General features: G+C 53.7%; 50 protein-coding genes (1 of these 50 running past the window's edge). 21 read left to right on the top strand and 29 right to left on the bottom strand.

Going from position 1 to position 57,671, the window contains the following annotated elements; all coding sequences use genetic code 11:
* The 3 genes from ACN0RL_RS10955 to ACN0RL_RS10945 form a co-directional block, all read right to left on the bottom strand.
* A protein-coding gene (locus ACN0RL_RS10955) for a patatin-like phospholipase family protein (RefSeq protein ID WP_417516635.1) crosses the window boundary here: on the bottom strand, positions 1-541 show its 5' portion. 704 nt of this gene lie to the left of the window's left edge; 541 of the gene's 1,245 nt are visible here — the first part of the coding sequence; the start codon lies at positions 539-541; its stop codon lies off the left edge, out of view.
* Between the two features lie 119 nt (positions 542-660).
* Positions 661-2,967, bottom strand: a complete 2,307-nt coding sequence (gene ptsP, locus ACN0RL_RS10950) for a phosphoenolpyruvate--protein phosphotransferase (protein WP_417516633.1) — start codon at positions 2,965-2,967, stop codon at positions 661-663.
* Between the two features lie 15 nt (positions 2,968-2,982).
* Entirely contained in the window at positions 2,983-3,513 is a 531-nt protein-coding gene (locus tag ACN0RL_RS10945) for an RNA pyrophosphohydrolase (protein ID WP_417516631.1), read from the bottom strand.
* 172 nt (positions 3,514-3,685) lie between these two features.
* On the opposite strand from ACN0RL_RS10945, the gene ACN0RL_RS10940 reads away from it, so the two are divergent.
* Positions 3,686-4,342: an HAD family hydrolase gene (locus tag ACN0RL_RS10940; protein WP_417516629.1), complete on the top strand. Its 657-nt coding sequence runs from the start codon at positions 3,686-3,688 to the stop codon at positions 4,340-4,342.
* Between the two features lie 46 nt (positions 4,343-4,388).
* Here the strand turns inward: ACN0RL_RS10940 and ACN0RL_RS10935 are convergent, their stop codons facing one another.
* The 3 genes from ACN0RL_RS10935 to ACN0RL_RS10925 all read right to left on the bottom strand — a co-directional run bounded on the left by ACN0RL_RS10935 (position 4,389) and on the right by ACN0RL_RS10925 (position 7,102).
* Positions 4,389-5,585, bottom strand: a complete 1,197-nt coding sequence (locus ACN0RL_RS10935; RefSeq protein WP_417516627.1) for a class I SAM-dependent rRNA methyltransferase — start codon at positions 5,583-5,585, stop codon at positions 4,389-4,391.
* A gap of 190 nt (positions 5,586-5,775) precedes the next feature.
* Positions 5,776-6,168, bottom strand: coding sequence for a glycine cleavage system protein GcvH (gene gcvH / locus ACN0RL_RS10930; protein ID WP_417516625.1), 393 nt, complete (start codon positions 6,166-6,168; stop codon positions 5,776-5,778).
* Between the two features lie 43 nt (positions 6,169-6,211).
* Positions 6,212-7,102: a LysR family transcriptional regulator gene (locus ACN0RL_RS10925; protein ID WP_417516623.1), complete on the bottom strand. Its 891-nt coding sequence runs from the start codon at positions 7,100-7,102 to the stop codon at positions 6,212-6,214.
* Between the two features lie 121 nt (positions 7,103-7,223).
* Here ACN0RL_RS10925 and metE point away from each other — a divergent pair, with 121 nt between their 5' ends.
* A complete protein-coding gene (metE, locus tag ACN0RL_RS10920) occupies positions 7,224-9,545 on the top strand; it encodes a 5-methyltetrahydropteroyltriglutamate--homocysteine S-methyltransferase (protein WP_417516621.1) in 2,322 nt (773 codons plus the stop codon).
* Here metE and cpdA read toward each other — a convergent pair.
* The 3 genes from cpdA to ACN0RL_RS10905 form a co-directional block, all read right to left on the bottom strand.
* The gene (gene cpdA, locus ACN0RL_RS10915) at positions 9,539-10,345 is read right to left on the bottom strand and encodes a 3',5'-cyclic-AMP phosphodiesterase (protein WP_417516619.1); all 807 of its coding nucleotides are present in this window, start codon (positions 10,343-10,345) and stop codon (positions 9,539-9,541) included. The two genes, metE and cpdA, sit on opposite strands and share 7 nt — an antisense overlap.
* A 233-nt stretch (positions 10,346-10,578) precedes the next feature.
* Complete coding sequence (locus tag ACN0RL_RS10910; protein WP_417516617.1) at positions 10,579-11,064, bottom strand: DUF1249 domain-containing protein; 486 nt, start codon at positions 11,062-11,064, stop codon at positions 10,579-10,581.
* Positions 11,064-11,681 carry an NUDIX domain-containing protein gene (locus ACN0RL_RS10905; protein ID WP_417516615.1) on the bottom strand — a complete coding sequence of 206 codons (618 nt, stop codon included), beginning with the start codon at positions 11,679-11,681 and terminating at the stop codon, positions 11,064-11,066. The genes ACN0RL_RS10910 and ACN0RL_RS10905 overlap by 1 nt, the downstream gene beginning before the upstream one ends.
* Positions 11,682-11,950: 269 nt before the next feature.
* Between ACN0RL_RS10905 and ACN0RL_RS10900 the strand changes: the two genes are divergently transcribed.
* Positions 11,951-13,333 carry a TolC family outer membrane protein gene (locus ACN0RL_RS10900; protein ID WP_417516613.1) on the top strand — a complete coding sequence of 461 codons (1,383 nt, stop codon included), beginning with the start codon at positions 11,951-11,953 and terminating at the stop codon, positions 13,331-13,333.
* Positions 13,334-13,433: 100 nt separating this feature from the next.
* On the opposite strand, the gene waaA is transcribed toward ACN0RL_RS10900, so the two are convergent.
* Positions 13,434-14,687 (bottom strand): lipid IV(A) 3-deoxy-D-manno-octulosonic acid transferase, encoded by a 1,254-nt coding sequence (gene waaA / locus ACN0RL_RS10895; protein WP_417516611.1) that lies wholly within the window; start codon positions 14,685-14,687, stop codon positions 13,434-13,436.
* 113 nt (positions 14,688-14,800) lie between these two features.
* Between waaA and lpxL the strand changes: the two genes are divergently transcribed.
* The 4 genes from lpxL (at position 14,801) to ACN0RL_RS10875 (ending at position 18,873) form a co-directional block, all read left to right on the top strand.
* On the top strand, positions 14,801-15,757 hold the full coding sequence (lpxL, locus tag ACN0RL_RS10890) for an LpxL/LpxP family Kdo(2)-lipid IV(A) lauroyl/palmitoleoyl acyltransferase (protein ID WP_417516734.1): 957 nt from the start codon (positions 14,801-14,803) through the stop codon (positions 15,755-15,757).
* Positions 15,744-16,724 (top strand): mitochondrial fission ELM1 family protein, encoded by a 981-nt coding sequence (locus tag ACN0RL_RS10885; RefSeq protein WP_417516609.1) that lies wholly within the window; start codon positions 15,744-15,746, stop codon positions 16,722-16,724. The genes lpxL and ACN0RL_RS10885 overlap by 14 nt, the downstream gene beginning before the upstream one ends.
* Positions 16,721-17,836 (top strand): glycosyltransferase family 4 protein, encoded by a 1,116-nt coding sequence (locus ACN0RL_RS10880; protein ID WP_417516607.1) that lies wholly within the window; start codon positions 16,721-16,723, stop codon positions 17,834-17,836. The genes ACN0RL_RS10885 and ACN0RL_RS10880 overlap by 4 nt, the downstream gene beginning before the upstream one ends.
* A gap of 62 nt (positions 17,837-17,898) precedes the next feature.
* Positions 17,899-18,873 carry a glycosyltransferase gene (locus ACN0RL_RS10875; RefSeq protein WP_417516604.1) on the top strand — a complete coding sequence of 325 codons (975 nt, stop codon included), beginning with the start codon at positions 17,899-17,901 and terminating at the stop codon, positions 18,871-18,873.
* On the opposite strand, the gene ACN0RL_RS10870 is transcribed toward ACN0RL_RS10875, so the two are convergent.
* Entirely contained in the window at positions 18,851-19,534 is a 684-nt protein-coding gene (locus ACN0RL_RS10870; RefSeq protein WP_417516602.1) for an SGNH/GDSL hydrolase family protein, read from the bottom strand. The genes ACN0RL_RS10875 and ACN0RL_RS10870 overlap by 23 nt on opposite strands.
* A gap of 94 nt (positions 19,535-19,628) precedes the next feature.
* Here ACN0RL_RS10870 and ACN0RL_RS10865 point away from each other — a divergent pair, with 94 nt between their 5' ends.
* The 4 genes from ACN0RL_RS10865 (at position 19,629) to ACN0RL_RS10850 (ending at position 24,758) form a co-directional block, all read left to right on the top strand.
* Complete coding sequence (locus tag ACN0RL_RS10865) at positions 19,629-20,297, top strand: YrbL family protein (protein WP_417516600.1); 669 nt, start codon at positions 19,629-19,631, stop codon at positions 20,295-20,297.
* A gap of 114 nt (positions 20,298-20,411) precedes the next feature.
* Positions 20,412-21,827 (top strand): mannose-1-phosphate guanylyltransferase/mannose-6-phosphate isomerase, encoded by a 1,416-nt coding sequence (locus ACN0RL_RS10860; protein WP_417516598.1) that lies wholly within the window; start codon positions 20,412-20,414, stop codon positions 21,825-21,827.
* Positions 21,824-22,729, top strand: coding sequence for a lysophospholipid acyltransferase family protein (locus ACN0RL_RS10855; protein WP_417516596.1), 906 nt, complete (start codon positions 21,824-21,826; stop codon positions 22,727-22,729). The genes ACN0RL_RS10860 and ACN0RL_RS10855 overlap by 4 nt, the downstream gene beginning before the upstream one ends.
* A gap of 1 nt (position 22,730) precedes the next feature.
* On the top strand, positions 22,731-24,758 hold the full coding sequence (locus ACN0RL_RS10850; RefSeq protein ID WP_417516594.1) for an O-antigen ligase family protein: 2,028 nt from the start codon (positions 22,731-22,733) through the stop codon (positions 24,756-24,758).
* Here the strand turns inward: ACN0RL_RS10850 and rffA are convergent.
* The 8 genes from rffA to ACN0RL_RS10810 all read right to left on the bottom strand — a co-directional run bounded on the left by rffA (position 24,735) and on the right by ACN0RL_RS10810 (position 32,535).
* Positions 24,735-25,868 carry a dTDP-4-amino-4,6-dideoxygalactose transaminase gene (gene rffA, locus ACN0RL_RS10845; RefSeq protein ID WP_417516592.1) on the bottom strand — a complete coding sequence of 378 codons (1,134 nt, stop codon included), beginning with the start codon at positions 25,866-25,868 and terminating at the stop codon, positions 24,735-24,737. The genes ACN0RL_RS10850 and rffA overlap by 24 nt on opposite strands.
* Positions 25,865-26,428 carry an acyltransferase gene (locus tag ACN0RL_RS10840; RefSeq protein ID WP_417516590.1) on the bottom strand — a complete coding sequence of 188 codons (564 nt, stop codon included), beginning with the start codon at positions 26,426-26,428 and terminating at the stop codon, positions 25,865-25,867. The genes rffA and ACN0RL_RS10840 overlap by 4 nt, the downstream gene beginning before the upstream one ends.
* Before the next feature lie 3 nt (positions 26,429-26,431).
* Positions 26,432-27,484 (bottom strand): TDP-N-acetylfucosamine:lipid II N-acetylfucosaminyltransferase, encoded by a 1,053-nt coding sequence (locus ACN0RL_RS10835; RefSeq protein ID WP_417516588.1) that lies wholly within the window; start codon positions 27,482-27,484, stop codon positions 26,432-26,434.
* Entirely contained in the window at positions 27,468-28,379 is a 912-nt protein-coding gene (gene rfbA, locus ACN0RL_RS10830) for a glucose-1-phosphate thymidylyltransferase RfbA (RefSeq protein WP_417516586.1), read from the bottom strand. The genes ACN0RL_RS10835 and rfbA overlap by 17 nt, the downstream gene beginning before the upstream one ends.
* Before the next feature lie 23 nt (positions 28,380-28,402).
* The gene (gene rfbB / locus ACN0RL_RS10825) at positions 28,403-29,449 is read right to left on the bottom strand and encodes a dTDP-glucose 4,6-dehydratase (RefSeq protein ID WP_417516584.1); all 1,047 of its coding nucleotides are present in this window, start codon (positions 29,447-29,449) and stop codon (positions 28,403-28,405) included.
* Between the two features lie 40 nt (positions 29,450-29,489).
* Positions 29,490-30,557, bottom strand: a complete 1,068-nt coding sequence (locus ACN0RL_RS10820; protein ID WP_417516582.1) for a CDP-glycerol glycerophosphotransferase family protein — start codon at positions 30,555-30,557, stop codon at positions 29,490-29,492.
* Positions 30,558-31,676, bottom strand: a complete 1,119-nt coding sequence (locus ACN0RL_RS10815; protein ID WP_417516580.1) for a glycosyltransferase family 4 protein — start codon at positions 31,674-31,676, stop codon at positions 30,558-30,560. It abuts the gene before it with no gap.
* Positions 31,677-31,812: 136 nt separating this feature from the next.
* Positions 31,813-32,535 carry a 3-deoxy-D-manno-octulosonic acid kinase gene (locus ACN0RL_RS10810; RefSeq protein WP_417516578.1) on the bottom strand — a complete coding sequence of 241 codons (723 nt, stop codon included), beginning with the start codon at positions 32,533-32,535 and terminating at the stop codon, positions 31,813-31,815.
* Between the two features lie 164 nt (positions 32,536-32,699).
* Between ACN0RL_RS10810 and ACN0RL_RS10805 the strand changes: the two genes are divergently transcribed.
* The 4 genes from ACN0RL_RS10805 to ACN0RL_RS10790 are packed head-to-tail and all read left to right on the top strand — an operon-like array spanning position 32,700 to position 37,026.
* On the top strand, positions 32,700-33,749 hold the full coding sequence (locus ACN0RL_RS10805; RefSeq protein ID WP_417516576.1) for a glycosyltransferase family 9 protein: 1,050 nt from the start codon (positions 32,700-32,702) through the stop codon (positions 33,747-33,749).
* Complete coding sequence (locus ACN0RL_RS10800) at positions 33,742-35,127, top strand: O-antigen ligase family protein (protein WP_417516574.1); 1,386 nt, start codon at positions 33,742-33,744, stop codon at positions 35,125-35,127. The genes ACN0RL_RS10805 and ACN0RL_RS10800 overlap by 8 nt, the downstream gene beginning before the upstream one ends.
* Complete coding sequence (locus ACN0RL_RS10795) at positions 35,124-36,065, top strand: glycosyltransferase family 8 protein (RefSeq protein ID WP_417516572.1); 942 nt, start codon at positions 35,124-35,126, stop codon at positions 36,063-36,065. Before ACN0RL_RS10800 ends, ACN0RL_RS10795 begins: the two co-directional genes overlap by 4 nt.
* Entirely contained in the window at positions 36,058-37,026 is a 969-nt protein-coding gene (locus ACN0RL_RS10790; RefSeq protein ID WP_417516570.1) for a glycosyltransferase family 8 protein, read from the top strand. Before ACN0RL_RS10795 ends, ACN0RL_RS10790 begins: the two co-directional genes overlap by 8 nt.
* 40 nt (positions 37,027-37,066) lie before the next feature.
* On the opposite strand, the gene ACN0RL_RS10785 is transcribed toward ACN0RL_RS10790, so the two are convergent.
* The 3 genes from ACN0RL_RS10785 to glnE all read right to left on the bottom strand — a co-directional run bounded on the left by ACN0RL_RS10785 (position 37,067) and on the right by glnE (position 41,469).
* Positions 37,067-37,471, bottom strand: a complete 405-nt coding sequence (locus ACN0RL_RS10785) for a DUF6165 family protein (RefSeq protein WP_417516568.1) — start codon at positions 37,469-37,471, stop codon at positions 37,067-37,069.
* A gap of 88 nt (positions 37,472-37,559) precedes the next feature.
* Positions 37,560-38,486 (bottom strand): branched-chain amino acid transaminase, encoded by a 927-nt coding sequence (locus ACN0RL_RS10780; RefSeq protein WP_417516566.1) that lies wholly within the window; start codon positions 38,484-38,486, stop codon positions 37,560-37,562.
* A gap of 79 nt (positions 38,487-38,565) precedes the next feature.
* On the bottom strand, positions 38,566-41,469 hold the full coding sequence (glnE, locus tag ACN0RL_RS10775) for a bifunctional [glutamate--ammonia ligase]-adenylyl-L-tyrosine phosphorylase/[glutamate--ammonia-ligase] adenylyltransferase (protein ID WP_417516564.1): 2,904 nt from the start codon (positions 41,467-41,469) through the stop codon (positions 38,566-38,568).
* Positions 41,470-41,547: 78 nt separating this feature from the next.
* On the opposite strand from glnE, the gene ACN0RL_RS10770 reads away from it, so the two are divergent.
* Positions 41,548-42,717 (top strand): potassium channel family protein, encoded by a 1,170-nt coding sequence (locus ACN0RL_RS10770; protein ID WP_417516562.1) that lies wholly within the window; start codon positions 41,548-41,550, stop codon positions 42,715-42,717.
* Between the two features lie 21 nt (positions 42,718-42,738).
* Positions 42,739-44,082 carry a magnesium transporter gene (gene mgtE / locus ACN0RL_RS10765; protein WP_417516560.1) on the top strand — a complete coding sequence of 448 codons (1,344 nt, stop codon included), beginning with the start codon at positions 42,739-42,741 and terminating at the stop codon, positions 44,080-44,082.
* On the opposite strand, the gene ACN0RL_RS10760 is transcribed toward mgtE, so the two are convergent.
* The 5 genes from ACN0RL_RS10760 to typA form a co-directional block, all read right to left on the bottom strand.
* A complete protein-coding gene (locus ACN0RL_RS10760; protein WP_417516558.1) occupies positions 44,079-44,969 on the bottom strand; it encodes a CYTH domain-containing protein in 891 nt (296 codons plus the stop codon). The genes mgtE and ACN0RL_RS10760 overlap by 4 nt on opposite strands.
* A gap of 96 nt (positions 44,970-45,065) precedes the next feature.
* Positions 45,066-46,049 carry a porin gene (locus tag ACN0RL_RS10755; protein ID WP_417516556.1) on the bottom strand — a complete coding sequence of 328 codons (984 nt, stop codon included), beginning with the start codon at positions 46,047-46,049 and terminating at the stop codon, positions 45,066-45,068.
* Between the two features lie 325 nt (positions 46,050-46,374).
* Entirely contained in the window at positions 46,375-46,827 is a 453-nt protein-coding gene (dtd, locus tag ACN0RL_RS10750) for a D-aminoacyl-tRNA deacylase (RefSeq protein WP_417516554.1), read from the bottom strand.
* Between the two features lie 96 nt (positions 46,828-46,923).
* Complete coding sequence (gene pip / locus ACN0RL_RS10745; protein WP_417516552.1) at positions 46,924-47,886, bottom strand: prolyl aminopeptidase; 963 nt, start codon at positions 47,884-47,886, stop codon at positions 46,924-46,926.
* A 137-nt stretch (positions 47,887-48,023) separates the two neighbouring features.
* Complete coding sequence (typA, locus tag ACN0RL_RS10740; protein WP_417516550.1) at positions 48,024-49,835, bottom strand: translational GTPase TypA; 1,812 nt, start codon at positions 49,833-49,835, stop codon at positions 48,024-48,026.
* 616 nt (positions 49,836-50,451) lie between these two features.
* On the opposite strand from typA, the gene glnA reads away from it, so the two are divergent.
* From glnA to glnG, 4 genes are all read left to right on the top strand, one after another.
* Positions 50,452-51,855 (top strand): glutamate--ammonia ligase, encoded by a 1,404-nt coding sequence (gene glnA, locus ACN0RL_RS10735; protein WP_417516548.1) that lies wholly within the window; start codon positions 50,452-50,454, stop codon positions 51,853-51,855.
* Between the two features lie 217 nt (positions 51,856-52,072).
* Complete coding sequence (locus ACN0RL_RS10730) at positions 52,073-52,597, top strand: DUF4124 domain-containing protein (RefSeq protein ID WP_417516546.1); 525 nt, start codon at positions 52,073-52,075, stop codon at positions 52,595-52,597.
* Between the two features lie 255 nt (positions 52,598-52,852).
* Positions 52,853-53,950, top strand: coding sequence for a nitrogen regulation protein NR(II) (gene glnL, locus ACN0RL_RS10725; RefSeq protein ID WP_417516544.1), 1,098 nt, complete (start codon positions 52,853-52,855; stop codon positions 53,948-53,950).
* The gene (gene glnG, locus ACN0RL_RS10720; RefSeq protein WP_417516542.1) at positions 53,947-55,371 is read left to right on the top strand and encodes a nitrogen regulation protein NR(I); all 1,425 of its coding nucleotides are present in this window, start codon (positions 53,947-53,949) and stop codon (positions 55,369-55,371) included. Before glnL ends, glnG begins: the two co-directional genes overlap by 4 nt.
* 72 nt (positions 55,372-55,443) lie before the next feature.
* Here the strand turns inward: glnG and ssb are convergent, their stop codons facing one another.
* Positions 55,444-55,977, bottom strand: coding sequence for a single-stranded DNA-binding protein (gene ssb, locus ACN0RL_RS10715; protein WP_417516540.1), 534 nt, complete (start codon positions 55,975-55,977; stop codon positions 55,444-55,446).
* Between the two features lie 57 nt (positions 55,978-56,034).
* Positions 56,035-57,405, bottom strand: coding sequence for an MFS transporter (locus tag ACN0RL_RS10710; protein ID WP_417516732.1), 1,371 nt, complete (start codon positions 57,403-57,405; stop codon positions 56,035-56,037).
* Positions 57,406-57,671: the final 266 nt, after the last annotated feature.

Genomic DNA, 57,671 nt, shown 5'->3' with positions numbered 1-57,671 from the left:
TGCTTTCAACATCGGCAGCAACAATGTAGAGACTGTGCTTCAACTGTCGAAAATCATTTGAGCGCCCCAGCATGGAAAATGCGCGCTTCAGATATTCATGCAGCCCTTCATTATCGAAAAGCCCGGCGGGAACCGCTTGTGCCATCAGAGTCAGGGCTTCGAGTAAGCTCTGATCGTATGGGTTGTTGATAAAACGACGCAAGGCAGTGGAAAACAGCCCGGGCATTGCCAGTAACCGGCTCCCCATTTCCTTCAGCGCCGGGCGGAAAAAGACGTCTGGGTGAAAAGGATGAACCTCGGCCTCATTCCGGACAAAGATCCGGCACAACTGCGCTGTGGTCATCTGGTTAGCGAGATTGGCTGCTACAAATGAGCCGGCGTTAACACCCACATAGACATCAAGATTATTGAAATCCAACCCATCCAGCGCCTCATCCAGCGCCCGGAGTGCGCCAATTTCGTAAATTCCACCCAAAGGACCACCGCCACCAAGCGCAAGCCCGATGCGTGGAGCGGGTTTCAGACCGGTTGGCGTTGTCATAATTTTTCCTTTTCCGGGTAAACAGCCTTAACGAAGCGACTCGACTGCACATAATAATAAAATAGCAACCGGGTTTAGAGTTCGCACCCTAGATTTGAAAGCTACCCGGTATGGCATTTTCAGGAAGCTGCCTGTTCGGCCAGAGCCGCGGATGTGGATTTACCAGGCCGGAGATAGCGCCCAAAGCCAGCATTGCGTAACGCAAGCTCTACGCAGCTTTTGATAACGTGGGGCGAATCCAGCAACAGCACATCTTTAAGAAGTTTCACCGCCCATTCCCGGCTGACGCTGCGAATAACCGATTTCACCTTTGGCAAACTGGCCGCGTTCATCGACAGTGAGTCGTAGCCCATGGCCATGAGCAGCACGGCGCCACCCGGGTCACCTGCCAGCTCACCACAGATACCCACCGGTTTGCCAACCGAATGAGCATCCTGCGCAATCCTCACCAGCGCCTGCAACACCGCCGGGTGATACGAATGATACAGCTGGGCAACACGAGGGTTATTACGATCTACCGCAAGCAGATACTGGGTCAGATCGTTGGAGCCAACCGAGAGAAAATCGACACGATCGGCCAGCTCGCGAATCTGGTAGACCGCGGCCGGTATTTCCACCATGACACCCACCTTGGGCATGTGGATGTCGAAACCTTCTTCCCGCACCTCATGGTAAACCCGGTAAATAAGATGCAAAGATTCCTCAACTTCAGAAATGTTACTGATCATCGGCAACATGATCTGGAGGTTGTTCAGGCCTTCGCTCGCCTTGAGCATGGCCCTCACCTGTACCAGAAAGATTTCAGGGTGATCCAGCGTGACCCGGATGCCCCGCCAGCCCAGGAACGGGTTTTCTTCCTCAATCGGAAAATACGTCAGCGCCTTGTCGCCACCGATATCCAGGGTACGCATGGTCACAGGGTTAGGCGCAAATGCTTCCAGCTGTTCGCGGTAATACTGCCGCTGCTCCTGCTCCGATGGAAAGCGGTCCTTGATCATAAATGGCACTTCGGTACGGTATAACCCTATACCCTCAGCCCCATGAGACAGGGAACGCACCACATCGGTCATGAGCCCGGTATTGACCAGCAGAGGAACCCGGTGGCCATCCGTTGTTATGCATGGCTTGTCACGGAGCGCCTCCAGTCCGCGATCAATTTCATCCTCTTCGTCACAGATTTGCTGGAAAAATGTCCGGAGGTCGACCGAGGGCGATGCGAAAATCTGCCCCTCGAAACCATCAACGATCAACTCCTTACCATCAAGCTGATTAACCGGAATATCCACCAGCCCCATAACGGTAGGCACACCCATTGCCCGGGCAAGAATCGCAACATGAGAGTTACTGGAACCCTTGACCGACACAAGGCCGACCAACTGCCCCCGGGGCACTTCCCCGAGCATGGCAGGGGTCAGCTCCTCGCTGACCAGAACCGTGCGTTCGGGATAGTTCAGATCCTTCTGCTCGCCTTCCTGAAGATAGGACAGCAGGCGACGACCGAGATCGCGGATATCCACCGCTCTTTCCTGCAGATAGTGGTCGTCCATCATTTCAAAATGGCGGACATAGTGCTGAACCACCTGTTTGAGCGCGCCCTGGGCCCAGATTCCCTCCCGGATTCTGTTATTGACCTCTCCGGGCAATGCTTCGTCACCCAGCATGCGGAGATACACATCAAAAAGGGCCAGTTCTTCCGGCCGAAGCCTTGATGTCAGCCGTTTTGCAACCTGTTCGATGTCTTCGCAGACTGCTTGCACCGCGGACCGGAACAACTCAAGTTCCTGCTCGATGTTTTCTGCCGGTCTATCGGGAACCACGTCCAGATCGGCGGCCGGATAGACCACAACACCATGACCGATAGCCACACCTGGCGCGCCCGGAACACCGTTGAAGCTGACGTCACGTGCTTCCTCTCCAGTCAGAGAAAGACCACTGATAGCGCCGGTCGCTTCACTGTGCGCAATAACACCGGCAAGCTGGGCGGAAACCGTGACCAGAAACGCCTCTTCCCCTTCGTCAAAGCACCGGGAACTCTCCCGCTGCTGAACCACGAGAACACCGAGCACACGGCGATGGTGAATAATGGGAACCCCGAGGAACGAGCGGAAGCGCTCTTCGCCGGTTTCAGGAAAGTAACGATAGCGGGGGTGGGACGGTGCGTCTTCGAGGTTTATAGGCTCTTCCCGGGACCCCACAAGGCCGACAAGCCCTTCTGAGTGCGCAAGGCTCACCTTACCGACTGCTTTGAGGTAAAGCCCCTCGGTTGCCATCAGAATATAGCGATTGGAGGCCGGATCCAGAAGATAAACCGAACAGACTTCGGTTCCCATGGCTTTCTGCACACGCGATACGATGATACCCAGTGCCTCTTGAAGATCCCGGGCACTGTTTACCTCTTGTACAAGACTTCGCAGAATGCTCAGCATGGGGGTGTCAGTCCGTCATTTCGCCTGTTCCTTTAAACGCCGGTTATGCTCGCTCCGGTGCCACTGCTCCATGTTGTAGAACAGCCTTGGCGCAAGCTCTCTCAGCGCACGTCGATACACTTCACGCTTGAAGGAAACCACCTGACCCAACGGATACCAGTAGCTTACCCACTGCCAACCATCGAACTCCGGTGAATCCGTGCCGTCAACGCGTACTTGTGCGTCCGGCGATAACATCCTCAGCAGGAACCATTTCTGTTTTTGGCCCACACAGACGGGGTGCGAGTTGTGCCGTACCATCCTTCGGGGAAGGCGGTATCTCAGCCAGCCCCGGGTACAACTGATGATTTCAACATCATGGGCGCCCAGGCCAACTTCCTCTCCAAGTTCCCGATACAGCGCATCTTCCGGCGATTCTTCAATATTGATACCGCCTTGGGGAAACTGCCAGGAGTCTTGCCCTATTCGCCTTGCCCAGAGAACTTCTCCCCGGTGGTTGGCCAGAATGATTCCGACGTTGGGTCTGAAACCGTCTGAATCGATCACGGCACAGTCCTCTTAATAAAGTCGGCAGACCGGTCAGTTATTTACCGGTCGGATTTATCCAAGTTGCTCTCATTCTTACAGAATCCCAAGACTTCAGCAAACGCAGCTGTGCGCAGACACTCATGGTAGGATACTGCCCTTCCCGAAGTCCTGTGCCCCTGGAGGTAAACGCTTGACGCTCGCAATTTTTGATCTCGACAATACCCTGCTCGCCGGTGACAGTGACCACGCCTGGGGCGAGTTTCTTGTGGAGGAAGGTATCGTTGATGCCGAAACCTACCGCAAAACCAACGATCGTTTCTACCAAGAATACCTGAATGGTGAGATGGATATACTGAACTATCTCAAGTTTGCACTTCAGCCCCTGTCGGTTCATAACATGGATGAGCTGCTGGAGTGGCGAGCCATATTCATGAACAAGAAAGTGCAACCCATGCTGCTACAGAAAGCCGATGAACTTCTTGAAAGTCACCGTAAGCGCAACCACACCCTGATGATCATTACAGCCACTAACCGTTTTGTGACCGAACCTATCGCTGAACTCCTGGGCATTGAGCACCTGATTGCCACTGAGCCCGAGATGATCAACAGTCGCTATACCGGTGAGATTGCCGGCATACCCAGCTTTCAGGAAGGCAAGGTCGCCCGACTGAACGACTGGCTGGCGGCTCATGGCGAAAGCCTGGAGGGTGCCTGGTTCTACAGCGACTCACACAATGATTTGCCACTGCTGGAAAAAGTGGCCAATCCGATTGCGGTTGATCCGGATCCGAAGCTGGAAAAGTACGCCAGAAGTCAGGGATGGAGCGTTATTACACTTCGCGGGTAATGCGCGCTGAAAACGAACGGATCCCGCTTCCGAGGTCCGCTCGTTTTTACATGAAGCCGGTCAGTGAGCGCACAAAGCAGGATTTGATGTAGTCTGTCTCGGGAATTCCCGGAATGATCGGGTGATCCGGCGCCTGATGCCCCTGCTCCAGCAGTTGCACGAAGCGGTCAATCTTACGGCCGCTGCCGCGGATAATATCAACCAGCTTCTCTTGAGAGAGGTGCATGGAACATGAGGCTGAAACCAACAACCCGTCCCGTTCCAGCAATCGCAACCCAAGCTGATTCAGGCGCGCATATGCCTGTTCGCCGGCTTTCTGATCCCGGCGGCGGGGAATAAGGGCAGGTGGATCCAGCACAACGATATCGTACTTTTCTTTCTCGTCCGCCAGCGCCTTCAACGCGTCGAATGCGTCACCCTCAATGGTTTCCACATTGTCCAGACCGTTGAGTTTGGCATTGTGATGCACGGAATCAATGGCTCCTGCGGAGCTGTCAACGCAGGTAACCTGAGTTGCACCGGCACACGCGGCCTGAATACCCCAACCCCCTACGTAACTGAACACATCCAGCACCCGTTTCCCCGGCGCATAGGCTTGCAGGCGCTGGCGGTTCATTCGGTGGTCATAGAACCATCCGGTTTTCTGGCCACCCTCCAGCGGCACCTCAAAGCGAACACCGTTTTCCTCAACCTCCAGCAGAGTCGCTTCCGGGCCATGGGCCTGTTCAATATAGGTGTTCAGCCCCTCAACACTGCGCATTTTGCCATCGTTCTTGAGAATAATGGCTTTCGGGTGTGCCAAGCGCTGCACTGCCCGGACGATGGATTCTTTCATCTGTTCCATGCCGGCGGTGGAAATCTGCACCACTACGGTATCGCCAAACCGATCCACCACCAGCCCGGAAAGCCCATCGCTGTCGCCGAACACCCAGCGATAGAAGGGCTTATCGAATAGCCTTTCCCGCAACATCAATGCCGTTTCCATACGCTGCGCCAGCCGATTCGGCGTCATGCCTTGTGCGGCATCACGGCTGATCAGGCGGCCGCAGATGAGGGCATGAGGATTCACGAAAACCACCCCCAGCGGTTTGTCATTGGATGCCCGCAACTCCGCCTGAGAACCCGCTTCAAACTGTGTCAGCGGTGACCTCTGGATATCGACTTCATTGCTGTAAACCCACAGGTGGCCAGCCCGCAGCCTGCGTTCCGCGCCTTTGCGTAAATATAAAACCGGGAAATTCATGAAAACCACCTAGGGGAATAAATTCAGGGTGGGAATTATACATAAAGCACAGGCCCGCGCACCCAAGCTCGGGGGAACCGTCGGGCAAGGCTTTCCAAAACTGTGCGGAGCCAGGGATGGCGGAGCCAAGCGTACACGGACGTATTCACAGCGTGTTTTGGAAAGCCTTGCCCGACGGTTTCTACTCGATTTATTCGGCGCCCGCTAAATGCTCCGCGTATGCATCAGCATCCATCAGCCCGTCCAACTCGCCTTTGTCGGCAAGCTTTACTTTGAACATCCAGCCATCGCCGTAGGGGTCTTCGTTGACCTTTTCAGGCTCATCTTCCAGAGATTCGTTTATTTCAATGACTTCACCGGTTACCGGGCTGAAGACATCGGATGCGGACTTTACGGATTCGGCTACGCCGGCTTCCTCGCCACCGGTGACCGTTTCACCGACCTCGGGAACACCGATATACACCACGTCGCCCAGCTGTTCCTGAGCGAAATCGGTAATACCAACGGTGGCGGTGCCGTCAGCATCTATGCGCACCCACTGGTGGGTTTCAATGTATTTCAGATCGGGAGGTGTTTCGCTCATAAGGGTAATTCCTGGCAGATTTTTGCGCAGTGTAACCGAAACGTCAGCGCCAGCGAACCTCTCGTGCCAGCTTCATGAACGAATCCATGTATTGCACCCCTACGTCGCGCTCGCGGCAGCCGAGGAAGATCTGTTTGGAGATGCCCTTTTCCCCAAGCTTCACCGGAACAATAGCCAGGCGATCGCTGTATTCCTTCACTAACCAGCGGGGTAAGGCAGCCACCCCACGGCCTGCCGCGACCATTTGCAGCATGATATCGGTGGTCTCAATGGTTTTGTGGCGGGCCGGGCGCATGTTTGCAGGAACCAGTAAATAATTGAATACATCCAGTCGCTCAATTGCCACAGGATAGGTAATCAGGGTTTCCGGTTCCAGATCCGCCGCCTCGGCCCAGGGCTTGTCTGCCAGGCGGTGGTTGGCTGCAACTACCAGCACCTGTTCGTAATCAAAAACGGGTTCAAACACCAGGCCCGGCCTGTGTAGCGGATCGGGCGTTACCAGCATATCGATATCATGGCCGAACAGCGCGCCAATGCCGCCGAACTGGAATTTCTGTTTTACATCCACATCCACCGAGGGCCACTGCTCGAGATAAGGGCCAACAACCTTCAACAACCATTGATAACAGGGGTGGCATTCCATTCCGATGCGCAGGGTGCCGGCTTGCCCTCTGGCGAATTGACCGATAAGCATTTCCGCATGTTCAAACTGAGGCAAAAGGCGATTCGCCAGCGCCAGCAGATGGCTGCCTGCCTGAGTCAACCGAAGCTGGCGCCCTTCTCTTGACCAGAGGGACGCTCCCAGCTGCTGCTCAAGTTTGCGAACTGAGTGGCTGAGCGCTGACTGCGTCAAGTGAAGGCGGGTGGCCGCTGCCGTCAGGGAACCTTCTGTTTCAACAGCCCGGAGCACTTCCAGGTGGCTACGCTCAATCATCAGCAATCCATGAATAGAATTAATGGAACCCTGAAATAATACCATTATTTTTCATCAGCCCGGAACGCTAATGTGGCAACTTCTATTAACGACCTACCCTATACAAAAACTGGAGTTCCGGATGACCACCACCCATAACCTTGGCTACCCGCGCATCGGCCCCCGCCGAGAACTTAAATTTGCTCTGGAAGCGCTTTGGCACGGCACCTCCAGCGAACACGCCCTGCAGGAAACGGCCGTTGATTTGCGTGCGCAGAACTGGCAAGAGCAGGCAGGCCTTTCCCTGGCGCCGGTGGGCGATTTTTCGCTGTACGATCAGGTGCTGGATATGAGCGCCACACTTGGCAATTTGCCTGGGCGGGCACTCGCCCAGCAAGGTTCGCCGCTGGACGAGTATTTCCGTGTAGCACGAGGCCGCTCCCCCAGCGACAGTGCCTGCTGCAGTGTACATGCGGGGGAGATGACCAAATGGTTCGACACCAACTATCACTACATTGTGCCGGAATTCAGTGCCGACACGAGTTTCAGCCTGAACGCTGATCGCATTCTGGAGCAACTGGCTGAAGCCCGCACACAAGGTGTAAACGCCAAGCCCGTCATCATCGGCCCGGTTACCTATCTCTGGCTGGGCAAGACCAAAGATGAATCCGATCGCCTGAAACTGCTGAATAAACTGCTGCCTGTCTACACTGAGCTACTGACAAAGCTTGCCGAAGCGGGTGTTGAATGGGTGCAAATTGACGAGCCGGCACTGGTTACCGAGTTGAATGCCGACTGGAAGCACGCCTTTATTCTTGCCTATCACGAGCTGAAAACAGCGCCAGTGAAGTTGCTACTGACTACCTATTTCGGGGAACTAAGAGAAAACCTTCAGCTTGCCTGCGAACTGCCCGTGGCAGGCATTCATCTGGATGCCATCAGCGCTCAGGGCGAAGTATCCCGCCTGGCCGACTGGCTGCCGGCCCACAAGGTGCTGTCTCTCGGTGTTATCAATGGTCGTAATATCTGGAAAGCGGATCTGAGCGCCATACTGGACGTGCTTGAGCCACTGAAAGAAAAGCTGGCCGAGCGCCTTTGGCTCGCTCCCTCATGTTCTCTTTTACATGTGCCCGTCGATCTGGAGAGTGAGACGACGCTGGATTCTGAAATCCGCAACTGGCTGGCGTTTGCACGGCAGAAGCTACAGGAATTGAGCATACTGGCAAAGGCGCTGGACGAAGGCCGAAAAGCCGTAGCCGAAGAACTCGCTGCCAACTACAAAGCCATCGAAGGCCGGCGCCAGTCCGCACGGGTCCACAACCCGGCGGTCACCCAGGCTCTGTCGGCCATTACTTCGGAGCATGGTCAACGCAAGAGCCCGTTCAGCACCCGGGCCCGGCTGCAGCAGGAGCGATTCCACCTGCCACCCTACCCAACCACGACTATTGGTTCCTTCCCGCAAACGCCGGAAATCCGGGAAGTGCGAAAAGAGTTCCGCCTGGGCAACCTGAGCCAGCAGGACTATACCGCGCGGATTCATGAAGAAATTGCGTACTGCGTTGAGCAACAGGAGGCACTTGGCCTGGATGTACTGGTTCACGGCGAAGCCGAACGCAACGACATGGTGGAGTATTTTGGCGAACAGCTTGAGGGCTATGTTTTCAGCCGCTTTGGCTGGGTGCAATCCTATGGTTCAAGATGCGTGAAACCACCCATTCTGTTTGGAGACATCACCCGCCCCAACGCCATGACCGTAGACTGGACCAGATACGCCCAGTCACTCACGGACAAGCCCATGAAGGGCATGCTCACCGGCCCTGTAACCATCCTGAACTGGTCGTTCGTACGCGACGATCAGCCACGCAAGGATACCTGCCTGCAGCTGGCATTGGCCGTACGTGAAGAAGTGCAGGAGCTGGAAAAAGCCGGCTTGGGCATTATCCAGATTGACGAGGCCGCCTTGCGTGAAGGCCTTCCCTTGCGCCAATCAGATTGGAATACCTATCTGGAGTGGGCCATCGAGGCATTCCGCATCAGCGCCAACGGCGTGAAGGATGATACCCAGATCCATACTCATATGTGTTACTCGGAGTTCAATGACATCATTGGCGCCATAGCTCGTATGGATGCAGATGTGATTACCATCGAAACGTCACGCTCGGCCATGGAGCTGCTTGATGCGTTCAAGGGTTTCGAGTACCCCAACGATATCGGCCCGGGCGTCTATGACATCCACTCGCCAAACATTCCGCAAACGGCGCAGGTTACAAACCTGATGAAAAAAGCAGCGGAGCGGATTCCATTTGAGCGCTTATGGGTCAACCCGGATTGCGGCCTGAAAACCCGACGCTGGGAGGAAGTGATTCCAGCACTCAAAGCCATGGTGGCGGCGGCACGTGAGCTGCGCGCCCAAACTGCGGACAATGAAGTTTTGGAAAACCAGCTTGCAGAAACGGCTCAGTAACCGGAGCTGTTCTGATCAAGCTCAAACTCGAAATCCAGAGCCCGGCAAACTTCCGTCTTGAAATTGCCGGAGGCCTGAAACTCGAACCAGCGGTACCCCGGAGCCTGATCTTCTACCGAGAACTTACGGGAACCGGAAGTGAACTGAATACAGGTGGAAGGCGTTGCCAGCAGCTGCACGCCTTTTCTCTGCTGCTCATGGATCTGGTGGATGTGACCCCAAAGCACCACTTTCACCTGCGGGAACCGATCGATCACCTGCCAGAAGTCCTCACGATTCCTGAGACCAATTTCTTTCATCCATTCAGCACCAATATCCACCGGGTGGTGATGCAATGTGACAAGTGCTGGCAAATCCGGATGCTGCTCCAGCGTATCTGCCAGAAAATCCAGTTCGGTTTCGACAAGCTCTCCGAATACTTTACCGGGCACGGAAGAGTCCAGCAGAATAAATTGCCAGCCGCCTCGAACAATATGACGGTGATTTGCGCCATAGCTCGCGGCAACTGTGTTCAGGCGCGTCGCATGATCGTGATTACCCGCGATCCATGCTGAATCACAGCTGAACGCACCAAGACGACCACCAAGAACCCGATAGGCTTGTTCCGAGCCATCCTGCGCAAGATCTCCGGTGGCAAGGATCAGATCCGGCTGCCCGTGGGATCTGAGCACCTCGGCAATGACGGCATCAAGGCTGTCACGGGTATTTACACCCAGCAGCGCGCCATCGGCACTGGCCATCAGGTGCGGATCCGTTAACTGCAGTACCCGAAGCGGCCGGGTGGTTACCTTTGAGGTCATGATGCTCTTGGTCTTCTCGCTGCAATCACTTGAGGAACTGTTTAAGGGGTTTTGTTTCAAGCCAGTTCCGACGGTTTCAAAACAAGTGTACGTTGTCAGCTTCCGGATTTATCACCTGCCACTGGAACCGGCGTCACATTCTGAAGAGGCGCCGGGCAATATATTGCATTATTTAACAGCCAAACACGCCCCTCAGTGCATACGACCTTATTACCCGCAAAGCACAATCAATCTCAGTCGGCACCCTCTCCCGCCGTCCATGCCGCATGCTCAAGAGGCAGGTGGCCGAATTTCAGGCAGTATTCAAGCCAGTCGGCAAGGAACCCGTTCACCTGAACTTTTTCGTCCGGGTGGTGCATAAAACGATTCGGGTAGTCGTTGACCGGTGCAATCTGAGTATCACGATAACAGCTGATCACCTCCGCCATAACCGCATCGTGGTAGACCCGAACGGTCATCTGCGGATTATTCAGCCAGCGACCGCTGTTGTGAATCTGTTCGAGCAGGAGGGTTTCAGTAAACCGGGCGGTTTGCAGCACCTGAATTCGAACTCGGCCCAAATACTCGTTTTCCCGGTGCAGTTCTATTTCGCACAAAGGCTTATCTTCCACCCTTAACTGGCGCAGCCTGCGAAGGCGATGGTAATTCCCCTCACACAAAGCCCCAAATTGGCGCAGATCCGGCACATAGCGCTTGGGTTTCATTGTCCACTCACCCATTACTGCCACCCTGAACGCAATCTGTTCCGGTTAAGCTGCAACCATTGGATGGCAATGATTGCAGCCGCATTATTAATGCGGCCGTCACTGATCATGGCTATGGCGTCGTCTGCAGAAACCACGTGGGCGCGAATATCTTCGTGCTCATGTTCAAGCCCATAGAGGCCTCCTGCTGCCTCTGTGCTGACCTGACCACAATAGAGGTAGATCATCTCGGTGCTGCCACCCGGGGAAACCAGGTAATTACAGATTTTTTCAAGTTTGCTGAAGGTAAGACCCGCCTCTTCCTGGCCTTCTCGCTGGGCGACCTCTTCACTGCTTTCACCGTTTTCATTCATTCCTGCCACCAGCTCCAGCAACCATGGAGACTGGTCGCGACCGAGTGCACCCAGACGAAACTGCTCAAGCAGGACAACCTCATCACGACCGGGGTCATAGGGAAGCACGCAGGTCGCATCACCACGGATAAAGAGTTCGCGAGTAAAACCGGGCATGCTCCTGCCATCAAAGCGCGGATGTGTCAGCCACAGCTTATCCATGCGAAAAAAGCCCTGAAAGACGGTTTCGCGTTTGTCGATGGTGACGTCGTTGGCTTTAAACTGAAACGGCTCGGCCATTATTTGTCCTGGTTAAAATCGGATTTTGAACGATAGCCGCTTGAAGTCATTTATTGCAAGCGCAAGCTTTATTAAGTAGGATGCTAATTATCTACTATCTGCAAATGTAGAGCTGAGAGCAATAATTGTCCATAATAGGCGGCCCGTTTCGGTCGGCTTGGTGTAACCTTGCCATCTATGGCCTCATCTCCATCTCACCCGGAGCGATACGGCATTCCTTTTCAGCGCCCCGGGAGGGTGCAGAAGCGCACATGAATTCAGGAGTAACAATGAAGAAACGACTGCTTTCCGCACTTGTGGGCCTCCTGGCAGCACAACCTGCCCTTTCCATGGACCTGGTAGAGACCTATGAGAAAGCACTCTCCTACGACTCCGGCATTGCGGCAGCTCAGGCCAGGTTTGAATCACAGCAAGCCGCCAGCGATGTCACCAGGAGCGCCCTGCTGCCGCAAATTGGCGCCTACGGCGATGCCCGCCATATTGACTCAGACGGCCCCAGCGCCTCCCAGGACAACAGCTACCGGGAGCTGAACTATGGCGTACAGCTGACGCAACCACTGTTTCGCGCAAATGCCTGGTTTCAGTATGATGCCAGCCAGTTCCAGACAGATTCTGCTCGCGCACAGTACAACCTGGCGCAACAACAACTGATTCTTGATGTCGCAACGGCTTACTTTAACGTGCTGCGGGCGCAGGACACAGTGACGACCGCCCGGGCAGGCGAAGCCGCAATCCGACGCCAGTATGAACAGGCTCAAGAGCGCTTTGATGTGGGCCTGATCGCCATTACAGAAGTCTATGAAGCCCGCGCCAGCTATGACGATAGCCGAAGTGTGCGAATTGCCGCCGAAAACCAGACAAACATTGCCCGGGAGCAGTTGGCCCGGTTTACAGGCGAATATTCTGAGGATCTGGAGAACCTGCGTCAGAACTTTCCACTGGGCCAACCTGAACCTATGGATCCAACCGCGTGGGAAATGACGGCCCTGGAACAAAACTGGTCCATCCAGTCCGCGATTTACGACCTGAGTGCCAGTGAGTCCGGCCTGAAAGTAGCCAAAGCCGGGCACTATCCGACATTGGATCTGAGCGCCTCTTACGGTAAATCTGATGTTGACGGGATAGAGCAGAGCCCTCCGAGCATTCAGCGCGACGGCGTCAGCACCCAGGGTGTTATCGGACTCAACCTTAATATTCCGCTGTATTCCGGCGGCGGGACCCAGGCCGGCGTTCGCCAGCAGCGATCACAGGTGACCGTCGCGGAAGAAACCCTGACCACCGTGCGCCGCGACGTGCGGGTGACGACTCGCAGCCTGTTTCTGACCGTTAATAATAACGTTGAAACCGCATCAGCCCTGGAACAAACCATCGTTTCCCGGCGCAGTGCACTGGATGCAACCCGGGCAGGTTATGACGTGGGTACCCGGAACATCGTCGAGGTGCTGGATGCGGAGCGCGCCTACTACGTGGCACTGAATGATTACGCAAACGCCCGTTACGATTATGTGACCAACACGCTTCGGCTAAAACAGGCTGCCGGCACGCTCAGCCCGCGAGATCTTATTGAACTGAACAACTGGATCAGCGCCACCGCTCCCGGCATCGAAGCTCTGGCAAACGACAAAAAGACTCTGGAAGATCCTTCCCGCTGATTTACACAGGCAAGACGCATAAATGCCTGACAGAAAAAGGGTGGGGAGGACGACTCCTCACCCGAAACCTGCCCTGAAAGCATTAATGCGCTGAGTGATATCAGACCCGCTCGATAATCCCGTCAACCACCCTGTCCAGCGCACCCTTGTTTTTGTCGACCACAGAGAATGCACGTTGACCACTGGCGTGGCGCTCGTCGGCATCGTCGAACAAAACTGTCAAATGACGGTAAAGCTCATCGGCATCATTGACCATCGTCACGCCACGGTCATCAAGAAGTCTCTGGTAAATAGTTTCGAAGTTAAAAACATAGGGCCCGGAAATGACAGGGATCCCCCAGCCAGCTGGTTCCAAAGGATTGTGACCACCGCGCTCAATCAACGAGCCACCCACAAACGCTACATCGCTGGCACCGTAAAGCATCATCAGCTCACCCATGGTGTCCCCGAGATAAACGTCTGCACCTGACGGGTCGTCGCCAAGGGACCGCCGAGCCAGCGAGAACGCCTGTTTACGCACTTTATCCGTTACCGATTCAAAGCGCTCAGGGTGACGAGGCACCAGAATCAACAGGGCTTCCGGATGGGTGTTCAAAAGCTGCCGGTGCGCCGCCAGCAACTGGGCGTCCTCACCCTCATGAGTACTGCCAGCAATCCAGACCGTGCGTGTGGGAAACGATGCTTTAAGTTCAAGCGAAGCCTGCCGCACAGCTACGGGGATGTCCACATCAAACTTCACACTCCCGGTTACCGCAACCTTGGATGCCGCAACGCCAATCCGTCGAAACCGCTCCGCGTCTTTTTCTGCCTGGGCCGCCACCCAGCTGATACTACGCATAATCGGCGCAACAAGGCCTTTGATTCGCTCATACCCCCGGGCAGATCGCTCAGATAGCCGCGCATTGATCAGGAAAACCGGCACGCGCCGGGAACGGCACTGGCGGATCATATTCGGCCAGATTTCAGTTTCCATGATGACCAGAATCCGGGGGTTGGCCCGATCCAGAAAACGGCGTATTGAACCCGGGGTATCGTATGGGGCGTAAGCGTATTGAACCTGATCACCAAACATTTTCATAGCCTGTGTCAGGCCGGTATCCGTCATGGCGGTCATCAGTATTGTGATACTGGGGTTACGAGCGAGCAGGCGCCGAACCATGGGCGCCGCAGCGATGGTTTCGCCAACCGACACGGCATGCACCCAGACTACAGTGCCGCCAGCTCGGGGTACAAAGCCCAAGCGCTGTTGCCAGTTACGGCGAAGCTCCGGGGCCTGCCGGCCTTGCCACCACAGCCGAAAAAGAATGAATGGAAGAAGCAGCCGTATAAGTTGTGAATAGATAAATTGAAGCACGCAGGACTCCCGACAAATCAGTGCGCTATCATATCCCAAAGCCTGTTGATTTGCTTCCGACGGACCCAGCCGGGCACCATAGCCTGGCCAGCAACCCACTGACTTCCCGGGACATGTTTCAAGTGAAGAAGAAATACCGCAAACAACCACGCAACACAGACTACTCCGCCTATTGCCACCCTCGCTGGTGGTCGACCTGGGCCGGGATTGTTGTTATGTGGTGTGTGGCGCAGCTTCCCATCCGTTTACAATGGTGGCTTGGCAAATGCGCCGGCATTCTGGCCTGGCGCTTTGCGAGCAGACGCCGCCACATAACCGAAGTCAACATACGGCTGTGCTTCCCGGAGTTCAATCAGGCACAGCAGGCCGCGCTGGTTCGAAATACCTTTATCGCCAACGGCATCGGCTTGATCGAACTGGGTATTGCATGGTTCCGAAACCCGGCGAAGCTTACCGGTATAACGAAAGTTCACGGCAAAGAACATCTCGACAGTGCATTGGCCGAAGGCAAGGGCGTACTGCTGCTGGGCGGTCACTACAGCACACTGGATCTCGGTGGCAGCCTGGTGACAGAGTATATTGAAGCGGATGTAATGCAGAGAGACCATAACAACCCGCTTATGAACGCTGTCATGACCCGGGCACGGGAGCGTCGCTACGAAAAGGTTCTTGGCGCCCGGGATCTTCGGGGCTTGTTCCGAAGCCTGCAAAAGAATCGTACCGTATGGTATGCCACAGATCAGGACTATGGGCGCAAAGATATCGTGTTTGCGCCATTCTTTGGCATACCGACCGGCACCATAACCGCAACGTCACGCATTGCGGCGCGCAGTGAATGCAAGGTGGTTCCGTTCAGTCACTTCCGCCGGGAAGACAAGCCCGGTTACGACATTTATTTTCACCCTCCGCTGGAATCCTTTCCAAGCGGTGACGACCTGCAGGACGCAACCATGATCAACCAGATTCTTGAGCGGGAGATACGACGCGCCCCAGACCAGTATCTGTGGATGCACCGACGCTTTAAAACGCGGCCAAACGTGGACGATCCGGGTTTCTATGGCGACAAATAAAGCATCAGCAGCACCAGTAATATGGTTGCTCACGGACAACAAACCCGGGCACCGCAACCAACTGAGAGGTCTGGGCAACCGCTTGCGGGTCAAGGCCGGCGCGAGTTTGTTCTGGATCAACGCTCATGACATAAGCGTTCCAGTCTGGCGCGCGCTGCTGGCGATTCCACCTGCACTGGATAAAGCACTCCCGAATCCAGACCTGATTATCGCTGCCGGCTCGGGCACTCACAGACTTCTTCTCTCATTGCGCCGGCTCAGGAATGCCAAAACTCTGATTATCATGAAGCCCGGGTTCCCTCGCTCATGGGTCGACGGTTCCATTATTCCTGCCCATGACGAGATTGGGCAGAACCGGAGCACTTTGATAACAGAAGGTGTCATTAACACCGTGACGCCCCTTGCCAGAATTACTGACAAGCCGGAAGCGCTGCTGTTACTTGGCGGGCCTTCTCCGCATTTCGAATGGGACGATGACGTTGTTTTCGGGCAAGTAACCCATCTGATTGGCGAATATCCGCAATGGCGCTGGACGATCAGCGGCTCACGGAGAACATCTGAAGCTCTCAGAGCAAGGCTTGAAGAACTCTCAGGCCCCAGGATTACGGTGGTAAATCCCGACGACACCCACGAAGACTGGCTCAACCATCGCGTTGCTGCATCCAGGGCAATCTGGGTAACGCCAGACAGCATGTCCATGGTGTGCGAAGCTGCAACCTCCGGTGTGCCCACCGGGCTGTTCCAGTTACCAGAGCGTTCCGGCAGCCGTGTTGCCAGTGGCGTACAACGGTTAGTCGAAACTGGCTATGTAGCCCGCTGGAGCGATCATGCTACGGTAATGGGCGGCAAAACCGGACATGAGAAACCTCTCTGGGAGGCAGACCGGGCAGCACAGTGGATCATTCAGCGCTGGTTTTCTCCGGCCACTGGCAAGAAGCAAAAAGGACAAAAGAGGACGAACGCTTGAGAATTCTTCAGGCACTACCAGCGCTTTACAGTGGCGGTGTAGAACGAGGAACTGTGGAATTTGCGTCTGACCTGGTGCGACAAGGCCATGAGTCCTTTGTTGTATCCAGCGGTGGCCCTATGGCGCAACGCCTTCAGGAGCAAGGTTCAACCCATATCCAGATGCCCATTCACCGAAAATCACTTGCCTCATTCGGTCAAATCCGGCCCATGCGAAAGCTGATCCGGGAGCTGCGGCCAGATATCATCCACGTGCGCTCGCGCATGCCGGCATGGATCGTACATCTGGCGCTGAGAGGGTTACCAGAGCATCAACGCCCCGCTCGTGTTTCAAGCTTCCACGGAATGTATTCCGTGAACCCCTACAGCGCGATCATGGCAAAATCAGATCACGTTATCGCAGTTTCCAACTGTGTACGTAACTACGTCCTACACAACTTCAAGGTCCCTGAGCATAAACTGACCGTGATACAGCGCGGGGTTGATGTGAATTACTTTCAACACCGGGAGTTAAGCGGCGCATGGCTAAAGGCCCTGTTTTCTCAATTTCCGCACCTTGAAGGCAAGCGTATTCTTATGATGCCCGGGCGCATTTCCCGCTGGAAAGGCCAACTGGAGTTTCTTGAGGCAATGGAAGAAATCGTCCGTGAGAAGCCAGACTGCCACGGCATTATTGTTGGCGGTGCGGAGCCTGGCAAAGAGCATTTTCTTGGAGAACTCGAACAGCACCGCGCAAAGCTCGGACTCACCGACAAAGTCACCTTTCTCGGGCAGCGAGATGACATGGCGGAACTCTATTTGTTCGCCGATCTGGTTTGCCACATGTCAACAAAACCCGAGCCCTTCGGCCGCACGGTTACCGAGGCGCTGTCATCCGGAACGCCCGTCGTTGCTTTTAACCGAGGAGGCGCGGCAGAAACACTGCAGGCGTGCTTCCCTGACGGACTGGTAACACCCGATGACACCCGTGAGTTCGCCCAGGTTGCACTCAAGCTGTTGAGCGGCAGCGCTCCGAATATCGAGATTCCCTTCAAGTTTCGTCTGCAGGCGCAAACGGAGTCGACACTGGAGGTTTACCGCAAAGTTCTTGGCCAAACGCCGTCTTCTCCATGAGTTCACCAGAGCGCCTCACCGTTGCTCAACTAATCGCCACTCCAGGAAGTAATTGGGGTGGCATGGAGAAGCATACCGCCGACCTTGCGGAAGAACTTGCACGCTGCGGGCACCAATTGCACGTTCTTGCACACCCGGATTACCGGCACCGCTTTTCACACGAAATCACTTTCCACCCTTTGCCGGTTCAGTGGGGAAGACGGAACCCCCTGCTGAAGCTGCGTTTAAGGCGAATACTTCGCAAGCTATCGCCCGATGTAATCCACGCTCAAGGCAGCAAGGCGGCTGCACTGATCTCTGGGGTGGGTGCTCAGGGAAGCGTAACGGTGGGCACTGTCCATGGCACCAAATCCAGCCATAAGCATTTCGACAAACTTGATGGTGTGATTGCCGTCAGCGAAGGGATCCTGAAGGCGTTGTCGCACCAGAATTCAATCCTGATTCACAATGGGATCAAGCCTCAGAACAAGGGAGCCAGAACAACTCACCCGGTACCTGGAAACCAGGCCTTTGCAGTGGCCATAGGTCGCCTCGAGCCGGTCAAGCAATTCGGCAACCTGATTTCTGCGTGGGCGACAATCAAGCCTGAACTGCCGCTCTATATTCTGGGCGAGGGCTCCGAGGCAGAACAGCTGAGGGCGCAGGTCCAGCGCCTGGGAGTTGAAGGCTTTATAAAACTGCCCGGCTACGAAGATAACCCTGCGGCCTGGCTTCAGCAGGCATCAGTGTGCGTAATCAGTTCCGAGCGCGAGGGTTTTCCATACACACTTGTCGAAGCCTTGCTGGCATGCTGCCCCGTGCTATCGACCCCCGTCAACGGTGCTCTTGAAATGCTTCCTGCCGAAAGCCTGGCAAGCGCAACAGACTCAAGCGCATTACGAACCCTGTTGTCAGCGCAACTTGCTGATCCGGAAAGCCTGAAAAAAAGCCAGGAAACTTGTTTTGAGCGCGCTTCGCGGGAGCTGACGCTGGAGGCTATGGCGAGACGGACAGAGGCTTTCTATTACAAGCTTCTCAAGGCAAACCCGCGGGCCTGAGTGCCCTCTGAACACAATCGGCAACAACGCGGTGCCCCTGAGATGTAAAATGAGTTCCATCATCCATCAAGCAGGCATCAAGATCATTCCAGAGCTCATCCCAGGCATCCGCATAGATTGCGTTATGTTCTTCACCAGCAAGCTTTGAAAGAGCAGAGTTGTATTTCAGGATTCTCGGGTTCCGGGATGTGTCGCGGTTCGGAGCCGTCGCCACCAGAACAAACTGGCTGCCTGGGGCGGACTTCAGGACTTTCCGCACATTTTCAATATACTCTTCCAAAGGTACCTGTTCGACAGCCCCCAGCTTTTTCTGAAGCTGTAAAGAACGCGCCCACTTCTTCAGTTTTTTAACCAGTTTTCTTGCCAGTTTCCGGCGCGGGTTGTCCGGGTAATAAAGCACATAAGGCGCTCCACGAAACGTCAGCCAGGAATCCACCAGCCCGTACTGGACAAACACCAGTGCATAATCCGATGGAGGAAACGCTGCTGCATACTGCACCAGTTCCCGGGTGGTACTCATGGTATGCCCGCAATTCTTTAGCTCAAACCCCAGCGCATCTGCAACCTGCGCAGCCCAGACCGGGCCCTCGAGGGTTCGAAAACCCTCTGTGTTACAATCGCCAAACGCCAAACAAAGCTTGGACACCTCAGAAAAGCTCATAACCATCAGGCTCCAGTTGCCAGCATAACGAATTGCCAGTGATGAGATTCAACCCGGCAATCAGTCTATAACTCCGAAGAGACAAAACACTGCCGTGATAGACCTTTCTGACCAAAAGCCCTTTGCTTCGGGCTACAACCGCCATTGCTACCTGCACCCGGGCAGGCCTGGCCGCTGTCTGAAAGTGATTCGCCCTGAAAATATAGAAGCACGGTATCAGCGCCAGATGCCCCTCAAGAAACTGCTGGGCAAATCCCGGATCAACGACAACACACAGGAGCAGCGTGCACATCAACAGAGTGCAATAGTATCGCTGATCAAACAGGGCCACGAAACCCGTGTCTGGAAACATCTCCCACGATTCTATGGCGAAACGCCAACATCCCTCGGTACTGCAAATGAAAGCGAGCTTATTCTGGACGATAACGGCGATCCTGCCCAGACGCTTGAGAGCTACCTGAAGCAACAGGGTTTTGACGCACCCATAAAAGCTGCTTCGGAGCGTTTCTGTGAGTGGCTCGAAAACACGGGGATATTGACCCGCAATCTCCTGCCTCACAATCTGGTCATTGCCCAGCGCAACAACCAACCAGAGCTTTTTCTGGTCGACGGACTGGGAGCTCCCGGCGCTCAGAATAAGCTGGCAGCGATTCCGGCATGGCGAAAGCGCTACATAGCGAGACGAACCCAGCGCTTCTACAAACGCATTGCATGGGAACTCAGTGACAGAAAGCAGACATGGGAAGCCTCGCAACAATTATGACGCTTGCATCGGGCCCACAGCGCTGTCGATGCTCAGCCCATATGTTAAGATCTCACCTTCGAATCCAGTGTTCTGGAACGCTCTCATAAACGCAATCAAGCCCGGAGTAAGCTCATGATTCATCCCGTCATTATGGCTGGCGGTACCGGCTCGCGACTTTGGCCGTTGTCACGACAACTGAACCCGAAGCAGTTTCTTAAACTGACAGACGGCCCGCTCTCGATGTTGCAATCGACGGTAGCCAGGCTTGACGGAATGGACGCCCAACAACCGCTCCTGATCTGCAATGAAGAGCACCGATTCCTGGCTGCGGAACAAATGCGGCAATCCGGCCATGAAGACAGCTGCATTATTCTTGAACCCTGCGGCCGCAATACTGCACCGGCCATCGCACTGGCAGCTCTTCAGCTGTGTGAGAACGCCGGCAGCGATGACCCGCTTATGCTGGTTCTTGCAGCCGACCACCTGATCAAAGATGTCGAGGCGTTCCAAACAGGCGTAGCCAAGGCCGTACCCCTGGCAAAAGAAGGCAAGCTTGTCACTTTCGGTATCGTTCCCCATCAGCCAGAAACCGGATACGGCTATATACATCGCGGCAGTGAACTGGCGGCTGATTGCTTCTCGGTTGATGGATTTGTTGAAAAGCCCGATATCGAGACCGCTGAAACCTATCTTGAGTCCGGAGAGTATCTCTGGAACAGCGGCATGTTCCTGTTCGGTGCACGACAATATCTCACAGAGCTGGAATTGCACCGCCCGGACATTCTGTCTGCCTGCCGCGCAGCAATGACGGATACCAGCGCGGATCTGCACTTTATCCGGGTAAATTCGGAACTGTTTGCCAAATGCCCCTCCGAATCCGTGGACTATGCGGTGATGGAGAAGACCAATCATGCGGCGGTTGTCTCACTGGACGCCGGATGGAGCGACATAGGATCCTGGTCCGCGCTCTGGGATGTCAGCGACAAAGACTCGAACGGGAACAGCCTCAGCGGTGACGTAATTGCCCATCAAACCCATGACACGCTTGTTCGCGCGGACAGCCGGCTCGTTGCCACTATTGGAGTTGATGATCTCGTCATCATCGAGACGAAAGATGCCGTCCTTGTTGCCCATAAAGACAAAGTGCAGGACGTAAAGGCTGTGGTTGAGCAAATCCGCAGTGATGGCCGGCACGAGCACATGAATCACCGTGAGGTCTACCGGCCCTGGGGTATCTATGACTCCATCGACAGCGGCCCGCGCTACCAGGTGAAACGAATCACCGTGAAGCCCGGCGCAAAGCTCTCCGTGCAGATGCATCATCATCGCGCTGAACACTGGATTGTCGTCAGCGGCACGGCAAGAGTCACCAACGGTGAAAAAACCTATCTGGTCACCGAAAACCAGTCTACCTACATCCCGATAGGCCAGGTGCACTCTCTGGAAAATCCCGGAGTTATCGACCTGGAGCTGATCGAGGTGCAGTCGGGCTCTTATCTTGGTGAGGATGACATCGTCAGATATGAAGACCGGTACGGCCGAAAATGAGCAAGTTGAAATACTTTTTTGTTGCAGGCCTTCTGCGTATTGCCGGCTGCCTTTCTCTGGCAAACGCCCAGAGGATTGGCAGGCTTGTAGGCTTACTTATGTGGAAGCTGCCAGCCAAGCCTCGCGCGGTTACCGACATCAACCTCTCTATTTGTTTCCCGGAGCTCTCGCAGCCCGCGCGCGCAGCTATGGCAAAAGAGTCTTTGATAAATACAGGGATGACCATGCTGGAAGTTCCCTTGATGTGGGAATGGCCCGTAGAAAAGTGCCTTGGGTTGGTGCGAGAAACCGAGGGGCTGGAGCTGATTGAAGAAGCCATGGCTGATGGCAGCGGTTTGATTCTGCTCGCGCCCCATCTCGGAAACTGGGAGCTGGCGGGGCTGTTTTTCTCATCCCGCTACAAAATGGCTGCACTCTACAGCCCACCGAACATGCCGGAATTCGAAGACTATATGATCCGGGTACGAGGCAGGCTTGGCTCAGAGCTCGTGCGGGGCGACAGACGAGGGCTTGTAAGGCTGACTTCCATTCTCCGGGAAGGCGGTGTTGCCGGCATTCTTCCCGACCAGTCCCCGCGTGGCAAGGGTAACGCCTTTGCACCGTTTTTCGGCATGGAAGTCAAAACCATGACTCTGGTATCAAAGCTCATGCAGCGCACCGGCGCCAAGGTTCTGATTACCTACGCTGAAAGGCTGGAGAGCGCTCGCGGGTTTCGGATTGTCGTAAGGGAAGCTGAGCCTGGCCTTGACGATAAAGACGCGGTAGCAGCAACAACAGCTCTGAATCTGTCTGTCGAACACTGCATCCGGGATATTCCCGGGCAGTACCAGTGGGAATACAAACGCATGCGACACCGGCCACCCGGCGAAAAAAACCCCTACAACCCGGACAAGGTGTGTTGACATGACCGACCAGATCAAAAAGCCTGTCCACCTGCTTTTTGTCATCGGTATCGCGGGCGCACTGCTGTCGTCCAGTGTGCTGGCCGCCGCCACTCTACTGCTGGCTATAACCGGTTTGGTAATCAGCTATCAGAAATCCCTTTGTCAAGCGGGATGGGACAAACCCAAAGAGCTGCGGTTGTTGCATTTTGCTTTCTGGTTTTTCGTACTTGTAAGCGTTTACTCCTGGGCGGTTGAAGGCTTCAGTTATGAGGGAGGCAAAACGCTTGGTACCCATGCCCGATTTATTCTGTTCTGGCCGCTGATTATCGCCTTGAGCTATGCCCGACTCGGAGCAAACACAGTATTTGCAGGAGCCGGCCTGTTGGCTGTCTCCATTTTTGCCTTGCTGGGCTCGGCGCTGATCGCTAGCCAGGGTTCTGTAGCCTCGCTTCTGAGCAACCGTTTCGGCGGCGGAATAAATCCAATCAATTTTGGTAATATCGCGCTGCTGGGCAGCTTTCTCACCCTCACGGGCGGGCTGTTTTTCTTCCGCAGCAACAGGCGCCCTCTTGCCCTTATTTTTATCCTGATTGGTATCGGAGCTGCAGCAATCGCCATGCTGTCGCAAACCCGGAGTAACCTGGTTGCCCTGCCCTTATTTCTGTTGTTGCTGATGCCCCTGCTCAGCAGAAATCTGCGCATCGTCAGCATGATTGCAATACCTGTATTACTGGTGTCCGCCATTGTCACCAATGACCGCGTATCCGGTCAGATTGAAGGGTTTATGCAGAATGACACCCTGGATTCCGGCATCACCATCCGGATGGAAGTCTGGGGGCAGGCTTTGCGTATGTTCGCAGACAACCCCTGGACCGGGGTTGGCCTGGGCGGATACTCGCGTGAAATCGAGGCCGCTGTCGCATCCGGGGAGTCGTCTGCCGTGCTGATTGATTGCTGCACCGGCCACGCCCACAACGATTTACTCAACATTGCCGCGACGAGTGGCATACCGGGCATCCTGAGCTGGGCATTCCTGATTTTCATACCTTTGACAATTTTCGCTCGTCACATTTTCAGCACACACACTGCCACGGCGCATCTCGCGGTATCAGGCTCAATGATCAGCGTTGGCTACCTGCTCTTCGGGTTGACCGAAGCGACCTTTAACCGAACGCTGTTCCTGACTTTCTACCTGCTGTCTGTTGCGGGTGTTGCGGCAGCTTTGTTCAATGAGCTGAGCACTTCTTACGTGCGGCAGAGAACGAAAACCGTATCGGCCACAATCATCACGAAAAACGAGGAAAACCACATTGCCGACTGCCTGAAATCAGCCAGGCTGGTTGCCGACGAAATTATTGTTCTCGATAGCGGAAGCACAGACAGAACCGTTGAAATCGCTAAACAGTATGCCGATATCGTTGAGGTCACCGACTGGCCCGGCTTTGGCGTCCAGAAGCAGAGAGCATTGGAAAAAGCCACGGGGGACTGGGTTCTGTCACTGGATGCGGATGAGCGCATCACGCCGGAGCTGGCCCGTGAAATAAACCACCGGCTTGCCGATCCCGACGCAGATGCTTACAAACTCCCATGGGCCGTCACGATCTATGGCGCTCGACTGGATTTTGGCCGCAGTGGCAGGGCTCCGTTGCGCCTTTTCCGTCGGGAGGGCGTATGTTTCTCTGATGCTCTGGTTCACGAACGGATCCTGATTCCAGAAGGGCGAAAAACCAGAACTTTGCGTGGCCGCCTGACTCACTACACTCACAGGGACTTCGGCCACTCACTGGAGAAAAGCGCAAAATATGCCTGGCTGGGGTCGCTGGAGAAACACAGGAAAGGCAAGAAAACGCGCACTATGATTTACCCTACCCTGAGGGGGTTAATGACCTTTGTGCAGGTTTATTTTATCCGGTTCGGGTTTCTTGATGGCGCCGTTGGTTATCTGACGGCGGTCACTTATGCTCAAGTGACCTTTAACAAGTACGCTGGCCTGTGGACGTTGAGCCCGAAACGAGAAAATCACTCATTGGCCAAAGAACGCCAGTAGCGACTCAATGACCAGGTCCTGCTGCTCCTTTGGCATGCCATACCAGATCGGTAGGCGTACCAGGCGTTCGCTCTCCTTGGTGGTATAACGCTCCTCGCCATAAAATCGCCCTACAGTCTGACCAAACGGCGTGGAGTGTAACGGTACATAGTGAAATACAGCCATAACACCGGCTTGCTTGAGGTGATCAATCAGAGTGGTACGCTCTTCCAGGTCCCGAACTTTCAGATAATACATGTGGGCGTTGTGCGCAGTCGCCTCTGGTAATACAGGCCCGTCAACGGCGCCGCTTGCAACCAGAGACTCGAAAGCCTGATGATACCGCTCCCAGATAGCCAGGCGATTGTCACGAATTTCCTCGGCACAGTTTAACTGGCCCCAGAGATAGGCAGCCTGAAGCTCGGAAGGGAGATAGCTGCTACCCATTCCAACCCAGCTGTACTTGTCAACCATGCCGCGGAAAAACTGACTGCGGTTCGTACCCTTTTCCCGAATGATTTCAGCCCGCTTTACGAAGCTTGCATCGTTGATGATGAGCAATCCGCCCTCACCACCACTGGTATAGTTTTTCGTCTCGTGAAAGCTGAACGTACCCATGTGACCGATCGCTCCCAAAGGACGACCATGATATTTGGCCATCATGCCTTGGGCGGCGTCTTCAATCACATAAAGCCCATGACGATTGGCAAGCTCCATAATAACGTCCATGTCGCACCCGACGCCGGCGTAATGCACCGGAACAATGGCACGGGTCTTTTCGGTGATCGCCTGCTCTATCAGAGTTTCATCAATATTCATGGTGTCCGGACGGACGTCCACGAAAACAATGCGCGCACCACGAAGTACAAACGCATTGGCGGTGCTGACAAAGGTGTAGCTAGGCATGATGACTTCGTCGCCGGGCTTAACGTCGATCAGCAGCGCAGCCATTTCGAGGGCATGAGTACAGGAGGGGGTCATAAAGGCTCGCTCACAACCCAACTGACGCTCAAACCACCGTTGGCAACGCTCAGTGAATGGACCGTCGCCAGAGAGCTTTGCCTGCTTCAACGCTTCTTCAATGAAAGGCAATTCGTTTCCCGTCACTGGGGGGCGATTAAATGGAATCACGCGTCTTGTTCCTGTAAGAATCTGTTTTCAAGTTCGTTCAGATTTTTCTTTCTCGCCTTCAACCGCCGGGCCGGAGTTCCAACGTATATCCCCCAGGGCTCGGTGCTCTTTGCCACCAGAGTCATCGCACCTATTGCGCCGCCTTCGGCCACCGTCACGCCGGGCAGTATGACTGAGTTTGTTCCGACGATGACCTGCCGCTCCAGCAAAACCGAAGCAAACAGCTCGCGCTTGTACTTTGCCGGAACCAAAGGGCTTACCATCGTTTCCCCGGAATAATCATCAGACTGAGCTAACACCTTTACGCCATAAGCCAAGCCACAAAAGTCTCTGAGCTCCACACCCGCTTGTCCACCGGCAATCAAACACATGGGCGCAACGTGGCAGTAGCGGCCAAGAACGATCTTGCCTGACAACACGCAAAAATCATCAACCCGGGAGAAGTCGCCTATTTCCATCAGCTCCGCGTTATATATACTGGCCTTGTCACTTATCTTGACACCCTGCCCCAGGCTCTTGAAGTTCAGCTCTTCAAGCGCACTTTCAGAAAGATAACCCATCACTCACCCCTCAAAAAGATCATCAAGCTGTGCAATCAAGTTGGGCTTTGAGAAAACATCCCGGACCCGTTGTACATTGCCCTGTTTCGTATGTTCGGGAATCGGAGACAAATCGATTTTTTCAACATCAAACCACTCAATTTTCAGCGAATCCAGCAAGCTGGTAGTTGATATAGCACGCCGCAAATACACTTTTTTCCCCATGCCAAGGAGCGATACCAGGTTGCCGAGTCCCTGCTGCCGATTATGATTGAAAATGGCCACATCAATCGTTGCCAGAAACTCTTGATACTGGGCTAAGGGCAAAAAATCGATGAGAGGCACAAAGCGGTCGCCAAACAGCTTTTTACCTTCGCTGATAACCCGACGGGCATGCTGCTGATTGCCGTAAGAAAGTGGCACAATCACGCGAAAATGATCGGTCGGAAGACTCGCCAGCTTTTCAAACACTTCAAGATGGTTATTGCTGGGATCCGCAGAATTACCCACCTGAATTTCAACGAAATCGGTGATCCTTTCCCCAACACCGGGGTCCGAAAACAGATTGGAGGTATACATCAGGCAGCTATGGACCTTACCACCTGCGCCATACCACTCTCTGGCAAGCTCAATATCACCCGGAACGTAAGTCACCAGATGCCCTAGATGCCTTATAACGAAACGTCTGGAAAAATCCTTCAACCCTGGCTTCGAGCGCGCTTCTCTCTTGCCGTAAAGGTCATTACCCCAAATAACCCAATAGGTTTTTTTCAGCAACCAAGGCATGAAAAACAGCATTTTAATCACTGCGCGGGTGAACAGCCCATGAAGAATGATTCGATCCGCGCGGTGCATTTGAACAATCAGCCGAACTTTTGCAGCTGTTTTTCCGACAACCCCCCTCTCAACTTGGTGTACGCCGGAAAGTCCCTCAGTACTGTACTTTTCATGGTCACCAAAAATGACAAATTCATGCAGGGTCGGATCGAAGTTGGCCTGCACCAGATCGATAAACGGTGGAATGAACTTCTCCGCCCGGCAAATGTGCAGAACTTTTTGGTTACTCAACAGACGCATCACTCTTATCGAAGGTGTCAGATTCGTCGACCAGCTCCCTTATATACGACCCATAACCACTTTTTGCGTAAAACGCTGCGGCACGGAGCATGCCCGCGTTATCCAGCCAGCCATTGCGCCAGGCAATCTCCTCTAGACAGGCAATCTTGAACCCTTGACGTTTTTCAATGGTTTCCACAAATTGTGCCGCCTCCAGGAGCGTACCGTGGGTACCCGTATCGAGCCATGCGAATCCGCGCCCAAGTAGCTGGACGCTCAGCGAGCCATCGTCCAGGTACGCATTATTGATCGCGGTTATTTCAAGTTCGCCGCGAGCAGACGGTGCTACTTTTTTGGCTATCTCGACAACTCGATTGTCGTAAAAATAGAGGCCAGTCACTGCAAAATTGGATTTAGGGTGTTCGGGTTTTTCCTCCAGCGACACCGCCTGCATCTCGCTATCAAACTCGATGACGCCAAAATTCTCTGGCGTTTTGACCTGATAGCCAAAAATCGTCGCGCCTCGTTTTTGCTGGAGTTGCTGCACAGCAATTTTCAACATGGGCGTAAAACCCTGCCCGTAAAAAATGTTATCACCAAGCACAAGACAGACATCCGAGGTGCCGATAAACTTCTCCCCAATCAGAAATGCCTGAGCGAGGCCGTCGGGGCTTTTTTGGGTTTCATAACTCAATTGAATGCCAAACCTTTTGCCATCTCCCAATAAGCGCTTGAACGCAGGAGCATCATCGGGTGTGGTAATGATCAGGATGTCACTGATACCCGCCAGCATTAACACCGAGAGCGGGTAATAAATCATTGGCTTGTCGTAAATAGGCAAAAGCTGCTTGGAAACACCCATCGTGATCGGGAACAGGCGAGAGCCGGTACCACCAGCGAGAACAATACCCTTCATACGTTGCTCAACTTTGCTGAGTATCAGTGTGTGTTGTCGGATTTTTCAAGAATGCGGTAACACCAATCGAGATTATTGAGATACCAGCTCACCGTTTTCCGCATACCGGAATCAAAGGTTTCACTGGGCCGCCAGCTCAACTCATGCGCGATTTTTTCGATATTAACAGCATACCGGCGATCGTGACCCGGTCGATCCGTCACATGGGAGATTAACTCTTTAAAAGTCGTCAATCCGGAAGGTTTGTTTTCCACCAACTCATCAAGGCTCCGGCACACACAATTCACGACCTCAAGATTGGTTTTCTCACTCTGCCCGCCGATGTTGTAGGTTTCGCCCAACTCCCCTTCCCTCAACACCGTATAAAGCGCCGTGACGTGATCCTCAACAAAGAGCCAATCGCGGACCTGAAGACCATCACCGTATACTGGCAAAGGCTTCCCAGCCAAGGCATTAAGAATCATCAGGGGGATCAGCTTTTCCGGAAACTGGAATGGACCATAGTTATTCGAGCAATTGCTGACAACGACCGGCAGGCCGTAGGTTCTGTGCCAGGCACGGACCAGATGATCAGAGCTGGCTTTGCTGGCTGAATATGGCGAGCTCGGCGAATACCGGGTGCTTTCTGTAAAAGGCTCATCCGTGGCCGTAAGATCGCCGAAAACCTCATCGGTGCTGATGTGGTGAAACCGAAACACCTCGCGCTTGTGTTCAGGCATGGCCAGCCAGTATTTCCGCGCAACCTCAAGCAACGTGTAGGTGCCAACGATGTTGGTTTGAATAAACGCGGCAGGGCCATCTATGGACCGGTCAACGTGACTCTCTGCCGCCAGATGCATTACCGCATCTGGCTGATGCGCATCAAAAACAGCCTGCAGCGCAGACTGGTCACAGATATCAACTTGCTCAAACCTGTATCGATCGCTGCCAGAAACTTCACCCAGTGACTCCAGATTACCAGCGTAAGTCAGTAAATCGACATTGACGACCTCGGTATCGGTTTGCGCGATAAGGTACCGGATCATTGCCGAGCCAATAAAACCGGCACCCCCGGTGACCAGAATTTTCATACCACACTCCCATCATGTTCAAACTCAATGACATCACTGACTAGTGAGGCGTTTTGGCCAATTCCCTATGCAACCGCCGCCTCAACTTAAGTTTCCTCAGCAGGTTCCAGGGCTTGGGGCGCAAGGTATGCTTTTTTTCCACCAAAAACTGATCAACCGCGTCCAGTACCCGTCCACTCGAGCGCCCATCGAAAAAAACGTGAAGGTCGCTGCACAGCTCTTTTTGTGCGGCAAGCAATTGTTCCGGACGCTGGACGGCTCGCGTCAGGCCATCCTCAAGCTGCTCAACGCTCTGAACATCAATAAGGTAGGGGCCAGGCATTTTTGTACGGAAGGTCACCACAGGTCTTTGAAGAAACATGAACTCAAACATGATTGACGAGGTGTCACACAGCATAAGGTCTGCTTCAGATAATAGCGGAACCAAGTCGTCATCACTTTCAACAAATCTCAGGTTAGCGCTCTGCATACCTCGGTAGCGTTCGACTACAGATTCTTCCATCTTTGGGTGGAGGGTTACTATAAACCGCCACTTGCCGCTCCGGGAAAGCGCCTCAATCTTGTCTGCCAGCTGAGGCGCACAGGTAACCGAGCGACTGAATGTCGAGGCAAAAAATACGGTTGGCGGCTCCCCTTCAGGACGGGCACGTTCGCCGCCATTCACATTCTGGAGCAGTGGATCGAGTTTGGGCCAGCCGGTCTTGGCTACAGAAAAATGCCCCAGCTCGTGCGCAAGGGCCTGAAACTTCTCAGTATCTTTCTCTGCATGGGTGCAGTAGAGGTCAAACCAGCCCCGAATTCGGTAATGGTCGCTTTCGTCCTCGTTTTTGTGGCCACGCTTGTTTCTGGCCATGCCATGGAACACCTCTACTTTTATACCCGGAAAAAAATAAGGCACCCAATCACCCGGCACAAAGGTGGCATCGGCTCCGTAGGCCTGAACCTCTTTGACCGTTTTCAGTCTTTTCTCATCCGGTTTCAGTGGGGCAGTTGAACATCCGGCGACAAACCAGGCAACATCATCGCCCCGGCGCCGGATTTCAGCCTGCAATGGTCGCAATATTGAATAGGAATAAGGTTGATTCACGAAGAAAAGGTAGCGGCGCATTCAGTTCTGACCCACCAATTCGCAATAGATATCGCCCATCTGTTTCACCGTCTGGGAAGTGTGGAAGTCCGCCTCAATTCTCTGACGTGCGCGTCCCCCAATCTGTTCCAGTCGCTCTCTGTCGCGATAGAGCTCAACAAGCGCATCACTGAGCGCCTGGGCGTCATTGGGAGGCACCACAAGCCCGCTTACACCATGTTCAACAAGCTCTGGCATACCACCCACGTCGGTCACCACTGGCGCGACACCGTAGGCCATTGCCTCGATAACAGCTCGGGGTAAACCCTCGCGCTCTTTAGACGGCAGCACAAAGACATCACTGGCCGCCGCCAGCGCAGGCGCATCCTTTCTGAAACCGGTGAAGTGAACCCGCTCAGGATGAGGCAGACCCTGAACCTGTTGCCGAAGCGTATCATTTCGGTCGAGATCACCAACCAATAACAGATGAACGTCAACATCAGAAGACAGTCGCGCCAGAGCCTCAACAAGCACGTCGAAGCCTTTTCTTGGCACATCGCGACCGGTGCAGCAGACTGTGAACGCGCCCTCGGGAATACCAAACTCCTGAAGGTCAGCAGGTGCATCCTGATACCAGCTGAGGTCATGGCCCTTATAAACCCGTACCAACTTCGTCGGCGACAAACGCAACCAGAGGAAATGAAGCCCGGCAAGATAATCTCGAATGGCATCCGCAACGCACACAATACGATCAACCCTGGGGTGCAGGAAGGTAATCCAGGATTCCGGGTTGAGGTAGCTGACGTTACCAATAATACCCCGGTACGCGACGATCTTGACCGGCATGCCTTTGCTTGCCCGCAATGCACAGGCCAGCGCTCGGGGGTTAAAGGCATTAACAACGTCGTATTCACCGGTTTCCAGCGCTTTTCGAATAGCCGCCGTTCCTTCTTTGTCGAAACGATTTCGCAGGGCAATCTGACCAACAATCAGACCGGCACTACTCAGCCGCTCAAAATTCGCGCCATCCGGATTCGCCATGACGCCTACTGGAAACCCTTTCTCTTTAAGACCGATAAAGAGTTCGCTTTCCGGTCGGTCGCACTTATCCGTCAGGAAAAGAACGCCCGGGAGTTTTTCTGACGGCTGCGCTTCAATCAAACCCGATTCCTTCTGCTCTTTTTTTCGTGAAGCCGCACTGCCATTTTGTTACGGCATGCCAGGCCTGATTGGCTCATTCTACTGCCTGACACAGAGAAAGTCGCGGGAACAGCAACCTCCGTATCCAGACCTGCCTTCAGCCTATACCTTGGTAGCCTTGCTCCAAAGCGGCCCAAAGACATTCAAAGTCTGTAGCGCCTTGCGGCCAGTTCAGATGGTCCAGCGAACGGCGAAGTCTCGCCAGATTTGCCGCCTTCCAGGGTGCGTTCATTTCTGTTTTTTTCTTGATTTTCCCTTTATCAAAATCAATCAGATAAAACCCATCTTCTCGAACCAGAATATTAAAACAGTTCAAATCAGCATGGCGAACGCCTGCATCGTGAAAGCGCCTGAGCGTCGAACCGAGAGACCGCAATCGGTCTGGGGAAAGGTGACCAATACAGTCGGCCAACGGTACCGAGTCGCGCAACCGCTCGACCAGAATCGCGCCACGATATAAAACAGCTCCCGATCTCTGGTAGCAGGCTGCAATAGGCTTTGGCACCGGAAAGCCATCATCGTGGAGCTTCAGAAGCAGGCGAAATTCTGCAAACGACCGAACGCGGCTTTCACCTAGGTAGATGTACGCAGATTCAGAAATACGTGCGACAAACCCGCCCCTCAAGTATTTTCTCAATACCGCAGAAAGGTTGGCAGTCTCAACGAACCAGGCGCCTCCCCGGCCACCACTGGAAACGAGCTCGGCAGCTCCGCCCCAGGAATCGGGGTCAAACCAGCGGGGAGTCACAACGCCCTCATAATCCTTGTGGACCACATAGGCTAAGTCGTGCACTCGCGAAACATCAGCGGTATTGGCCATTATGACTCTCGTTGGCATGGGTAATAAAGCATGGCACCGCCCCGGACGACTTGAGAGGATTTCTACAGATTAGGTTAGAATATCCCAAAGTTTATCAATGATTACCAGCAAAGCTCCATGGATGACGACAGCGGCTTTATAAACCCCTATAGGATGTCGGTTCAATGAAATCAGTCTGTATTCTTCGCCTGTCCGCGATAGGAGATGTTACTCATGTCGTACCTGTGGTTCTCAGCCTTCAGGAACAATGCCCGGGAATCCACATCACCTGGGTTATCGGTAAAATCGAGTCACGACTGATCGGCGACCTTCCAGGCGTCGAGTTTATTGTTTTCGACAAGAAACGTGGTTGGCGCGGTTACACCCAGCTCTGGCAAACGCTCCGGGGACGAAAATTTGATGCGCTGCTGCACATGCAGGTCGCATTCCGTGCAAACCTGGCCTCTGCCTGTATCCGCGCAAAGATCCGTGTAGGCTATGACAAGGCCCGGAGAAAGGACCTGCACGGGCTGTTTATTAATCGCAAGATTCCAGCCGCAGACAGACAGCATGTTCGCGATTGCCTGGCGAGTTTTCTTACCCCTCTCGGCCTTGAACCCGCGCCGCCAAGATGGTTTATACCCGTTTCTGACGCTGACCGTAACTTTGCGTCAGCCCATCTGAAACAGGATCGTCAGAACATGATTATCAGCCCTTGCGCAAGCCATGTGCTTCGCAACTGGTCGGCTGATCGCTACGCTCGCCTGGCCGACTACGCCATCAGCCAGCATGGAATGAATGTCATTCTGGTTGGCAGTCCTGCGCCCTTTGAAACAGAGTTTTGTAAATCCATTTCTGACCGGATGCAGCAACCGGTTACCAATATCTGTGGCAAGGACACTCTCAAACAGCTGACGGCATTGATGACAGCTGCTGACATTGTTGTTGCTCCAGACACCGGGCCGGCACACATTGCCAGCGCCGTGGGCACAGATGTTATTGGCCTCTATGCGGCGAGCAATCCGAATCGGTCGGGGCCATACAACTCATTGTCCTGGTGCGTTAATCATTACGCAGAAGCGCTAAAAGCGCATACTGGTAAAAGCATCGAAACTGTCCGCTGGGGGGCCAAGGCTGAATTCGAAGGCGCTATGGACCTGATCAGCGTGGATGAAGTCTGCATCAAGCTTGATGAATGGATCACGCAGCACAGCAAAGAGCCTTTGGATGACTAGCGCCCCACCACTCGCGGCCTTCGCGCACTGGTTCTTTCAAAAAAAAATCGTCGAAAAGCTGTTTATTATCGCTCTCGCGACGTTCATTTTCTGCTACCTCCCTTTGCTGGCAGCGTATCGCGGCGCAGAGAGCGTGATGATTCTGACCTTTCTCTGGCTGGCCTTTGTTTCAGGCAGAGAAACCGGATTGCGGTCTGCTATCGTCCGAGACCCGCTGTTTCTGGCCTGTTTAGCGTTACTCGGCTTTCTTATTCTTGCAAGACTCTGGTATTCCTTCAGCCTGCCGCCAGGTATTGACCCCGAAACCCGCGAAACACGATACGTTTTGAAGCCGGTACTGGTATTTCTGGTTGCTTTTGGTTTGGGAATAGTTACCCGCCCCTATCGCTGGGCCCTCCTGTTGCTGGGCATGCTCGGATTTGCAGCATACTTGCTGACAACCATCGGCTCCGGCCAGTGGATCAACGCCTGGGTGGGAAGACGGGAAGACTTCGGTATTCACAACGCCCAACATACAGCCATGTTTTTTGGCACCGCTCTGATTGGCACAGTGTGTTTCATGTTTCGGGCCATTAAGGCGAGCCCGCCCGGCTGGCGCTATGCAGTGATATTTTTTGTATTCCTCACGCTTGCCGTCGCGGCCTTCGGATTAATCGCCACCCAGACCCGTGCTGCCTGGCTCGGGGTTACGATGGCGACCATGATTGGTTTGACTACAGCTGCCTGGCTCATTTGGAAAAAACGCGACAAACCATTTAGCAAGGGCCACAAAAAAGCCGCCTTCGGCCTGGCGCTGTGTCTGCTTTTCGGCTTTGTACTTGCAGGGCTGAATGCCCCAGACAGAGTCAAGGCCCCGTTTTCCAATAGTCAGTCTGATAATGGTCAACTCTTTTCCATCGAGCAGTATACCGGCCTGCCAGAGCACAGCTCTAATCCACGCACCAGTCACGGTGTTCGGCTTATTTCCTGGCGGGTGGCACTCGAGTGGTTCAAAGAACGCCCGTTAATGGGGTGGGGCCCTGGCAGCACCAAAGATCTGATCAAGCAATCCGAGTTTTTCTCTGAACACTTCAAGAAGAACTTTGGCCACCTGCATAACTCATTCATTGAGTCTTTGGTCGCCAACGGGCTGATTGGCTCAGCCATCCTGTTGGCCATGATCGTCTGGATTGGATACGCTGCGCTTACGGCATACCGAAATGGTAAGATGCCCGTTGATGTTCTGGTGTTTGCTCTCAGCTTTTTTGGTTTCTGGGCGGCAATAAATCTGTTTGAATCATATACCCTGTACTCCACGGGGCATTATACCAATGCTGTTGTCGTAGGGTTCATCTACTCTTTTTATCTTCAACTGCGGGATAAGGATCAAAGCCCATGACCGCCAGGATACACGTCGCGGCTTGTTGTGATGAAAACTACGTCCCCTATGCTGCCGTCATGATGCTGTCGGCGCTGGCCTCCACGCCGCGAACGCCGATTACGTTTCACCTGATAAACTGCAGTATTTCGTCAGACAGTATTCGTAAGCTGCAAGAGCTCATCAGCATACAAAACAGCCAACTCGAAATTCATCAGCCGGATGATGCGCTTTACCAGGGTCTACCCACATTGCGATACGGGGAGGCTGTGTACCAACGTATCAATTTACCCGAGTATATTCCTTCGGATATCGGGCGAATCATCTATATAGATTGCGACACATTGGTTCTCGGGAATCTCGAGAAATTGTGGCAAGTAGATCTTGAAGGCAATCTTGTTGCGGCGGTTGAAAACCTCTCACCAAAAGCTTGTAAGGATATTGGTTTGCCACGCACTGAGTACTTTAACTCAGGCGTCCTGTTAATTGATCTTGAGGGCTGGCGAAGAGAGGGGGTCCATCATCAGGTCACCGACTACGCAAGGGGAAATGCACACAGACTGCAGTATGTTGACCAATGCAGCCTGAACGCAGTTCTGAGGGGGCGCTGGCTGCGGCTGGGGCCGGAATGGAATCAACAGTCCGATATCTACAAAGTCGTCAAAAAGTATCATGAGGGCAGTTCCTACACGCAAAAAAGCATGGAAAAAGCGATTCTGAACCCGGAAATTGTGCATTTTACCGGTAAGAAAAAACCCTGGACGATCTATTGTTTTCATCCTTTCAAAGCCCAACACAAGGCGTTTGTAAAACAAACGCCTTGGGCGGATCTCCCCGCGCCTGATGCATCGCTAAAGGTCCATCTCAAGTATTTTTTCGCATTGAGACAGCGCTGGAAAGCCTACAAACGGCAATCCGATATTAAAAATTTCCAACAGAGTAAGGCCAACCATGAGTGATGATCAGCGCCGGAGTCTGCCAGCCGATGCAGTCGGTATTGTTGCAAGCTCTGATGACAATTACGCCCCTCACCTGACTGTTCTGTTCTATTCGCTGCTGGCCAATTGCTCGGCGCCGGAGCGTGTCTCGCTGTTTTGTCTCGATGGCGGAATATCCGACGAAAACAAAGACAGAATGAACCGGGAAGTCAGGAAACTGGGCGCCGCGGGTATCGACTTTGTTACTTTCAACAGTGATCGATATGACAACCTGCCGACAATCAAACACATAACCTCATCGGCTTATTACCGGATTTCCATTCCTGAAATATTTGATGACTCCGTGCACAAAGTTCTTTATCTGGACTGCGATATGATCGTCAAAGGCGACATCATCGAATTATGGGAAACTGACATCTCTGACTTCCATGTTGGCGCTGTCGAAAATCTGTCAGGTCACACCTACAAAAAGCTCGGGATCCCGCAGAATGAGTACTTCAATTCCGGCATGTTATTGATCAACCTCGATCTTTGGCGGCGCGATGGCATACCGGAAAAAGTGTTTAAATTCAAAAAGGAAAACCCCGATAGAATAAGCACCAACGACCAATGTGCGCTCAATGGTGTGCTTCATGATAAATGGAAACACCTACACCTGAAGTGGAATCATCAAACCGGCTTATACCGGCCCGATGAGCAAACAGCAGCCTTCCCACAAAGCGAAATTGCCGAGGCGACACTATCACCCGGAATCATCCATTACATCGGCTGGGATAAGCCTTGGCGAAAGGTGCGCTTCCACCCATTGGCGGGAGAGTACGATCGCTTCGCTGACAGGCTCGACGAGTCACCAAGACCAAAGCCGGCCTTCGGCGATTACCTGAAGGCGTATGCATCTGTATCCCGCCTGAAGAAGCTGAGACGGCAACTGAAGTGGCAGGCCTGGTACAAAGAAAAAGGCTATGACCTGTATCGCGGATAACAAAAGGCGCCCTCTGGGCGCCTTTTTCGTCTGGACCAGTTTACTTTCTGGCCGTGTAATCCTGATAGGATTTCTCTTCTACAAACCGGGAGCCAAGCGCCAGGTTGATGTCTTTCTTCAATGCCGCCCGCTTGTCGTTAGTGACGTAAACCGCCCGAGCAAGCTCAATAAATTTCGGGCCGAAATTCTGCTCTGCTTCTTCTTCACGAATGTCGTCTTCGATAACCCAAAGCTCTTCATTTACCGCTTTCAACTGTTTGCGCAGCTCGGCAATGGCACTTTGATCTTTTACCGCCTCATTCCAGGTCGCGCTCAGTTCTTCAAGCTCAAGCCGGACGTTGCGTACCTTGACCTCATCTTTGATGCGCTCGGATTTAATTTCAAGGATGGTGATTTTGTCGAGAACTTCGCCGAAAGAAACCGGAACTTTAATGACGTCAGCCATTTCCTGTACCTGTCAATTTGATGAATATAAAAACAAAAACGCCGCCAGGCTGTACAACAGCACACGGCGGCCATGAAAACAGTCACGTTCAGTTTTTGACCGGTGTCAGCCAGTTACTGTGCTGAGGGAGCTTCCCTTTCACCGCATCAAAATACATCGCCTGCAGTTTTTCGGTAACCGGTCCACGCTTGCCTGCGCCGATTGCACGGCCATCCAGCTCACGGATCGGCAACACTTCTGCCGCCGTGCCTGTAAAGAATGCCTCGTCTGCAACATAAACTTCATCACGGGTAATACGGCGCTCTTTTACCGGGATATTGAGGTCGGCTGCGAAATCCAGAATGGTCTGGCGGGTAATACCTTCCAGACACGAGGTAAGCTCTGGCGTGTGCAGTACACCGTTACGCATGATGAAAATATTTTCGCCGGAGCCTTCGGCCACATAGCCTTCATTGTCCAGCAAGAGCGCTTCTTCACAGCCACTGGCAATGGCTTCGTTCAACGCCAGCATGGAGTTGATGTAGTTGCCGTTCGCCTTGGCCTTGCACATGGTGATGTTGACGTGGTGGCGCGTGTAGGAGGAGGTGCGCACCTTGATACCGATTTCCTTGGCTTCTGGTGACATGTAAGACGGCCAGCTCCAGGCGGCAACCATTACGTGCACTTTCAGGTTGTCTGCCCGCAGGCCCATTCCTTCGGAGCCTAAAAAGGCCATCGGGCGCAGATAAGCTTCATCCAGATTATTCTCACGAACGGCCGCACGCTGTGCCTCGTTCAGTTCCTCTTTACTGAACGGCATCTTCATATTCAGAATATGAGCGGACCGGAACAGGCGATCCGTATGGTCCTGGAGGCGAAAAATAGCCGGGCCAGTCGCAGTGCTGTAGGCGCGCACTCCTTCAAAACAGCCCAGGCCGTAGTGCAGGGTATGGGTCAGGACGTGGGTTTTGGCTTCACGCCAGGGAACCATTTCACCATCCAGCCAGATAACGCCATCGCGGTCAGCCATCGACATTCTTCATTGCTCCTAAAAAAGCGGTTTTCGGGGATCCAACATTCTAGCAGGAAATTTTGACGGAACGACACCAGGCTCGCTATACCACCATGATTTTCTTCCACACAGACTGTATGTAGCGCCGTTCCTCTGTAAACGCATCGCCTGCAACCTGGCTGTTAAGGTTCTGCAACGCTCGCCGGTGAATGCTTGAGCGCAGAGCAATGTAGACTTCTCGCAGTTTTTCTGCATCTTCCACGGGCAACACACCGGCGCGCCCCAGCTCTTCCATTTGCCGGATATTGTCAGACCACTGGGTCAGTTCCGGGTGGTCCTCACTCCATGCAAGCATGAGGTATTGCACCATAAACTCCATATCTACAATGCCGCCTGCATCGTGTTTGATGTGAAAGAGTTCTTCCCGCCGGCTTTCCGGCGTGCCCAGGTTGGCACGCATTTTTTCACGCATCTCCACCACTTCCTGGCGCAGCTTGTCCTTCCCACGGCTCTGACAAAGTATGTTGTGCCGGACAGACTCAAAGGCAGCGACTGTTTCGCGACAACCTGCGACGCCCCTGGCCCGGGCCAGTGCCTGATGCTCCCAGGTCCAGGCGTCGTTGCGCTGGTACTTTTCAAACGCCTGTAGCGTACTTACGAGCAGCCCGGAATTGCCTGAAGGTCGCAGGCGCATGTCGACGTCATACAGCTGGCCGGACGGAGTCTGTGCGTTAAGGATGTGCACAATTCGCTGCCCCAAACGGGTGTAGAAAACCGCATTATCAATGGGCTTGTCGCCATCGGTGGCCAGGTCGGGATCCGCATTATGAACAAAAACCAGATCCAGATCCGAGGTGTAACCAAGCTCAATCCCTCCCAGCTTTCCATAACCGATAACCGCAAAATCCGTTTCGCTGGTAGCGTCGTCATTACGCCCCGGGTGCCCGTGGCGCGCTACCAGGTTGGCAAAGGCCACGTCGACAACGTGATCAAGAACAACCTCAGCAATCCAGGTCAGGTAATCACTCACCTTCATCAAGGGCAAGGTGCCCTTCAGTTCAGAAGCGGCGACGCGGAGTGAGTGGGCCTTTTTGAAGTGTCGCAACGACTCCATCTGGTTTTCCAGGTCGTCATAGGAGATCCGCAACATTTGCTGGCGCAGATCATCCTGCAATTCTTCTCGTGCAGGTGGGCTGTATAGGCTTTCTGCATTGAGAAGCTCATCCAGCAGCAATGGCGTTTCCGCTAGCTGTCTTGCGATCCAGGGGCTTTCGCTGCACAGCTTGACCAACTGAGTTCGGGCTCCCGGATTTTCCAGCAATAGCACCATGTAAGCCGTGCGGCGCAAAATTGCCTCAACCAGCTGCAAAACGCGGGACAGTGTTTCTGAGGGATTATCTACCTCGGTCAGCGCTTCCAGTAACACCGGCATGAACTGGTTCAGTCGTTTACGCCCCTGGGTTTGCATAGTCTGAACTGTACGGCTGTCACGCAGGCTGGAAAGCAGGCCGAGGCTTCCCGACGGATCCTCATATCCGTTCTTTTCCAGCCACTGCGTATCTGAATCCTCATCAACCTCTGCCAGCCAGAGCTCAAACCAGCCCTCATCAAGAGATGTCTGCGCACCCTCCTCATCTTCTTCAGTGGCAATGATGTTGGCAAAGTGCGTGGCCACCTTCTCCCGATGCTGCATCAGCACTTGCAGACAACTGGACCAATCGTCGAACCCCATGATCAGTGCAACCCGCGCCTGCGAAAGCTTGTCTTCGGGCAACAACTGAGTCTGCTTGTCTTCCATGCCCTGTAGAGCGTGCTCAAGATTACGCAGGAAAACATAAGCGTCACGAAGCTCCTTGACGACCTGCGAAGGCAGTAACTCCAGCGCCTCAAGCTCTTTCAGTATGATCAGCAGTTCCCGCTGCTGCAGCTCTCTGTCCCGGCCACCACGAATGAGCTGGAACGCCTGAACAACAAACTCGATTTCCCGGATGCCACCACTGCCAAGTTTGATGTTGTTTTCCAGCCCCTGCCGGCGAACTTCACGGCTTATCATCGCCTTCATACTGCGTAGAGACTCGAAAGCGCTGAAATCAATGTACCTGCGATACACAAACGGACGGAGGCTTTCCATCAGAACCTGACCGGCTTTCGGGTCGCCAGCTACTACCCGGGACTTGACCATGGCATAACGCTCCCAGTCCCTGCCCTGATCCTGATAGTAGGTTTCAAGCGCAGCGAAGCTCAGCGCGAGAGCGCCACTCTGTCCATAAGGTCGCAGGCGCATATCCACACGGAAAACAAAACCATCAGCGGTGATCTGGTCCAGAGCCTGAATCAGACGCTGGCCCAGCCTGATAAAGAACTGCTGATTATCGAGCGAACGACTGCCACCCCGGGTTTCGCCTTTTCCGGGAAAAGCGAATATGAGATCAATATCCGAGGAGACATTCAACTCGCAGCCACCCAGCTTTCCCATGCCGATCACGATCAGCGACTGGGGCGCTTCCGCACCTGATACCGGATCTTTACCCCAGGGCGTGCCGAACTGTTCGCAAGCTGACTCATGGAGCCAGTCAAGCGCACCCTGAATACACACCTCAGCAAACGCGCTGGTCGCAGCGATGGTTTCGTGCAGGTCGGCCCAGCGCATCAGGTCCCGCCATATAATGCGAAACTGCGCTTCGCGGCGAAAACGGCGCAACGCTGCATGCAGGCCCGGCTCATCCGACACATCCACAAGATATTCAGTGCAGCGTGACTGCAGGTATTCGGGGGTAGTCGGTTCACTCAGCAACCGTGACTCAAGCAGAGTGCGCACCTGTTCCGGTTGCCTCTCAAGTGTCTGTCGCAGGAACGGGCTTCGCGCCATGGCCTGGGCAATTATTTCGGCCGAAATGCTGGCATCTTCCAGCAGCCAGCCTGGCACACCTTCCGGGAATACCGGCGCCCAGCCGGCAGCAACATCATCTGCCAGCGGCAACGGAAGGCAACTCCATGGCTCGGACATAATGCAAACCCCTGTCTCTCTGTTATATTTCCGTTACTGTATAACGAACTTACCCGAGACTGAACAGGCCAATACCGGATGCTGAGAAACCGCTTTCCCCTCAACGCCGAACATGAGAAAAGCAAAATCCCTATGGGCGGACTCATCAGGAAGCGGGTGAAGCGCCTGTTCATGATTTTGATAGCGCTGCTGACCACCCAGATACTGATTATATGGGCAGTAGAAGATCTGACTCTGTTCGAGTCGCTGTGGATGTCGATGACCACCATCGCTACGGTAGGCTACGGCGACTTCGCACCTGTAACCTACATTGGCCGGATCAGCACCATCCTGCTCATGTTTGTTGGCGCCATCACCCTGCTGACCCTGATTGTCAGTGATTTTATCGAGTACCGGTTCTACCGCCGGGAACGCATTCTCACCGGACGCTGGATCTATAAAATGAACAACCACATTGTCATTATCAATACCCCGAAATACGGCGGCATGACCTATTTCATGCGCTTTGCAACGCAGATCCGCTCAGTACAGGGCTACGAAACCATTCCTATCATGCTGCTTACCCGCGAATTTCCGAGCGGCCTGCCAGCCGAACTGTCGGACCTGGGCATCGTCCATTTCCATGGTTCCGGTTTCGACCCGGACGCGTTGAAAGCCGCACACGCGGGCAGTGCAAAGCACATTGTTGTGTTAGCCCCTGATGAGTCGGACCCCCACTCCGACAGCCTTACCTTCGACATCTCTCATCGCTTGAGCGAGCTCAATCTTGGCCAAAAAACCACAGTAGAGTGTGTTACCGATGCCAACCGCAGCCGTTTCAAGGAACTCGGTGTGCGCGCGGTTATACGCCCGGTTCGCACCTATCCGGAAATCATGGTGCGCTCCGTGGTTGCCCCTGGCTCGGAAAAAGTGCTGGAAGACATGTTCAATTACGAGCACGATCACCCGCATCGCTACGATCTGGAGCTGGACGACCTGAACTGGGCGGATATCGTCAGCGCGCTTATCCGACATGGCATTGGCACAGCACTGGCCTACATCGACAACGATGACGAAGTCATCTGCCATCCAGCCGTAAACAAGGAAATTGAGGGTAAAGGGCTTATTGTACTGGTCAAATCCAACGAAACGCCCGACCTTGAAGTGGTCAAAGAAGCACTGGAGCGATACCGTAAATTTATGGAGAAATGGAGGAATATGCAGGAAGATGCGACCGTAACCGAGCCATCCGCTTCCACTCCACACTGAGCGTTTTTTTAGGCGTTGTTTATGGAATCCTTACTTTTCCAACCGTTGGTGGATGCACTCGCATCCGATCAGCCTCAGTCCGTTGCTGAAGCAGCGAATCTCTTCAACGCTGCGGATCTCGCCGAATTCATCGAGCAAAACATAGAGAATGAAGCGGGCCGCTACGTATTTCAGAATCTTCCTCTGACACTGCGGGCGAAGGTTCTCGGCTACACCACTCCGGATACTCAGCTGCTACTGACCGAGGCAACACCGCTGGCTGAGCTCTCGATACTGACCGCCGAAATGCCGTCAGATGACCGGGTTGATTTTTTCAATCTGCTTGAAGAGAGCCGCCAGAAACAGCTTCTCAGGAAACTTGACCAGGAAGATCGAGACGTTCTGACAGCGCTTCTGGCCCACGCCGAGGGCACTGCCGGCTCATTGATGAGCACGGATTACGCTGTGTTTGAATCAGGCATCACGGCAAGTGAAGCCATCGATATTCTGCGTAAAACAGCCGAAAACAAAGAGACCATCTATCAATCTTACGTTATCGACGGGCACGGGGTACTGATCGGTGTAGTGTCACTGCGCCGCCTCATTGTCGCCAAACCAGACACCCTGATTGACTCACTACTTGCTACAGGTCTGGTGTCTGCTCGTACGGACACATCCCAGGATGATGTCGCCAGGTTGATCACCAAATACGACCTGCTGGCCCTGCCTATCCTGGATCACCACGATCGTCTCGCAGGCATTATCACCTATGATGACGCCATGGATGTTATCGAGGCAGAGGCAACGGAAGATATCCACAAAGGCGGGTCAGTCAGCAACCTCGACACAGGCATTACCACAGCCTCACCCTTCTCGCTGTATCGCTCCCGTATTCAATGGTTGGTTATTCTGGTGTTTGCGAACATCTTTACCGGGGCCGGCATAGCACACTTTGAAGACATAATCGGCGCTCATCTGGCGCTGCTGTTCTTCATGCCCCTGCTGGTTGCCAGTGCAGGCAACGCAGGTGCGCAATCCGCCACATTGGTGGTGCGCGGTATTGCAACGGGAGATGTGGTCAACAGAGACTGGATCCGGCTGTTTAACAAAGAGTTGATTGTAGCAACTGCGTTGGGGCTGACTATGGCACTGACCGTGTGGACTGTGGGTGTATTCCGCACAGAATTGGCTATTGCAACAACTGTTGCCATAACCATGATTGCCGTTGTGCTTGCCGGCGGGCTCATAGGGATATTATTACCGCTACTGCTTAACCGACTCGGCGTAGATCCGGCTGCTGCGAGCATACCGCTTATCACAACAATTGCCGACGTGAGCGGAGTGATGATTTATTTCAGTATTGCCACAATAATCCTGGGACCCTAGGACTGTCGCTCTCTGTTCGACAATAAGCCAAGCTGGCACTGGCCAAGTTCTGGGTTACCGAGCAAATGGCTGATATCTCCGTTCGAGGTCAGATTCTTAACCAGCTCAGAAAAGGATTCACCCAGGCCGCAAGCTTCAGCCTGGGCACCAAGTAAAAGAAGATCAATTCCTTCCAGCGACACCGCATTCTGCTCAAGCCATGCGTTACTTAGCCGCTCCAATAGCCGATCAATGTTGTCGAAGCCGTCGGCTGACATCTCATCACTTTCAGTTTCTTTCGGGCTTTCTACCCGCACCCCTGCAAGATGATAACCCTGCTCTGCTTTGCTGATAAGGTTGAGAAAGACCGGGCAGTGCCGGGCGAGCCTTTCAGCCCAGACCAGAAGTCGGGAAGGGTTGCCGGATTTAAGCTCAAACTCTACCTCATGAAGCGGTTTCTGGAGTGAGCCGGCAACAATTACACCGCTGTCCAGAGCGCATTCGATTATCGCCTCACCATCGTCCAGCATCACCACCTGCCGGGTAAAATTGGTTTCGAACATTGGTGCCAGCCGGGCCAGGTTTACGTCATTCGCCAGCGGCGTATCTGCAAGCATGCCCAGTGAAAGCGAGGGCCCGGGAACAGGCCATTCCCACTCCTGCCGACGATGAGCACCATTAACAAACTCCCCCCGGGTCTTGAAGGTCTGGATGAACTGTGCCCCAACCTGGCGTACACGAAGGGCTGCGTGTTGACGGTTAAGCTCCGCATCAGGCGTATCGTAATAGCAGTTTACGAGGTCCTTCCTGGCGCCTTTCATCGCTTCAGGCTGCGCTAGCAGCCATTTCAGAGCCTCAATGAGACTGGCAGGTTCAAGACTCAGCTTTATTTCCAATTCTTCAGCCATACCTTTCCCATTTTTATATTCTGCACGCTAAAAAGAAAAAACCGGCGACCCTGAGGTCACCGGTTTTCAATACTAACTGATTAGCTGGTTAGCTGATCAGAAGTAGTAGACCGCACCAACTGCTGCGATGGAGCGCTCGTCACCAGAGTTGCCTTCCAGTGTGTACTCAGCAGCGTTGTCGGCGTTGGACAGGTAGCCTTCAACGTACACGTACATGTTGTCAGACAGGTTGTGCAGAGCCTGCAGCGCAATAGTGTCGTCTTTGTCGCCAGAAACGTCGTTGTCACGCAGCTGGTAAGACAGAGCGAACTGGTTCGCGCCCAGAGTGTATACACCCATCAAACCAAGAACGTCTGCCACATCTTTACGGGTCTCGTAAGAAGCCGTCAGGCGCAGGTCGTCCAGATTGAAGCTGGCACGCAGACCATAGGTGTTTTCGTTGTTGATGTCGGGGCCGTTACCGGAATATTCAGTAGTGCCGTCGTTGGAGTCCATGGCAAATGCCAGCTCCAGAGCGTCTACTTTGTACATTGCTGCCAGCTGGTACGGGTATGACTTACCACCTGTGGTGTTGTCGCCGTTAACCTGAACAGCAGCACCAACAGTCAGGCCGCCGAAGGACGGGGACAAGTACTGAACCAGGTCACCCTCACCGGTTTCATAGTTGCCGCCGATGTTGGAGCCTACTTCGTAGAAGTTGTAGATCTCATCGATCGCTGATTCGTACATGGAATCGTCGGAACCAACCCATACCTGGCCAAAGCTGTCGCCTTTAACACCAATGTAGGCTTCGTCAAGGCTATCGATACCATTGCTGTTGGCTTTGTCGTCAGCGCCGATACCTTCGAGTTCCAGCTTCAGGAAGCCGGTGATGCCAGGAGCGATTTCGTGATCGTGAGACACACCCAGAGTGGTGCCGTTGTCAAAGTGATCAACTACTGAGCCTGCGCCATCTACGTTAGTGTGGGTGATCGCATACTGAATGTTACCGTACACAGTCGGCAGGTTACTTTCCTGAGCCAGCGCGGTACCGGAAATAGTGGCGGCAGCGATAGCAGATGCAATGAGTGTTTTTTTCATGTTGTATGTCCTTTTGCGAGTTATGTCAGGTTTTAACAACGGGTTAATCCCGATTTCTGTGAGGCGCCCCAGAACAACTGGATGGCTCCAACCGTATTGCTTCCGCATGTCAGAATGATGACATGACAGCAACTTTTCTTATTATTGAGACCTGAAATTAATCAGATCTATATAGTTCAGCTACTTACAGCACTCTTTTAAAGCACTGGATGATGACACTGTTGTAATACACCAGAGCCTTTTTTGCAAACATTTAATGCTAGTTCTTTAGCTTATTTGGCAGCAGAACATTTGGCTCTTATTCCTCAATTCCGCTGCAGTTCGATTACCTTTTCCGGCTTGAGAGCATAAATGTTGCAGGGCCATCGTTAACCAGGCTCACTTTCATATCAGCCCCGAAATGACCCTCTTTAACTCTCTCCTCACCCATTTCTGCCCGGGAAAGAGCAATGAAGCCAGCACACATTTCATTAGCAACATCCGGGCCAGCCGCTAAAGAGAAACCCGGGCGGGTACCAGAGGAGGTATCCGCAGCAAGTGTAAATTGGGGAACAACGAGAAGAGCACCACCAGTGTCAAGTACACTTCGGTTCATACGGCCCGCTTCATCGGGAAAAATACGATAAGTAAGAACTTTTCGGCACAGTTCCTTTGCCTCATTCAGCCCGTCTCCCTGCTCTACGCCCAAGAACAAAAGGATGCCTGATCCTATCCTTGAAATTTCTCGGCCATCGACTTCGACACTCGCTTCCGACACCCGCTGAACAAGCCCTTTCATCCGGTATTCTGAACGCTCCGACCAAATGAGAATTAAAATCAGGTAAGAGTGTATCCATGCTCACAGATTCCCGCAACCCTTTCGAGCTATAAGATATCAGCCCGCATTTTTGCCGGCTTTAGCGATCACTTCATCAACACCGCGCATGAGTGCGTCCACAATGGCGGGCTCGGAGGCTGAATGACCCGCGTCGCGAATAATACGCAAATCTGCTTCCGGCCATGCACTGCTGAGGGCAAGCGCATTGTCCAGCGGGCAAACCATATCGTAGCGACCATGAACAATGATACCGGGGATGTCCCGGAGCTTGTGCGCATCTCTTATAATCTGATCATCCTCGAGAAACGATGCGTTCATGAAGTAGTGACATTCTATACGCGCCAACGCGATCGCAACGTGGGGATGGCCAAAATGTTCAACAACGCCGGGGTTAGGATGCAGAGTCGCACAACGCCCCTCCCAGACCGACCAGGCTTTTGCCGCCTGAATCTGCTCCAGTTCGTTGGCACTGGTCAACCTGCGATAGTAGGCGCTCACCATATCCCCGCGCTCGTTCTCAGGTATCTGCGCCTCGAACTCCTGCCAGTAATCCGGGAATACCCGGCTTGCGCCATCCTGGTAAAACCAGGAGATATCTCTCGGCCGACATAGAAAAATGCCGCGAAGAACAAGGCCCAGCACTCGCTCGGTATAGGTCTGGGCGTATACCAGGCTGAGAGTTGACCCCCAACTCCCACCGAATAACAGCCAGCGATCAATACCCAGAAACGTACGGATGGTTTCCATATCCTGAACCAGCTTATCGGTACTGTTTCCTTCCAGCTCCGCCAGAGGCGTGGAGCGGCCGGCGCCGCGCTGATCCATCAGAATAATCCGGAAACGTTCAGCATCAAAAAAACGGCGATGATAATCCTCGCAACCACCCCCCGGGCCTCCGTGAACGAAAAGCACCGGTATGCCATCAGGATTCCCGCTCTCTTCGATATACAGCTCATGAGGCGCCTCAACCGCCAGCCGGTGTTTGGCGTAGGGTTTAATATCCGGGTACAAGTTAAGCATGGGGCAGTCCGCCGATCCGATAGGGTTTGTTAGCATTGTAGCGGAGTTGATTAGTCGATGGGCGAGCTTTGTAAAAGCATGAATACAAAAAAAGGCCGGGGCTGTTGCCAGCGCCGGCCTGATTCAGAGCGTGAGCGTTACTTCTTGCCCGCGCGCTTACGTTCGTTCTCGGTAAGGTGTTTCTTGCGCAGACGAATAGACTTTGGCGTTACTTCAACCAGCTCGTCGTCGTCAATAAATTCCAGCGCCTGCTCAAGAGTAAACTTGATCGGCGGCACCAGCGCAATGACTTCATCCTTGCCGGAAGCACGCATGTTATCAAGCTTCTTGCCCTTGGTCGGGTTAATCACCAGGTCGTTATCACGACTGTGGATACCACAAAGCTGCCCCTCGTAGACTTCCTGACCCGGGTCGAGGAAAAGCTTGCCGCGGCTCTGGAGCGTTTCCAGAGAATAAGTCAACGCGGTGCCCTTGGCCATGGAGACAAGAACGCCATTCTGGCGATTGGTCACATCACCCACCTTGATGGGCCCGTAATGACTGAAGGTCGACGTCAGAATACCCGTGCCCGATGTCATGGTCAGGAAGGTGTTGCGGAAGCCAATCAGACCACGTGCCGGAATAGTGTATTCCAGGCGCATGCGGCCCTTGCCATCCGGAACCATGTTGGTCAGGTCGCCTTTACGCAGCCCCATCTGCTCCATCAAAGGACCCTGATGCTGCTCTTCGATGTCGACAATGACGTTCTCGTATGGCTCCTGCTTTTCGCCGTCCACTTCCTTGATAACCACTTCGGGGCGGCCTACCGCCAGCTCGAAGTTTTCGCGACGCATGTTCTCGATCAGGACCGACAGGTGCAGCTCACCGCGGCCGGACACCTTGAACTTGTCCGCCGACTCGCCTTCTTCAACGCGCAGGGCAACGTTGTGAAGTAGTTCTTTTTCCAGACGGTCCTTGATGTTCCGGCTGGTTACGAACTTGCCCTCTTTACCGCAGAAGGGCGAATCATTGACCTGGAAGGTCATGGATACGGTAGGCTCATCTACCGTCAGCGGAGGCAATGCCTCAACATTATTCATGTCGCACAGGGTATCAGAGATGTACAGCTCATCCAGACCACTCACACAGACGATATCGCCCGCTTGAGCTTCGTTCACTTCTACCCGGTGCAGGCCGGAGTGACCCATGATTTTCAGGATACGGCCCTGGCGCTTCTTGCCATCGGCGCCGATGGCGATCACCGGCGTGTTGGTCTTGACTTTGCCGCGAGCGATACGCCCGATACCGATCACGCCCAAAAAGCTGCTGTAGTCCAGTTGCGAGATCTGCATCTGGAAAGGGCCATCCATATCCACCGAAGGTGCAGGCACGTGGTCGACAATCGCCTGGAACACAGCATCCATATTGTCGCTTAGATCTTCATGGTCCAGGCCGGCAATACCATTCAGTGCACTGGCATAAACAATGGGAAAGTCCAGCTGCTCGTCGGTGGCACCCAGGCTGTCAAACAGGTCAAAGACCTGATCCACAACCCAATCCGGGCGCGCGCCTGGACGGTCAATCTTGTTCACCACAACTATCGGGCGCAGCCCGGCAGCGAAAGCCTTCTGGGTTACAAAGCGGGTCTGCGGCATGGGCCCGTCGATGGAATCGACTACCAGCAGCACACAATCGACCATGCTCATTACACGCTCTACTTCGCCACCAAAGTCCGCATGGCCCGGGGTGTCTACGATGTTGATGTCGTAGCCGTTCCACTTCAGTGCGGTATTTTTGGCCAGAATGGTAATGCCACGCTCTTTTTCCTGGTCATTGGAATCCATGACGCGCTCGTTTTCGAGCTCTTTGCGATCCAGTGTGCCAGAAAGACGCAGAAGCTTGTCTACGAGGGTGGTCTTACCATGGTCAACGTGGGCGATGATGGCGATATTACGAAGTTTCTCAATCACAAAATTATTCCTGCGGCATGCACTCAATGACCTGAGAGGGTCGTTCACGGGCAACGCCCGCACATGCCATCTCAAATCCGTAAAATGGACTCATCTACCGAAGCCTGATGGCCCGGCGCCTCACATGTGCCTGTCAGATCGATGATCCGGGCACGTGTGGAGAAAATGAAGCGGCGCGCAGTATATCGAAAACTCTGCGCCGTTTATATGAAGAAGAACGCCTATTTCTTAATCAATCTCACCCGGGCAACACTACGCACCAACTTGGAGCAATGTCATAAGCGCCCCCTTCAACATGCACCATTATAAAGCACCATCTCACTATTGTGGCATGCAGATCACCAACATCCATCCGCACAAACTGTGCTGCCGCCCCATTACCTTGCCGGAATAACCGCTACCACGGGATAAACAATCAAAACTGGCAAGCACCTTGCTTTAATACACCCATCAGGTTTTTCGAGTATCTGTAAAGCCGAAATGTGAAGGTAACAATCAACAGCTTTTGCTAAGCTGCGCAAACCTGAACAACAAACCGGAATTCAGCCCGAAAGCGCAATCCGGAAGATGATCACGAATACACCCGCGGTGCGGGATTACTTATGGAGCAATCACAATGTCCAAGACAGTTGATTTGATTAAAGAACACGAAGTCAAATGGGTTGATATGCGTTTCACCGATAGCCGGGGTAAAGAGCAGCATGTCACCATCCCGGCAACTGAAGTCGACGAGGATTTCTTTGCGGAAGGCAAGATGTTTGACGGTTCTTCCATCGCCGGCTGGAAAGGCATCAACGAATCCGACATGATTCTTATGCCGGACGACACCAGCTCCGTTCTCGACCCGTTCACTGAAGAAAGTACCGTTAACATTACCTGTGACATTGTTGAGCCTTCTACCATGCAAGGCTACGAACGGGATCCGCGCTCTGTTGCCCGTCGTGCCGAAGAATATCTGAAATCCACTGGTATCGCAGATGGTGCGCTATTCGGCCCTGAGCCAGAGTTTTTCGTATTCGATTCTGCGAAGTGGAAAACCGACATGCAGGGCTCCATGTATTCACTTCACTCAGAAGAAGCGGCATGGGTTTCCGGTGACGACTTTGATAACAACAACATTGGCCACCGCCCGGGCGTGAAAGGCGGCTATTTCCCTGTACCTCCCGTAGACAGCCTGCATGACCTGAGGGGTGCTATGTGCGCCGCCATGGAATCCATGGGTCTGGTTATTGAAGTACACCACCATGAGGTAGGCACGGCAGGCCAGTGCGAAATTGGTGTCGGCGCCAACACGCTGACCAAAAAAGCCGATGAAGTCCAGATCCTCAAGTACTGCGTGCACAACGTGGCTCACGCCTATGGCAAAACTGCCACCTTTATGCCCAAGCCCGTGGTCGGCGATAACGGCTCCGGCATGCACGTACACATGAGCCTGAACAAAGACGGCAAAAACCTGTTTGCTGGCGACAGCTATGCCGGACTGAGTGAAATGGCGCTTTTTTACGTCGGCGGCATCATCAAACACTCCAAAGCGCTCAACGCGTTTACCAACCCGGCTACAAACAGCTATAAGCGTCTGGTACCGCACTATGAAGCACCGGTTATGCTGGCTTATTCTGCGCGCAACCGCTCAGCATCAATCCGCATTCCATATGTAACCAGCCCGAAAGCCCGTCGTGTGGAAGTTCGCTTCCCGGATCCGGCTGCAAACCCATACCTGGCGTTTTCTGCGCTGATGATGGCAGGCCTCGACGGCATCCAGAACAAGATCCACCCTGGCGATGCCATGGACAAGGATCTGTACGACCTGCCTAAAGAAGAAGCCCTTAGCATTCCGAAAGTGGCTGAAACCCTGCAGGAAGCTCTGGATTGCCTGAAAGAAGACCATGAGTTCCTGACCCGTGGCGGCGTATTTACTGAGGATATGATTCAGGGCTACATCGATCTGAAGCGTGGCGAAGTTGAGCGCATCAACATGACCACCCATCCGGTCGAGTTCGAGCTTTACTATTCTTGCTGAACCAGCACCGGCAGTTCCTGCTTAAACCATTCTTACGGTGAATAGCAGCCTCAGAAGCCTCGCTCCCAAAGAGCGGGGCTTTTTTTCGGGCTGCTTTTGTGATCTTCCGCACACTGCCGCCGCCCTTAACGATATGTAACCAACATCTCCCTCTACTGCATTGAAAAGGCCCGCCCGGCCATTGATAATCAATTCAAACAATACACAGGTTGTGATTATGAACCGCAAGCTTGGAATCATCGCAGGGCTATCGCTCCTGATCGCAGGCCCCGTGGCCGCAGAGGTCTACCGCAATGTGGACGCTCAGGGAAATGTAACCTTCTCCGACGAGCCGTCGAAAGGCTCAGAGGCGGTAAAGGTTAAGCCGGTGACTACGATTACGCTCCCCAAACCGCAAAATGTCCGGGAAACCGACAAACTCCGGGAAGAAGTAAAACGTGAGGGCTCAATTTATGAGAGCGTCTCATTTACTTACCCTGAAGATGAACAGGCGTTCCACACCGGCAGTGGCGACGTGCGTTTTGAAATGCGCAGCTCGCCAGGTCTTGAACCGGGTCACAAATATGAAGTAACGCTGGATGGCCAGCCAGTGGGTCAGAGTTCTTCCGGCACGGTTACCGTCAGCAATGTGTTCCGGGGCACGCACGAGGCCGGCATTCACATTGTGGATAAAAATGGCGTTCAGATTAAAACCGGCAACTCGATTCGATTCACCGTTCATCGCCCTTCTACTCAGAATTGACGCCCTACAATTGCACCAATACGGTGCAATTGCATCATGATTGTGCAAAACTTCGGGCAACAATGGAGCAATGCCTCAAGCTGCCCGGCCCTTTTCATTGCAATCCCGCCCTGAAATGACGCGCCTCCAGCCGACTTCTCCCTTGTTTGGCCAAGTAACCCAACTGCACTCTGAAACTGGTTCAATTTTTGCTAATTCCTGTTACAGCAGAAACTAAACCCCGCTCTCCCGGCTTAACTCCAACAGGAAGCCCGTATGGCAATCACATCCGCCAGCGCAGACATGTACAAGAACATGCTGGAGCATCTTACGACCGCAGTTCTGGTTCTGGAGAGCGATCTTATAATCCGTTACCTGAACCCCGCTGCCGAAAGTCTCTTTGAGACCAGCATGACTCGCAGTTCAGGGCTTCATCTCCGCGATATCCTTCTTGATGCGGAAAGTACATTTAATACCCTGCACACTGCAGCTGAGTCAGGCCAGTCCTATACTCGCAGAGAAACGGAATTCCTTCTTCCCGGCGGATCCCAGAGAGTTGTGGACTATTCAGTTTCACTCCTTGACCAAGACCCTGCAGTGTTGCTTCTGGAGGTACAACCTCGGGACCGCCTGCTGCGGATAAGCAGAGAAGAAGACCTGATATCCCAGCAGGAAACCACACGGATCCTGGTGCGGGGCATGGCGCATGAGATAAAAAATCCTCTAGGAGGAATTCGCGGTGCCGCTCAGTTACTCGATCGCGAGCTATCCAGCGCAGATCAGCGCGAATATACCCGGGTCATCATTGAAGAGGCGGATCGCCTGCGCAGCCTTGTTGACCGCATGCTAGGCCCCAACAAGGCGTTGAAACCGGCACCTGTCAATATTCATGAAATCCTCGAACGTGTGCGCACCCTGCTGGAAGCAGAGTCTAAAGGCCGGGTACTGTTCCAGCGTGACTACGACCCCAGCCTGCCGGAGTTTTTGGGCGATAAAGAGCAGCTCATTCAGGCCTTTCTCAACATTGCCCGCAATGCGATGGAAGCGGCCTTTGAAAGCGAGACCATTCGTTCAGAAGAGCAGAAAACACCCACCATTACTTTTCGCACTCGTGCCCTGCGCCAGGTCACCATCGGCCCCAGGCGTCACCGGCTTGTGTGCCGGATAGACATTATCGATAACGGGCCGGGGATCAGCCCCGAACTCCGTCAGAATATTTTCTATCCCATGATCAGCGGCCGCGCCAATGGCACAGGGCTCGGGCTATCCATTACCCAAGGCATTATCAGCCAACATCAAGGACTGGTGGAGTGTGAGAGCGAGCCGGGTCAGACAGATTTCATCATCTTCCTGCCACTGGAGGGCACATCATGAGCCAACAACCCGCAAACATCTGGATCGTCGATGACGATCGCAGCATACGCTGGGTGCTGGAACGCGCCCTGAGCCAGGCCGGCATGCAGCCTACCGTTTTTGAGAGTGGTGAGAATATAATGAGGCGACTGGAGCATGAACAGCCAGATGCCATAATCAGTGATATTCGAATGCCCGGTGTTGATGGCATAACCTTGCTGTCACACATCGTCGAAGCACATCCAGACGTGCCCGTCATTATAATGACCGCCCATTCAGATCTGGAAAGCGCCGTTACAAGCTATCAAACAGGTGCTTTCGAGTATCTTCCCAAGCCATTCGATGTGGATGACGCGGTTGCCCTTGCAAAGCGAGCGGTCGCTCACAGCCACGAAAAGCGGGCAGCATCTCAGCCGCAAGCGGAAACCCTTCGGCGCAGCACCGAAATTATCGGTGAGGCACCCGCCATGCAGGAAGTTTTTCGCGCTATCGGCCGGCTTTCCCATTCCAACATCACTGTCCTGATCAACGGCGAAAGCGGCACAGGAAAAGAGCTGGTTGCCCAGGCACTGCACAATCACAGCCCCAGGGCCCGTCATCCGTTCATAGCACTCAATATGGCCGCTATTCCTCGGGATTTAATAGAGTCAGAGCTCTTCGGCCATGAAAAAGGCGCATTTACCGGGGCCACGGCGGTCCGCCAGGGCCGGTTTGAGCAAGCCAATGGTGGTACCCTGTTTCTCGACGAAATCGGTGATATGCCGGGCGATACCCAGACCCGGCTGCTGAGAGTTCTGGCAGATGGGGAGTTCTACCGCGTTGGTGGCGCCACACCCATCAAGGTTGATGTTCGCATCATCGCCGCCACGCACCAGAACCTGGAAAAGCTCGTTCAATCCGGCTCCTTCCGGGAAGACCTTTTTCACCGATTGAACGTTATTCGCGTGCACCTGCCGAAGCTGGCTGAGCGCAGCGAGGACATTCCCCGATTGATGCAGCACTTTTTGCAACAGGCCGCCAGGGAGCTTTCCGTAGAGCCTAAAATTCTGCGCCCGGAAGCCGAAAACTACCTCACAACGCTGCCCTGGCCCGGCAACGTGCGTCAGCTTGAAAACACGTGTCGATGGCTCACAGTCATGGCCAGCGGACGAGAGATTCACATTGACGACCTGCCGCCGGAGTTGCTGCACCAGAATGAAGCTCACGCTACGGGAATAACATGGCAGGAGGGGCTTAAAAATTGGGCTGATCAAGAGTTAAAAAGAGGAGGAAAGGCAATTCTTGGGTCGGCCCTGCCAGAATTTGAAAAAATTATGATTGAGACCGCTCTGAAGCACACCGGGGGGCGTCGCCGGGATGCATCGATTCTTCTTGGCTGGGGACGTAACACGCTTACACGCAAAATCAATGAGCTGGGTATGGATAGCATCGAGGAGGAGTAAGCGTGAGACCGGGGCGGATATAAAAAACGGCTGCCGAAGCAGCCGGTTTTTGCAGATTTAAACCGCCGAACACTAGAAGGGGATATCGTCATCAAAATCATCAACCGGCTCAGGCATGCTGCTGCCCTGTGATGGCTGATTTTGGCCCTGATTCTGATTGTAACCACCCGACTGTGCCGGCTGCGGATTATTCTGGGGCTGAGTCGATTGCTGCTGAGGACGCCCGACAGGTGCGCCCTGGCTCATACCACCTTCACCGCCACGGCTATCCAGCATCTGCATCTGGCCGTTAATGTCTACAACCACCTCGGTGGTGTAAACGTCCTGACCTTCCTTGTTCTGCCATTTGCGGGTTTGAAGCTTGCCCTCGATGTAGACTTTGGAGCCTTTACGCAGATACTGGCCTGCAATCTCGGCAATCTTCCCGAACATGACAATGCGATGCCACTCGGTTTTTGGAACCATCTGGCCGGTTTGACGATCCTTGTAACTCTCGTCGGTCGCAAGGTTCAGATTCACCACGGCATTGCCATTGGGAGTATACCGGGTATCCGGATCCTGCCCGAGATTCCCGATAAGAATAACTTTGTTTACGCCTCTTGCCATGTTCTGCTCCTGATTCTGTTTTCAGCGACACCCGCATTCCTTGCGGGCCTCCGGATTTCAAGAATTGCCACCCTGCCGGACGAATGGAAAGTCCGCGAGTAGCGCCTCATCAAAGTGCTGTCGATCCACCTTGAGATAGGCGGTGGCAGCGTTCTCCACAATGACCACATCCTGCACACCCGGCAAGCGACGCAGACTGCTATCAACATCTTCATACTGGTCGTTCGCCAACTCACGCAACTGTACCACGAAACCTGAATTGTGGCTTGGTGCCGGCATACTAAGAGCGACCAATAACCACAGCCCGAGGACGCTCACCATAAACCAGACAACCCCTTCAATTCCAGCTTGCTGCAGCAGGTAACCGCCAAACGCGCCTCCCAGGAAGGCGCCCATGAACTGAGATGTGGAATACACGCCCATGGCCGTTCCCTTACTCGCCGCCGGTGCCTCTTTACTGATCAGAGACGGCAGGCTGGCTTCCAGCAGATTGAAGGCCATAAAAAAGAAAAACATCACAACCCAGGCAAAGACAAGACTGGTAGACACACCTGATAGCCCCGCGGTCGCCATGGCCAGTAGAGCAATGGCACCACAGAGCACCGGCTTCATCATGCGTTTTTTCTCGCCAATAATGATAAAAGGCACCATGGCAAAAAATGAAGTGATCATAACACTCAGGTAAAACCACCAATGGGAACCGCTGGCCAGCCCGAGCTGATTCTGCAGAACCGATGGAAACACCAGAAACAGCGAAGTAAGCACCAGATGCAGTGCGAAAATACCGAAATCCAGTCGCAATAACCGCTTGTCAGACAGAACTCTTCCGAGCATTGCTTTTGCAGGATGAGTGTCAGCACTGACCCTATGCTGATGCGGTGTAGGCACCACACGGCTGACGATGAACAGAGCAATCATGGCCAGTACGGCAGTGGCGTAGAAAATCCCCGACAAGCCCCATACCGAACCCAGCAGCGGGCCCAGCACCAGCGAGACAGAGAAGGAAAGCCCGATAGAGATACCGACCGTCGCCATGGCCTTGGTTCGCTCTTCTTCCCGGGTCAGGTCACTGAGCAACGCCATGAGCACGCTGGCAATAGCGCCTGCGCCCTGAAGAATCCGACCGGCGATAACAACGTATATTGAATCCGCAGAGCCTGCCAGTATGCTGCCCGCAGCAAATAGAACCAGGCCGAAATAGATCATGCGTTTGCGGCCAACGCGATCTGAAAGCAGGCCAAAGGGGATCTGGAGCAAGGCCTGGCTCAGACCGTAGGCACCAATGGCAAAGCCAAGTAATGCCGGAGTTGCACCTTCAAGGCTGTCACCCAGCAACATGAATACTGGCATGATCATGAACAGCCCAAGCATGCGTATGGCGTAAACCGATGCCAACGCAAATACGGAGCGTTTTTCCAGCGCATTCATGGCAATTGGCTCCTCTCCTGGGGTTGAAAGCTTAGCCTTGCGAAAGAACATATCTTTTGCAGGCGGCGCATTGTAACAGAAGGTTCTCCGGCGGGGCACAAGTACGACTTTATCGGCATTTTCGCCGCGGCCGGTGTAACGCGGTATAATTTCCGTTTTTTCTCCAAGCGAGGTGTTATGGATCATATCCAGATCAAAGGGGCACGGACCCACAACCTGAAGAACATCGACCTGGATATCCCAAGGGACAAACTGATCGTCATTAC

This window comes from Marinobacter sp. (assembly GCF_048259445.1).
Lineage (GTDB): Bacteria > Pseudomonadota > Gammaproteobacteria > Pseudomonadales > Oleiphilaceae > Marinobacter.
Note: the sequence above shows the minus strand (reverse complement) of the source record. Positions and strands in the feature narration are given on the sequence as shown.

Bases quoted from the DNA above. Each gene is read 5' to 3' on its own strand.
- ACN0RL_RS10860 (WP_417516598.1), top strand. From the start codon at position 20,412: ATGATTCATCCCGTCATTATGGCTGGCGGTACCGGCTCGCGACTTTGG.
- ACN0RL_RS10800 (WP_417516574.1), top strand. From the start codon at position 33,742: ATGACTAGCGCCCCACCACTCGCGGCCTTCGCGCACTGGTTCTTTCAA.
- ACN0RL_RS10900 (WP_417516613.1), top strand. From the start codon at position 11,951: ATGAAGAAACGACTGCTTTCCGCACTTGTGGGCCTCCTGGCAGCACAA.
- rfbB (WP_417516584.1), bottom strand. From the start codon at position 29,449: ATGAAAATTCTGGTCACCGGGGGTGCCGGTTTTATTGGCTCGGCAATG.
- ACN0RL_RS10935 (WP_417516627.1), bottom strand. From the start codon at position 5,585: ATGAATTTCCCGGTTTTATATTTACGCAAAGGCGCGGAACGCAGGCTG.
- metE (WP_417516621.1), top strand. From the start codon at position 7,224: ATGACCACCACCCATAACCTTGGCTACCCGCGCATCGGCCCCCGCCGA.
- ACN0RL_RS10840 (WP_417516590.1), bottom strand. From the start codon at position 26,428: ATGGGTTATCTTTCTGAAAGTGCGCTTGAAGAGCTGAACTTCAAGAGC.
- ACN0RL_RS10810 (WP_417516578.1), bottom strand. From the start codon at position 32,535: ATGGCCAATACCGCTGATGTTTCGCGAGTGCACGACTTAGCCTATGTG.
- ACN0RL_RS10875 (WP_417516604.1), top strand. From the start codon at position 17,899: ATGGAGAAGCATACCGCCGACCTTGCGGAAGAACTTGCACGCTGCGGG.
- ACN0RL_RS10925 (WP_417516623.1), bottom strand. From the start codon at position 7,102: ATGATTGAGCGTAGCCACCTGGAAGTGCTCCGGGCTGTTGAAACAGAA.
- mgtE (WP_417516560.1), top strand. From the start codon at position 42,739: ATGGAATCCTTACTTTTCCAACCGTTGGTGGATGCACTCGCATCCGAT.
- ACN0RL_RS10710 (WP_417516732.1), bottom strand. From the start codon at position 57,405: ATGAATGCGCTGGAAAAACGCTCCGTATTTGCGTTGGCATCGGTTTAC.
- ACN0RL_RS10790 (WP_417516570.1), top strand. From the start codon at position 36,058: ATGAGTGATGATCAGCGCCGGAGTCTGCCAGCCGATGCAGTCGGTATT.
- ACN0RL_RS10905 (WP_417516615.1), bottom strand. From the start codon at position 11,681: ATGGCCGAGCCGTTTCAGTTTAAAGCCAACGACGTCACCATCGACAAA.
- cpdA (WP_417516619.1), bottom strand. From the start codon at position 10,345: ATGACCTCAAAGGTAACCACCCGGCCGCTTCGGGTACTGCAGTTAACG.
- pip (WP_417516552.1), bottom strand. From the start codon at position 47,886: ATGCTTAACTTGTACCCGGATATTAAACCCTACGCCAAACACCGGCTG.
- ACN0RL_RS10910 (WP_417516617.1), bottom strand. From the start codon at position 11,064: ATGGGTGAGTGGACAATGAAACCCAAGCGCTATGTGCCGGATCTGCGC.
- rfbA (WP_417516586.1), bottom strand. From the start codon at position 28,379: ATGAAGGGTATTGTTCTCGCTGGTGGTACCGGCTCTCGCCTGTTCCCG.
- ACN0RL_RS10820 (WP_417516582.1), bottom strand. From the start codon at position 30,557: ATGCGCCGCTACCTTTTCTTCGTGAATCAACCTTATTCCTATTCAATA.
- ptsP (WP_417516633.1), bottom strand. From the start codon at position 2,967: ATGCTGAGCATTCTGCGAAGTCTTGTACAAGAGGTAAACAGTGCCCGG.
- glnL (WP_417516544.1), top strand. From the start codon at position 52,853: ATGGCAATCACATCCGCCAGCGCAGACATGTACAAGAACATGCTGGAG.
- ACN0RL_RS10835 (WP_417516588.1), bottom strand. From the start codon at position 27,484: ATGCGTCTGTTGAGTAACCAAAAAGTTCTGCACATTTGCCGGGCGGAG.
- ACN0RL_RS10850 (WP_417516594.1), top strand. From the start codon at position 22,731: ATGACCGACCAGATCAAAAAGCCTGTCCACCTGCTTTTTGTCATCGGT.
- ACN0RL_RS10805 (WP_417516576.1), top strand. From the start codon at position 32,700: ATGAAATCAGTCTGTATTCTTCGCCTGTCCGCGATAGGAGATGTTACT.
- ACN0RL_RS10755 (WP_417516556.1), bottom strand. From the start codon at position 46,049: ATGAAAAAAACACTCATTGCATCTGCTATCGCTGCCGCCACTATTTCC.
- ACN0RL_RS10785 (WP_417516568.1), bottom strand. From the start codon at position 37,471: ATGGCTGACGTCATTAAAGTTCCGGTTTCTTTCGGCGAAGTTCTCGAC.
- ssb (WP_417516540.1), bottom strand. From the start codon at position 55,977: ATGGCAAGAGGCGTAAACAAAGTTATTCTTATCGGGAATCTCGGGCAG.
- ACN0RL_RS10730 (WP_417516546.1), top strand. From the start codon at position 52,073: ATGAACCGCAAGCTTGGAATCATCGCAGGGCTATCGCTCCTGATCGCA.
- glnG (WP_417516542.1), top strand. From the start codon at position 53,947: ATGAGCCAACAACCCGCAAACATCTGGATCGTCGATGACGATCGCAGC.
- ACN0RL_RS10795 (WP_417516572.1), top strand. From the start codon at position 35,124: ATGACCGCCAGGATACACGTCGCGGCTTGTTGTGATGAAAACTACGTC.
- glnE (WP_417516564.1), bottom strand. From the start codon at position 41,469: ATGTCCGAGCCATGGAGTTGCCTTCCGTTGCCGCTGGCAGATGATGTT.
- ACN0RL_RS10870 (WP_417516602.1), bottom strand. From the start codon at position 19,534: ATGAGCTTTTCTGAGGTGTCCAAGCTTTGTTTGGCGTTTGGCGATTGT.
- dtd (WP_417516554.1), bottom strand. From the start codon at position 46,827: ATGAAAGGGCTTGTTCAGCGGGTGTCGGAAGCGAGTGTCGAAGTCGAT.
- ACN0RL_RS10770 (WP_417516562.1), top strand. From the start codon at position 41,548: ATGCTGAGAAACCGCTTTCCCCTCAACGCCGAACATGAGAAAAGCAAA.
- lpxL (WP_417516734.1), top strand. From the start codon at position 14,801: ATGTTTCAAGTGAAGAAGAAATACCGCAAACAACCACGCAACACAGAC.
- gcvH (WP_417516625.1), bottom strand. From the start codon at position 6,168: ATGAGCGAAACACCTCCCGATCTGAAATACATTGAAACCCACCAGTGG.
- ACN0RL_RS10760 (WP_417516558.1), bottom strand. From the start codon at position 44,969: ATGGCTGAAGAATTGGAAATAAAGCTGAGTCTTGAACCTGCCAGTCTC.
- glnA (WP_417516548.1), top strand. From the start codon at position 50,452: ATGTCCAAGACAGTTGATTTGATTAAAGAACACGAAGTCAAATGGGTT.
- ACN0RL_RS10855 (WP_417516596.1), top strand. From the start codon at position 21,824: ATGAGCAAGTTGAAATACTTTTTTGTTGCAGGCCTTCTGCGTATTGCC.
- ACN0RL_RS10885 (WP_417516609.1), top strand. From the start codon at position 15,744: ATGGCGACAAATAAAGCATCAGCAGCACCAGTAATATGGTTGCTCACG.
- ACN0RL_RS10780 (WP_417516566.1), bottom strand. From the start codon at position 38,486: ATGTCGATGGCTGACCGCGATGGCGTTATCTGGCTGGATGGTGAAATG.